General features: G+C 65.3%; 54 protein-coding genes, 1 pseudogene and 1 riboswitch (1 of these 56 cut by a window edge). Of the genes and pseudogenes, 26 read left to right on the forward strand and 29 right to left on the reverse strand.

Translation table 11 applies throughout. The features are described 5' to 3' along the window. The 6 genes from N7640_RS15250 to N7640_RS15275 form a co-directional block, all read left to right on the forward strand. Positions 1–1,172 (forward strand): response regulator (locus N7640_RS15250; RefSeq protein WP_279906207.1); only part of this gene is annotated, 1,172 nt, incomplete at its 5' end. Beyond that, a complete protein-coding gene (locus tag N7640_RS15255) occupies positions 1,172–1,981 on the forward strand; it encodes a protein-glutamate O-methyltransferase CheR (RefSeq protein WP_220812629.1) in 810 nt (269 codons plus the stop codon). The genes N7640_RS15250 and N7640_RS15255, both read left to right, overlap by 1 nt. Then, entirely contained in the window at positions 1,978–2,592 is a 615-nt protein-coding gene (locus N7640_RS15260) for a chemotaxis protein CheB (RefSeq protein WP_279903087.1), read from the forward strand. Before N7640_RS15255 ends, N7640_RS15260 begins: the two co-directional genes overlap by 4 nt. Then, complete coding sequence (locus tag N7640_RS15265) at positions 2,586–3,773, forward strand: hybrid sensor histidine kinase/response regulator (RefSeq protein ID WP_220812631.1); 1,188 nt, start codon at positions 2,586–2,588, stop codon at positions 3,771–3,773. Before N7640_RS15260 ends, N7640_RS15265 begins: the two co-directional genes overlap by 7 nt. Positions 3,774–3,946: 173 nt before the next feature. After that, on the forward strand, positions 3,947–4,249 hold the full coding sequence (locus N7640_RS15270) for a hypothetical protein (protein WP_220812632.1): 303 nt from the start codon (positions 3,947–3,949) through the stop codon (positions 4,247–4,249). A gap of 27 nt (positions 4,250–4,276) precedes the next feature. After that, positions 4,277–4,462 carry a PA3371 family protein gene (locus N7640_RS15275; protein ID WP_220812633.1) on the forward strand — a complete coding sequence of 62 codons (186 nt, stop codon included), beginning with the start codon at positions 4,277–4,279 and terminating at the stop codon, positions 4,460–4,462. A 303-nt stretch (positions 4,463–4,765) separates the two neighbouring features. Here N7640_RS15275 and N7640_RS15280 read toward each other — a convergent pair whose 3' ends face one another. Together N7640_RS15280 and algB are read right to left on the reverse strand one after the other, a co-directional pair. After that, positions 4,766–6,562: an ATP-binding protein gene (locus tag N7640_RS15280; protein WP_279906049.1), complete on the reverse strand. Its 1,797-nt coding sequence runs from the start codon at positions 6,560–6,562 to the stop codon at positions 4,766–4,768. Positions 6,563–6,575: 13 nt separating this feature from the next. Continuing rightward, entirely contained in the window at positions 6,576–7,928 is a 1,353-nt protein-coding gene (gene algB, locus N7640_RS15285; protein ID WP_220812635.1) for a sigma-54-dependent response regulator transcription factor AlgB, read from the reverse strand. Positions 7,929–8,161: 233 nt separating this feature from the next. Here algB and N7640_RS15290 point away from each other — a divergent pair, with 233 nt between their 5' ends. From N7640_RS15290 to N7640_RS15305, 4 genes are all read left to right on the forward strand, one after another. Then, positions 8,162–8,605 carry a PA2169 family four-helix-bundle protein gene (locus N7640_RS15290; protein WP_220812636.1) on the forward strand — a complete coding sequence of 148 codons (444 nt, stop codon included), beginning with the start codon at positions 8,162–8,164 and terminating at the stop codon, positions 8,603–8,605. 33 nt (positions 8,606–8,638) lie between these two features. Further along, a complete protein-coding gene (locus N7640_RS15295) occupies positions 8,639–8,791 on the forward strand; it encodes a hypothetical protein (RefSeq protein WP_220812637.1) in 153 nt (50 codons plus the stop codon). A gap of 17 nt (positions 8,792–8,808) precedes the next feature. After that, entirely contained in the window at positions 8,809–8,970 is a 162-nt protein-coding gene (locus N7640_RS15300) for a DUF1328 domain-containing protein (protein WP_192313808.1), read from the forward strand. Between the two features lie 367 nt (positions 8,971–9,337). Continuing rightward, complete coding sequence (locus N7640_RS15305) at positions 9,338–10,564, forward strand: nucleoside recognition domain-containing protein (protein ID WP_279906050.1); 1,227 nt, start codon at positions 9,338–9,340, stop codon at positions 10,562–10,564. 104 nt (positions 10,565–10,668) lie between these two features. Here N7640_RS15305 and aroE read toward each other — a convergent pair whose 3' ends face one another. The 5 genes from aroE to N7640_RS15330 form a co-directional block, all read right to left on the reverse strand. Further along, entirely contained in the window at positions 10,669–11,487 is an 819-nt protein-coding gene (gene aroE, locus N7640_RS15310) for a shikimate dehydrogenase (RefSeq protein ID WP_279906052.1), read from the reverse strand. Positions 11,488–11,551: 64 nt separating this feature from the next. Beyond that, positions 11,552–12,466, reverse strand: a complete 915-nt coding sequence (gene hemF / locus N7640_RS15315) for an oxygen-dependent coproporphyrinogen oxidase (RefSeq protein ID WP_220812640.1) — start codon at positions 12,464–12,466, stop codon at positions 11,552–11,554. A gap of 124 nt (positions 12,467–12,590) precedes the next feature. Further along, positions 12,591–13,328 (reverse strand): SDR family oxidoreductase, encoded by a 738-nt coding sequence (locus tag N7640_RS15320; protein WP_279904154.1) that lies wholly within the window; start codon positions 13,326–13,328, stop codon positions 12,591–12,593. Positions 13,329–13,333: 5 nt separating this feature from the next. Further along, positions 13,334–14,635: an FAD-binding oxidoreductase gene (locus tag N7640_RS15325; protein ID WP_279904153.1), complete on the reverse strand. Its 1,302-nt coding sequence runs from the start codon at positions 14,633–14,635 to the stop codon at positions 13,334–13,336. Beyond that, positions 14,629–15,036: a GtrA family protein gene (locus tag N7640_RS15330; RefSeq protein WP_279904152.1), complete on the reverse strand. Its 408-nt coding sequence runs from the start codon at positions 15,034–15,036 to the stop codon at positions 14,629–14,631. The genes N7640_RS15325 and N7640_RS15330 overlap by 7 nt, the downstream gene beginning before the upstream one ends. Positions 15,037–15,066: 30 nt before the next feature. Between N7640_RS15330 and N7640_RS15335 the strand changes: the two are divergent. Then, a pseudogene (locus N7640_RS15335) lies at positions 15,067–15,939 on the forward strand (decaprenyl-phosphate phosphoribosyltransferase); the annotation flags it as partial. A 13-nt stretch (positions 15,940–15,952) separates the two neighbouring features. Then, positions 15,953–16,366: a divergent PAP2 family protein gene (locus tag N7640_RS15340; RefSeq protein WP_220812645.1), complete on the forward strand. Its 414-nt coding sequence runs from the start codon at positions 15,953–15,955 to the stop codon at positions 16,364–16,366. A gap of 49 nt (positions 16,367–16,415) precedes the next feature. Here N7640_RS15340 and cysC read toward each other — a convergent pair whose 3' ends face one another. Genes cysC through N7640_RS15365 form a run of 5 tightly spaced genes read right to left on the reverse strand, consistent with a single transcriptional unit; the run spans position 16,416 to position 23,268 of the window. Continuing rightward, positions 16,416–17,060 carry an adenylyl-sulfate kinase gene (cysC, locus tag N7640_RS15345; protein WP_279904151.1) on the reverse strand — a complete coding sequence of 215 codons (645 nt, stop codon included), beginning with the start codon at positions 17,058–17,060 and terminating at the stop codon, positions 16,416–16,418. Positions 17,061–17,080: 20 nt separating this feature from the next. Further along, entirely contained in the window at positions 17,081–18,124 is a 1,044-nt protein-coding gene (locus tag N7640_RS15350) for a glycosyltransferase family 2 protein (protein ID WP_279904150.1), read from the reverse strand. Positions 18,125–18,135: 11 nt separating this feature from the next. Beyond that, complete coding sequence (locus N7640_RS15355) at positions 18,136–21,705, reverse strand: glycoside hydrolase family 99-like domain-containing protein (RefSeq protein WP_279904149.1); 3,570 nt, start codon at positions 21,703–21,705, stop codon at positions 18,136–18,138. 43 nt (positions 21,706–21,748) lie between these two features. Beyond that, positions 21,749–22,504 (reverse strand): ABC transporter ATP-binding protein, encoded by a 756-nt coding sequence (locus N7640_RS15360; protein ID WP_220812648.1) that lies wholly within the window; start codon positions 22,502–22,504, stop codon positions 21,749–21,751. An 8-nt stretch (positions 22,505–22,512) separates the two neighbouring features. Then, a complete protein-coding gene (locus N7640_RS15365) occupies positions 22,513–23,268 on the reverse strand; it encodes an ABC transporter permease (RefSeq protein WP_279904148.1) in 756 nt (251 codons plus the stop codon). Between the two features lie 92 nt (positions 23,269–23,360). On the opposite strand from N7640_RS15365, the gene N7640_RS15370 reads away from it, so the two are divergent. The 6 genes from N7640_RS15370 to N7640_RS15395 all read left to right on the forward strand — a co-directional run bounded on the left by N7640_RS15370 (position 23,361) and on the right by N7640_RS15395 (position 29,201). Continuing rightward, complete coding sequence (locus N7640_RS15370; protein ID WP_279904147.1) at positions 23,361–24,131, forward strand: sulfotransferase; 771 nt, start codon at positions 23,361–23,363, stop codon at positions 24,129–24,131. Between the two features lie 12 nt (positions 24,132–24,143). Beyond that, a complete protein-coding gene (locus N7640_RS15375) occupies positions 24,144–25,067 on the forward strand; it encodes a glycosyltransferase family A protein (protein WP_279904146.1) in 924 nt (307 codons plus the stop codon). Next, the gene (locus tag N7640_RS15380; RefSeq protein ID WP_279904145.1) at positions 25,064–26,095 is read left to right on the forward strand and encodes a glycosyltransferase family A protein; all 1,032 of its coding nucleotides are present in this window, start codon (positions 25,064–25,066) and stop codon (positions 26,093–26,095) included. The genes N7640_RS15375 and N7640_RS15380 overlap by 4 nt, the downstream gene beginning before the upstream one ends. A 53-nt stretch (positions 26,096–26,148) precedes the next feature. Beyond that, positions 26,149–26,934: a class I SAM-dependent methyltransferase gene (locus N7640_RS15385; protein ID WP_279904144.1), complete on the forward strand. Its 786-nt coding sequence runs from the start codon at positions 26,149–26,151 to the stop codon at positions 26,932–26,934. A 21-nt stretch (positions 26,935–26,955) separates the two neighbouring features. Further along, positions 26,956–27,945, forward strand: coding sequence for a phytanoyl-CoA dioxygenase family protein (locus N7640_RS15390; RefSeq protein ID WP_279904143.1), 990 nt, complete (start codon positions 26,956–26,958; stop codon positions 27,943–27,945). Between the two features lie 98 nt (positions 27,946–28,043). Beyond that, entirely contained in the window at positions 28,044–29,201 is a 1,158-nt protein-coding gene (locus N7640_RS15395) for an acyltransferase (protein ID WP_279904142.1), read from the forward strand. Between the two features lie 3 nt (positions 29,202–29,204). Here the strand turns inward: N7640_RS15395 and N7640_RS15400 are convergent, their stop codons facing one another. Further along, a complete protein-coding gene (locus tag N7640_RS15400) occupies positions 29,205–30,359 on the reverse strand; it encodes an acyltransferase (protein WP_279904141.1) in 1,155 nt (384 codons plus the stop codon). Positions 30,360–30,386: 27 nt separating this feature from the next. Continuing rightward, positions 30,387–31,190: a 2OG-Fe(II) oxygenase gene (locus tag N7640_RS15405; protein ID WP_279904140.1), complete on the reverse strand. Its 804-nt coding sequence runs from the start codon at positions 31,188–31,190 to the stop codon at positions 30,387–30,389. Between the two features lie 17 nt (positions 31,191–31,207). On the opposite strand from N7640_RS15405, the gene N7640_RS15410 reads away from it, so the two are divergent. Continuing rightward, complete coding sequence (locus N7640_RS15410; protein WP_279904139.1) at positions 31,208–33,094, forward strand: sulfatase-like hydrolase/transferase; 1,887 nt, start codon at positions 31,208–31,210, stop codon at positions 33,092–33,094. Between the two features lie 221 nt (positions 33,095–33,315). Further along, positions 33,316–35,370: a tetratricopeptide repeat protein gene (locus N7640_RS15415; RefSeq protein ID WP_279904138.1), complete on the forward strand. Its 2,055-nt coding sequence runs from the start codon at positions 33,316–33,318 to the stop codon at positions 35,368–35,370. A 217-nt stretch (positions 35,371–35,587) separates the two neighbouring features. Here the strand turns inward: N7640_RS15415 and N7640_RS15420 are convergent, their stop codons facing one another. Then, positions 35,588–35,788 carry a transcriptional regulator gene (locus N7640_RS15420; RefSeq protein WP_220812657.1) on the reverse strand — a complete coding sequence of 67 codons (201 nt, stop codon included), beginning with the start codon at positions 35,786–35,788 and terminating at the stop codon, positions 35,588–35,590. A 169-nt stretch (positions 35,789–35,957) separates the two neighbouring features. On the opposite strand from N7640_RS15420, the gene N7640_RS15425 reads away from it, so the two are divergent. The 3 genes from N7640_RS15425 to N7640_RS15435 all read left to right on the forward strand — a co-directional run bounded on the left by N7640_RS15425 (position 35,958) and on the right by N7640_RS15435 (position 39,955). Beyond that, positions 35,958–36,479, forward strand: coding sequence for a sigma-70 family RNA polymerase sigma factor (locus N7640_RS15425; protein ID WP_279904137.1), 522 nt, complete (start codon positions 35,958–35,960; stop codon positions 36,477–36,479). Continuing rightward, positions 36,476–37,426, forward strand: coding sequence for a FecR domain-containing protein (locus N7640_RS15430; RefSeq protein ID WP_279904136.1), 951 nt, complete (start codon positions 36,476–36,478; stop codon positions 37,424–37,426). Before N7640_RS15425 ends, N7640_RS15430 begins: the two co-directional genes overlap by 4 nt. 93 nt (positions 37,427–37,519) lie before the next feature. Further along, on the forward strand, positions 37,520–39,955 hold the full coding sequence (locus N7640_RS15435; protein ID WP_279904135.1) for a TonB-dependent siderophore receptor: 2,436 nt from the start codon (positions 37,520–37,522) through the stop codon (positions 39,953–39,955). Positions 39,956–40,013: 58 nt separating this feature from the next. Here the strand turns inward: N7640_RS15435 and hexR are convergent, their stop codons facing one another. Beyond that, positions 40,014–40,880 carry a transcriptional regulator HexR gene (gene hexR / locus N7640_RS15440; RefSeq protein ID WP_220812660.1) on the reverse strand — a complete coding sequence of 289 codons (867 nt, stop codon included), beginning with the start codon at positions 40,878–40,880 and terminating at the stop codon, positions 40,014–40,016. 176 nt (positions 40,881–41,056) lie between these two features. Between hexR and zwf the strand changes: the two genes are divergently transcribed. Together zwf and pbpG are read left to right on the forward strand one after the other, a co-directional pair. Further along, positions 41,057–42,484, forward strand: a complete 1,428-nt coding sequence (zwf, locus tag N7640_RS15445; RefSeq protein WP_220812721.1) for a glucose-6-phosphate dehydrogenase — start codon at positions 41,057–41,059, stop codon at positions 42,482–42,484. 105 nt (positions 42,485–42,589) lie between these two features. Then, positions 42,590–43,498, forward strand: a complete 909-nt coding sequence (gene pbpG / locus N7640_RS15450) for a D-alanyl-D-alanine endopeptidase (RefSeq protein ID WP_279904134.1) — start codon at positions 42,590–42,592, stop codon at positions 43,496–43,498. 24 nt (positions 43,499–43,522) lie between these two features. On the opposite strand, the gene N7640_RS15455 is transcribed toward pbpG, so the two are convergent. The 9 genes from N7640_RS15455 to N7640_RS15495 all read right to left on the reverse strand — a co-directional run bounded on the left by N7640_RS15455 (position 43,523) and on the right by N7640_RS15495 (position 51,949). Continuing rightward, positions 43,523–44,782 carry a phospholipid carrier-dependent glycosyltransferase gene (locus N7640_RS15455; RefSeq protein WP_279904133.1) on the reverse strand — a complete coding sequence of 420 codons (1,260 nt, stop codon included), beginning with the start codon at positions 44,780–44,782 and terminating at the stop codon, positions 43,523–43,525. Positions 44,783–45,034: 252 nt separating this feature from the next. Then, positions 45,035–45,394 (reverse strand): hypothetical protein, encoded by a 360-nt coding sequence (locus tag N7640_RS15460; protein WP_279904132.1) that lies wholly within the window; start codon positions 45,392–45,394, stop codon positions 45,035–45,037. Between the two features lie 73 nt (positions 45,395–45,467). After that, positions 45,468–45,869, reverse strand: coding sequence for a hypothetical protein (locus tag N7640_RS15465; RefSeq protein WP_220812664.1), 402 nt, complete (start codon positions 45,867–45,869; stop codon positions 45,468–45,470). 6 nt (positions 45,870–45,875) lie between these two features. Then, entirely contained in the window at positions 45,876–46,415 is a 540-nt protein-coding gene (locus tag N7640_RS15470) for an ATP/GTP-binding protein (protein ID WP_279904131.1), read from the reverse strand. After that, complete coding sequence (locus tag N7640_RS15475; RefSeq protein ID WP_220812666.1) at positions 46,412–47,044, reverse strand: hypothetical protein; 633 nt, start codon at positions 47,042–47,044, stop codon at positions 46,412–46,414. The genes N7640_RS15470 and N7640_RS15475 overlap by 4 nt, the downstream gene beginning before the upstream one ends. A gap of 129 nt (positions 47,045–47,173) precedes the next feature. Beyond that, positions 47,174–47,261: riboswitch (cyclic di-GMP riboswitch) on the reverse strand. A 114-nt stretch (positions 47,262–47,375) separates the two neighbouring features. Next, complete coding sequence (locus tag N7640_RS15480; protein ID WP_279904130.1) at positions 47,376–48,722, reverse strand: glutamine synthetase family protein; 1,347 nt, start codon at positions 48,720–48,722, stop codon at positions 47,376–47,378. 109 nt (positions 48,723–48,831) lie between these two features. Beyond that, positions 48,832–49,389, reverse strand: coding sequence for an XRE family transcriptional regulator (locus N7640_RS15485; RefSeq protein WP_279904129.1), 558 nt, complete (start codon positions 49,387–49,389; stop codon positions 48,832–48,834). Between the two features lie 23 nt (positions 49,390–49,412). Continuing rightward, positions 49,413–50,699 (reverse strand): FAD-binding oxidoreductase, encoded by a 1,287-nt coding sequence (locus tag N7640_RS15490; RefSeq protein WP_279904128.1) that lies wholly within the window; start codon positions 50,697–50,699, stop codon positions 49,413–49,415. Between the two features lie 344 nt (positions 50,700–51,043). Further along, positions 51,044–51,949, reverse strand: a complete 906-nt coding sequence (locus N7640_RS15495) for a LysR family transcriptional regulator (protein ID WP_279904127.1) — start codon at positions 51,947–51,949, stop codon at positions 51,044–51,046. Between the two features lie 149 nt (positions 51,950–52,098). Here N7640_RS15495 and N7640_RS15500 point away from each other — a divergent pair, with 149 nt between their 5' ends. Then, complete coding sequence (locus tag N7640_RS15500; RefSeq protein WP_279904126.1) at positions 52,099–52,404, forward strand: antibiotic biosynthesis monooxygenase; 306 nt, start codon at positions 52,099–52,101, stop codon at positions 52,402–52,404. A 72-nt stretch (positions 52,405–52,476) separates the two neighbouring features. On the opposite strand, the gene N7640_RS15505 is transcribed toward N7640_RS15500, so the two are convergent. The 4 genes from N7640_RS15505 to trpB all read right to left on the reverse strand — a co-directional run. Continuing rightward, on the reverse strand, positions 52,477–53,175 hold the full coding sequence (locus N7640_RS15505; protein ID WP_279904125.1) for a hypothetical protein: 699 nt from the start codon (positions 53,173–53,175) through the stop codon (positions 52,477–52,479). Positions 53,176–53,255: 80 nt separating this feature from the next. Continuing rightward, on the reverse strand, positions 53,256–54,647 hold the full coding sequence (locus N7640_RS15510; RefSeq protein ID WP_279906208.1) for a diguanylate cyclase: 1,392 nt from the start codon (positions 54,645–54,647) through the stop codon (positions 53,256–53,258). 183 nt (positions 54,648–54,830) lie between these two features. Beyond that, entirely contained in the window at positions 54,831–55,640 is an 810-nt protein-coding gene (gene trpA, locus N7640_RS15515; RefSeq protein WP_279904123.1) for a tryptophan synthase subunit alpha, read from the reverse strand. Continuing rightward, positions 55,640–55,915 carry the 3' portion of a tryptophan synthase subunit beta gene (trpB, locus tag N7640_RS15520; protein ID WP_220812675.1) on the reverse strand. The gene runs 939 nt beyond the window's last position, so 276 of the gene's 1,215 nt are visible here — the last part of the coding sequence; its start codon lies beyond the right edge, outside the window; the stop codon is at positions 55,640–55,642. The genes trpA and trpB overlap by 1 nt, the downstream gene beginning before the upstream one ends.

The following is a 55,915-nucleotide window of genomic DNA, read 5'->3' on the forward strand; positions in this document are numbered from 1 at the left end:
TGGTGGTGGAGGACGAGGAGCGCTTCGCCCGCATCCTCTTCGACCTGGCCCACGAGCTGGGCTACGCCTGCCTGGTGGCCACCTGCGCCGACGAGGGCCTGGAGCTGGCCCGCCAGTTCCGCCCGGACGCCATCCTGCTCGACATGCACCTGCCCGACGGCTCCGGCCTCGGCGTGCTGCAACGCCTGAAGGACGACGCCCAGACCCGCCACATCCCGGTCCACGGGGTGTCGGTGGAGGACCACAGCGAGGCGGCCCTGCACCTGGGCGCGGTGGGTTATGCGCTCAAGCCCACCAGCCGCGAGCAGCTCAAGGAGGTGTTCGGCAAGCTCGAGGCCAAGCTCAACCAGCAGGTCAAGCGCGTGCTGCTGGTGGAGGACGACCCGCTGCAGCGCGACAGCATCGCCCGCCTGATCGGCGACGAGGACATCGAGATCACCGCCGTGGCATTCGCCGGCGAGGCGCTGGAGAAGCTGCGCGAGACGGTGTTCGACTGCATGATCATCGACCTCAAGCTGCCCGACATGCAGGGCAACGAGCTGCTGCGGCGCATGGCCGAGGAGGACATCTGCTCGTTCCCGCCGGTGATCGTCTACACCGGGCGCAACCTGACCCGCGATGAGGAAGCCGAGCTGCTCAAGTACTCGCGCTCGATCATCATCAAGGGCGCGCGCTCGCCGGAGCGGCTGCTGGACGAAGTCACCCTGTTCCTGCACAAGGTCGAGGCCGAGCTGTCCAGCGAGCGCCAGCGCATGCTCAAGACCGCGCGCAGCCGCGACAAGGTGTTCGAGGGCCGCCGCCTGCTGCTGGTGGACGACGACGTGCGCAACATCTTCGCCCTGTCCAGCGCGCTGGAGCAGAAGGGCGCGGCGGTGGAGGTGGCGCGCAACGGCATCGAGGCGCTGGCCAAGCTGCGCGAGCACGACGACATCGACCTGGTGCTGATGGACGTGATGATGCCGGAGATGGACGGCTACGAGGCCACCCGGCAGATTCGCCAGGAGGCGCGCTGGAGGAACCTGCCGATCATCGCGGTGACGGCCAAGGCGATGAAGGACGACCAGGAGCGCTGCCGCGAGGCCGGCGCCAACGACTACCTGGCCAAGCCCATCGACCTCGACCGCCTGTTCTCCCTGATCCGCGTATGGATGCCCAAGCTGGAACGCCTCTGATGCCCGACGAGATCGAACTGCGCCTGCTGATCGAGGCGATCTACCTGCGCTACAGCTACGACTTCCGCGACTACGCGGGGGCCTCGCTGAAGCGCCGGGTGCGCCAGGCGCAGGCCCAGCTGGATTGCCCGACCATCTCGGCGCTGCAGGAGCGCATCCTGCACGACCCCAAGGCGTTCATGCAGCTGCTGCAGTACCTCACCATCCCGGTCAGCGAGATGTTCCGCGACCCGAGCTACTTCCTGGCCCTGCGCGAGCAGGTGGTGCCGCTGCTGCACACCTACCCGTCGCTGAAAGTCTGGGTGGCCGGCTGCAGCACCGGCGAGGAGGTGTATTCGCTGGCCATCCTGCTGCGCGAGGAAGGCCTGCTGGAGCGCACCATGATCTACGCCACCGACATCAACCCGCACTCGCTGGAGAAGGCCGAGCAGGGCATCTTCGCCCTCGACAACCTGCGCACCTACACCCAGAACTACCAGCTCTCCGGCGGCAAGCGGGCGTTCTCCGACTACTACTCGGCGGCCTACGACCGGGTGCTGTTCGACAAGTCGCTGCGCGCCAACGTGACCTTCGCCGACCACAGCCTGGCTACCGACAGCGTGTTCGCCGAGACCCACCTGGTGTCCTGCCGCAACGTGCTGATCTACTTCAACCGCGACCTGCAGGACCGTGCGCTCGGCCTGTTCCACGACTCGCTCTGCCACCGTGGCTTCCTCGGCCTGGGCAGCAAGGAAAGCATCGACTTCTCCGCCTACGCCAAGCAGTTCGAGGCGCTTGCGCGCCCCGAGCGGATCTTCCGCAAGCGATGAACGGCCAGCGGCGGATCATCCTGCGCGGCCAGACCCGGGCCCCGCTGGAGGCGCTGGTGATCGGCGCCTCAGCCGGCGGCGTGGAAGCGCTGTTGCAGCTGCTCGCCGAGCTGCCTGCGGACTACCGGCTGCCGGTGGTCTGCCTGCTGCACCTGCCGGACCGCAGCGACAGCCTGCTCGCCGAGCTGCTCGCCCAGCGCCTGGCACTGCCGGCCAAGGAGGCCGAAGACAAGGAAGGCCTGCGCGGCGGCGTGGTCTACGTGGCGCCGGCCGGCTACCACCTGTCCATCGAGACCGATCGCAGCTTCTCGCTCAGCCGCGAGGAGCCGCGGCATTTCTCGCGCCCGTCGATCGACATACTCTTCGAGTCCGCCGCCGACGCCTATGGCGAGCGGCTGGCCGGCGCCCTGCTCACCGGCGCCAACGAGGATGGCGCGGCCGGAATGCTGGCTATCCAGCGAGCCGGTGGCTTGACTCTGGTGCAGGAGCCGTCCGACGCTCAGGTACCCACCATGCCGGAGGCGGCGCTGGCGCTGCTGCAACCGGACTTTCTCCTGCCCATCGCCACCATGCGCCCGCTGCTGGCCGAACTGGATGCCCTGCCATGCTGAGGAAGATTGAAGCCAAGCTGTTGATCGTCGACGACCTGCCGGAGAACCTGCTGGCCCTGCAGTCGCTGATACAGGGCGAGGACCGCACGGTGTTCCAGGCCAGCAGCGCCGACGAGGCGCTGTCGCTGCTGCTCGAACACGAGTTCGCCCTAGCCATCCTCGACGTGAAGATGCCGGGCATGAACGGCTTCGAGCTGGCCGAGCTGATGCGCGGCACGGAGAAGACCAAGCACATCCCGATCATCTTCGTCAGCGCCGTCGGGCGCGAGATGGACTATGCCTTCAAGGGCTACGAGAGCGGCGCGGTGGACTTCCTGCACAAGCCGCTGTCGCCCTACGAGGTGCGCAGCAAGGTGGCGATGTTCGTCGAGCTGTACCGCCACCGCAAGGCCCTGAGCCTGCAGCTGGAGGACCTGGAGGCCGGGCGCCGCGAGCAGGAAGCGCTGCTCGCCGAGCTGCGCGAAACCCAGGCCGAGCTGCAGAAGGCGGTGCAGATGCGCGACGTGTTCATGTCCATCGCCTCCCACGAGCTGCGCACGCCGCTCAACGGCCTGATCCTCGACGTGCAGCTGCGCAAGCTGCGCCTGCAGCAGGGCCGCGACGACGCCTTCACCCTGGAGAAGCTGCGCGAGATGGTCGCCCGCGACGAGCGGCAGATCCGCAGCCTGACCCGGCTGATCGACGACATGCTCGATGTCTCGCGCATCCGCACCGGCAAGCTGTCCGTACGCCCGCAGCCGGCCGACCTCGGCGTGCTGGCCGGCAACGTGGTGGAAAGCCTGGCCGCGCAGTTCGCCAGCGCCGGCAGCCATATCGAACTGGAAGTGGAAGGGCCCGCGCCGGTGCTGATGGACGAGTTCCGCATCGAGCAGGTGCTGGCCAACCTGTTGACCAACGCGCTGCGCTACGGTGACGGCAAGCCGGTGTCGGTGCGGGTCAAGGTGGAGGACGATTTCGTCCGCGCCGAGGTGCGCGACCAGGGCATGGGCATCTCCGAGGCGGACCAGCGGCGGGTGTTCGAGCAGTTCGAGCGGGTGGCCGGCACCAGCGTTGCCCAGGGGCTGGGGCTGGGCCTGTTCATCAGCGAACAGATCGTCCAGGCCCACGGCGGGCGCATCGAGCTGAGCAGCCGTCTCGGCGAGGGCTCGTGCTTCACCGTCGTGCTGCCGCACCGAGCCTGATCGTGCAAATTGCATGCGCCATGCATCGTGCATCTTGCAAAGCGCATGGCACACGCTGGTGCAAATAAATATAACTAATTGATTTTAAAGGAGATTAAGACCAGCAAAAGACTGGCACGAGCGCTGCAACATCAGTCACGTAAGCCCCGACTGATCGCTAATGGAGAAGCGCCATGCACACTGTCCGACTGAGCCTGTTCTGCGCCGCTGCATTGCTGGTCAACGGAGCTTACGCCACCGATCTCACCGGTTCGGCCGGCGCCGCCGCCAAGACCGCCGAACTCACCGTCTCCACCTCCATGGTCAGTGACACTCGCACCAGCGCGCTGCTGGAAGGCTTCGGCGAGCTGCGCCGGCAGGCCTCCCGCGCCGCTCGCGAGGATGGCCAGTGGCTGCGCATTTCCGACCAGGGCGAGACCGACACCGCCACGCGCCAGCCGAGTCCCGCAGACAGCACCCCGCGCTGGGTGTTCTGACGACTCTGACCGACCAGGAATCCCGCCATGTCCAGAAGCGCCATCTTCCTGCTGATCATGACTCTGTTGAGCCTGTTCACCCTGTGGCTGAACCCCGGCCTGGAAGAGATCCCCGCCCTGGCGCTCAAATGTGCCGCAGGCTTTTTCGGCCTGGCCTTCCTGGTGGCGCTGATGGCGGGCCGCCGCTTCAAGTTCGACCCGATCCTGCGCTGAAACCAATCCCGTCTGATTCGCAGGGTGTCGCGGGGCCGCCCAGGTCGCGCGCACCAGACGCCAAAGCGGAAGGCTATGTCCACGTTACGTGTTGGTGGCGCAATCCTGCTTTTGTGGGAGCGGTTGGGCGGCATTCCGATTGGCCGCGAAATTCGCGGATAAATCCGCTCCCACAAGGTGTACAACAACTAACGGGGACATAGCCAAGCGGAACCTCATGAGGTACGCACGGCCTGGGCGGCCCCGCGACACCCTACACCGCAATCCCGACCCATCGCGCCGCAGGCAGCCTTTCGCCGGCCGTCAGACCGGCAGGCTGAAGTAGAAGTTGGCGCCCTCGCCGGGGCGCGAGTAGACGCCTAGCCGGCCGCCGTGCAACTGCACGATCTCCCGCGCCAGCGCCAGCCCCAGCCCGACCCCTCCCTTGCGCCGCCCCACCTGCACGAAAGGCTCGAAGATGCGCGCCTGCTGGCCGAAGGGAATGCCCTCGCCCTCGTCCTGCACGCTGACGATCACCTGTTCGCCATGGCGGCGCGCCTGCAACCGCACCTTGCCGCCCGGGTTGCTGTGGCGCAGGGCGTTGCTAACCAGGTTGTTGAGCACCCGCTCCAGTTGCCCGGCGTCGAGGTTGAGGCGCGGCAGCGGCTCGTGGGCCTCGCAGACGAGGGTCACGCCGCGCTCCGCCGCCTCTTCGGCGAAGCGTTCGTGGGTCTGGTCGACCATCGCGGTCAGGTCGTACGGGTTGCGCTGCAGGGTCTGCAGGCCGTTCTGGTAGCGCGAGAACTCCAGCAGGTCGTCGATCAGTTGCACCAGCCGGCGCATTTCCTCGTCGACGGTGCGCATCAGCTCCTGCTCGCGCCCGCCCGGCTCCAGCGACAGCCGCTCGCGCAGCAGACTGAAGGCCATGTGCATGCCGGTGATCGGCGTGCGCAGCTCGTGGGAGGCGCGCAGGACGAACTCGTTGCGTACCCGCTCGAAGGTGCGCTGCTCGGTGACGTCGCGCAGCACCATCACCGCCCCCACGCTGCCGCCCTCGCGCAGCTGCACCGGGGTCAGCGCCCAGGCCAGCAGGCGCACCTCGCCGTCGCGACCGATCTGCAGATCGGCCGGTGGCTCGCGCATCAGCTCGCCGGCGAGCACCTGGCGCAATGCCTCGTCCACCGCGTGGCCGGGCAGCAGCGGGCCGATGGGCTGCTCCTGGATGTCCACGCTCCACGACAGCTGGCGCAGCGCCACCGGGTTGGCGTGTTCGACGCGGCCCTGGGCGTCGAGGATGACCAGGCCGTCGTCGATGCTGTCGAGCACCGCCTTCAGGCGGCCCTCGCTGTTGAGCAGCTGGTTGAGGTTGCTCGAATAGTACTGGCGCAGGGCCTCGGTCATCAGGCCGAAGCGCCGGCTCAGCACCGCCAGCTCGACCACCGGCGACACCGGCAGCACCACGTCGTACTGGCCGCGGCCGACCTGGTCGGCGGCCCGCGCCAGCAGGTCGATGGGCGCGCCGAAGCGGCGGGCGATGCCGTTGGCGGTGAGCACGCCGATCGCCAGCACCGACAGGCCCATGAGGGCGAGCAGCACGGCGATCAGCTGGGAACGTTCGCCGGCCTTCTTCTCGGCCTCGATGACCCGCTCCACCACCTGGTCCTGCTCGTCGAGCAGGTGGTTGCGCAACCGCTTGAAGGCCTCGGTGAAGGGCTTGTGGCTGGCCAGGTTGTGCGGCGTCTCGCCGGCGGGCGTGCCGCTGGCGGCCGCCTGCTCCATCTGGTCGTAGAACGTCGCGGCCTCTTCGAGTCCACGCTTGTAGCGCTCTCCCAGGTCGGCGCCGAGCCCCTCGGCGAGGGTCGAGCGGAAGGCCTGGCGAATGCTCGCGAGGCCGTCCGGGTCCGGGTTCTGGTCGATCAGCACGATCAGTTCGTCGCCCAGGTGCTGGCGCAGCTTCTGGCCGACCTGCACGGCGGTGAAGCCGCGCTGGATCAGCTCGCTCTGGCCACGCGCCATCTGGGTGACGCTGTACAGCCCGAGCAGCAGGCCCATCAGCGCCACGGTGATCAGCGCGGAAATGCTCAGGAACAGACGGGTGCGAAGCTTCATCGGCAGCTTCATGGTGACCCCATGGTCAAAGGTTGTACTGCTTGCGTTTGCGGTAGAGGGTCGAAGCGTCTATGCCCAGGGTCTTGGCCGCCATGTCCAGGGTGTTGCTGCTGGCCAGGACGGCGGCGATGTGGGCCTTCTCCAGCTCTTCGAGACTCATGGACGCCCCCACCCGCACGGCGCCGCTCGGCGCCTCGCCACCGCCACCGAGTCCGAGGTGGACGATTTCCACCGTCTCCTGCTGGCAGATGATGCTGGCGCGCTCGATGACGTTGCGCAGCTCGCGGATGTTGCCCGGCCAGTGGTAGGCCTGCAGGGCGGCCACGGCCTCTGGGCTGAAGCCGCAGGCCGGGCGGCCGTAGTCGCTGACGAAGCGGGCGAGGAAGCGTTCGGCCAGGGACAGCACGTCCTCGTGGCGCTCGCGCAGCGGCGGCAGCTTGAGGGTGATGACGTTGAGGCGGTAGAGCAGGTCCTCGCGGAAGCGGCCCTCGCGGACCATGTCGTCCAGGTCCAGGTTGGTGGCGGCGACGATGCGCACGTCGGCGCGCCGGGTGACCGGGTCGCCGACCCGCTCGTATTCCTTGTCCTGGATGAAGCGCAGCAGCTTGGGCTGCAGGGTGAGCGGGAAGTCGCCGATCTCGTCGAGGAACAGGGTGCCGCCGTCGGCCTGGCTGACCCGGCCCTGGGTGCTCTCGCTGGCGCCGGTGAAGGAGCCGCGGGCGTGGCCGAACAGCTCGCTTTCCATCAGCTCGGCGGTCAGCGACGGGCAGTTGATGGTCACGCAGGTGCGCTTGGCGCGGCGGCTCCAGCCATGGATGGCGCGGGCCAGTTCGCCCTTGCCGGTGCCGGACTCGCCGAGGATGAGGATGTTGGCGTCGGTGGTCGCGACCTGGCGGGCGGTTTCCAGGATCGCCATCATCGCCGGGCTGTGCGAGTCGAGGCCGTCCTTGGACTTGCGCACCTCGCCCTCCAGCGCCTCCAGCCGCGCCGCCAGCGCGCGCACTTCCAGCTGCTTGGCGGCGGCCAGGCGCAGCTGGTCCGGCGAGCAAGGCTTGACCAGGTAATCGGCGGCGCCGGCCTGGATCGCATCGACGGCAGTGTCCACGGCGGAGTGGGCGGTGACGATCACCACCCGCATCCAGGGCGCCTGGATGCGCATCTGCGCCAGCAGGTCCAGGCCGTTGTCCTCGCCCAGGCGCAGGTCGAGGAAGCACAGGTCGAACACCTGGCGCAGCAACAGGTTGTCGGCCTGGGCGGCGCTGCCGGCCGTGGCGACCACGTAGCCGTCATCCTCCAGGCAGTAGCGGAATGTACGCAGGATCGCGGACTCGTCATCCACCAGCAGGATGCGTCCCTTGGCGGCAGCTTCTTCTTGCATCGTTTCTTCTCTTGGTGCGTCGGCCTGGAGGGTTAGTGTCGTAAGTTTCGTGCAAGTTGCACGGAAATTTTTGCGCAATCCTGCATGCTGCACGCCCCACCTGGTTTGCATGATATTTATCTTATTGAAATATAAGGAAAATTAAGTCGAATACGGCTGGCACGCAATTTGAGAAAGAAAGATCACAGACCGGGAAATTCCCGCGATGCGAAAGACGGATAGCGGAGGCCGCGATGAACAGCCAGTCCAACGTGCTCAACGAGCTGATAGAGATCACCCGAGACGGTGAGCGCTTCTATCAGCACGCCGCAGCCGAGGTGCAGGACCCGCGGCTGAAGGCGGTGTTCCACGACATGGCCGAGGCCAAGACCCGGATTCTCCAGGCGCTGGCGCTGAAAGTGGCGGAGGAGCGCGAGCATCCCGCCGAAGGCGGCACCCTCAGCGGTGCGTTGCGCCAGCTGTACGCGGACACCAAGGCGCGTCTTTCCCGCGATGGCGACGCCGCCTATGTCGCCGAACTGGAATCGACGGAAGACCGCCTGCTGAAAGCCTTCGAAGAGGCTCTGCCGGAAGCCGCTCCCGAGGAGCGCGCCTTGCTGGAATCCGAGATGCCGACGGTACGGGCCTGCCACGACCGTATGCGTGAACTGAAAAGAAGCTTGAACCAAGGCGCGTGAAAACGCCCCCAATCATTCAGAGGAGAAATGGAAATGCTCACCCTGATCTTTGCGTTGCTGATCGCCGTGCTAGGTGTCCTGGGCAGTGCGCTGAGTCTGGGCCGGGCCATGTTCTTCAGTCTGGATACCGAATCCGAGGACGAGCCAGCGGTTGACCGCCTGGCCGGCCTCCGGAACGTTGAATAGAAGAAGGAGACGTCATCATGCTGAGTTGGGCCATTACATTCCTGATCATCGCCATCATCGCCGCGGTTCTGGGCTTCGGTGGTATCGCCGGCACCGCCACGGGTATCGCGAAGATTCTCTTCGTGGTCTTCCTGGTGATGTTCATCGTATCCATGGTCTTCGGTCGTCGGGCGCCCTGACGCTCGACCAGGGCCTGTCGACGCCTTGTCACGCACGTGACGGGTTGTGCGCGAACGGTGACGTTGGTGCGGCAATCCGGGGAGCGACAACGCGTCAACAGGTCTTGTTTTGAAAAACCGCGCGGGGACAGGCGCGTGACCAGGGGGTCGGGATGCTCTGCCGACGGAGCGACCTAGGGGTACAGGGAGTGCCTCCGCAAGGACCGGGTCAGGCAGCAACGATGGCGGAAGCGCCGTCACCTCACGAGGGTGACGACGCTTCCGCCACGTTCATTTCCACGTCTCGTTTCATGAGCTGAAGCCCGCGCATCGCTCGCCCCGCTCCGGCATGGCCGCTATCATCGGCCTCCGACCGGGGGGACTGACGATGCTCAATGGCTTGTGGCTGGGATTCTTCGTGGTGGCCGCGCTGGCCGCCGCGCTGCGCTGGATCGGCGGCGACCCCACGGTGTGGGCGTCCATGGTGGAGAGCCTGTTCACCATGGCCAGGACGTCGGTCGACGTGATGATCCTGCTGTTCGGCACCCTCACCCTCTGGCTGGGCTTCCTGCGCATCGCCGAAAAGGCCGGCCTGGTCGAGATGCTGGCCCGCCTGCTGTCCCCGCTGTTCGCCCGGCTGATGCCGGAAGTGCCGCGCGGCCACCACTCCCTCGGCCTGGTCACCCTCAGCTTCACCGCCAACGGCCTCGGCCTGGACAACGCCGCCACGCCGATCGGCCTGCGCGCGATGAAGGCCCTGCAGGAACTCAACCCGAGCAGCACCTCGGCGAGCAACGCCCAGGTGCTGTTCATGGTGATGAACGCCTCGTCCTTCGTCCTGCTGCCGGTGTCGATCTTCATGTACCGCGCCCAGCAGGGCGCCGAGGACCCGGCGCTGGTGTTCCTGCCGATCCTCCTGGCCAACGCCGTGTCCAGCGCCAGCGCCCTGCTGTCGGTGGCGGTGATGCAGCGCCTGCGCCTGTGGGACCCGGTGCTGCTGGCCTGGCTCGGTGGCGCCGCGCTGGCCATCGGCACCTTCATGGCGGTGCTGGCGGGCCTCTCGGCCACGGCGCTGACCGCCCTGTCCTCGCTGCTCGGCAACCTGACCCTGTTCGGCCTGATCCTCAGCTTCCTGCTGCTCGGCGCGCTGAAGAAGGTGCCGGTGTACGAGAGCTTCGTCGAGGGCGCCAAGGAGGGCTTCGAGGTCGCCAAGAATCTTTTGCCCTACTTGGTCGCCATGCTCTGCGCGGTGGGCGTGCTGCGGGCCTCCGGCGCGCTCGACGTGCTGCTCGACGGCATCCGCTGGTGCGTCCAGGGCCTGGGCTGGGACACCCGCTTCGTCGAGGCCCTGCCGACGGGCCTGGTCAAGCCCTTCTCCGGCAGCGCGGCGCGGGCGATGCTGATCGAGACCATGCAGAGCCAGGGCGTGGACAGCTTCCCCGCGCTGGTGGCGGCGACCATGCAGGGCAGCACCGAGACCACCTTCTACGTGCTGGCCGTGTACTTCGGCGCGGTGGGCATCCAACGCGCCCGCCACGCGGTGGGCTGCGCCCTGTTCGCCGACATGGTCGGCGTCGTTGCCTCGATCCTGGTGTGCTACTGGTTCTTCGGCTGAGCGCCCGCCTGCGCTTCTTCCGCTGCCCGAAACCTTGTGGGAGCGGACCTTGTCCGCGAATCAGGCCCACAACACGCTTCGCGGGCAGAGCCCGCGCCTACGACTCAGCCCAGCTGGCGCCGCAGCTCCGCCAGCACAGGCGCGCTGTCCGGGCGCACGCCGCGCCACAGCAGGAAGGCCTCGGCGGCCTGCTCCACCAGCATGCCCAGGCCGTCGATGCAGCGCGCGGCGCCCTGCTCGGCCGCCCAGCGGTTGAAGGCCGTCGGTTCCCGGCCGTACATCATGTCGTAGCAGAGGGTGTGGCCAGGCCGTATCAGGTTCGGCTCCAAGGGCGGCAGCTCGCCGGCCAGGCTGGCCGAGGTGCCGTTGACGATCAGGTCGACCGGCTCGCTCAGCCAGTCGAAACCGCTGGCCGCGACCGGTCCCAGGTCGGCGAACTCGCGCGCCAGTTGCTCGGCCTTCTCCACCGTGCGGTTGGCGATCACCAGCGCCTGCGGCCGGTGCGCCAGCATCGGCGCCAGCACGCCGCGCACGGCGCCACCGGCGCCAAGCAGGAGGATCCGCTTGTCGGCCAGGTCGATGCCGGCGTTCACCGTCAGGTCGCGGACCAGGCCGGCGCCGTCGGTGTTGTCGCCGAGCAGGCGGCCATCGTCGAGCTTCTTCAGGGTGTTCACCGCACCGGCGCGGCGGGCCCGCTCGGTCAGTTCGTCGGCCAGGCGAAAGGCCTCCTCCTTGAACGGCACGGTGACGTTGCCGCCCAGCCCAGTGGCGAAGAACGCGCGGGCGTAGCCGGCGAAGTCGTCCAGCGGCGCCAGCAGCGCCTCGTAGCTCAGGTCCTGGCCGGTCTGTTCGGCGAACAGACGATGAATCAGCGGCGACTTGCTGTGGCCGATGGGGTTGCCGAACACGCCGTAACGGTCCATTACATGTCCTTCTGTCAGTAGGGCGGGTGCAACCCGCGCCACGGATACGCGGGTTGCACCCGCCCTACGCGCCGGCCAGCCAGTCGCGGTCCTGGAGGAAGTAGTCGGTCAGGCGCGCTTCCGCGGTGCCCGGCTCGGGCTTCCAGTCGTAACCCCAGCGCACGTGCGGCGGCAGGGACATGAGGATGGACTCGGTGCGCCCGCCGGACTGCAGGCCGAACAGAGTGCCGCGGTCGAACACCAGGTTGAACTCGACGTAGCGCCCGCGGCGGAAGGCCTGGAACTCGCGCTGCGCCTCGGTGAAGGGCGTGGCCTTGCGGCGCTGGATGATCGGCAGGTAGGCCTTGATGTAGGCGTCGCCCACGGCCCGCAGGAAGGCGAAGCTGGTGTCGAAGTCCCACTCGTTGAGGTCGTCGAAGAACAGCCCGCCGATGCCGCGCGGCTCGCCGCGGTGCTTGAGGTGGAAGTAGCGGTCGCACCATTCCTTGAACCGGGGATAGACATCCGCGCCGAAGGGGGCGCAGGCCTCACGGGCGACCTGGTGCCAATACACGCAATCTTCCTCGACGGCGTAGTAGGGCGTCAGGTCGAAACCGCCGCCGAACCACCAGACCGGCTCCTCCCCGGCCTTCTCCGCGCTGAACAGGCGGACGTTGGCGTGGGAGGTGGGCACGTGCGGGTTTTCCGGGTGGATCACCAGCGACACGCCCATGGCCTCGAAGCCACGGCCGGCCAGCTCGGGGCGGTGGGCGCTGGCCGACGGCGGCAGGCTGTCGCCGAAGACATGGGAGAAGTTGACGCCGCCCTTCTCGATCAGGGCGCCGTTCTCGATCACCCGGGTACGCCCGCCGCCACCGGCGGGGCGCTCCCAGGCATCCTCGAAGAAGCGGGCGGAACCGTCCTCGGCTTCGAGGGCGGCGCAGATACGGTCCTGCAGGTCGAGCAGGTAGGCCTTCACGGCCTGGGTGCGTTCGGTCACGGCATGGTTCCGGGCGGGTCAGAAGAGCGGGCAGCATACCACTGACGCCGCGCTTTCAGACCGTGAAAGCCACCGACAGGCGGCCCGCGGAACAGGAGTTGTCAGCGGGGCCGGACAGGCGGAATCAAAGCGACAACCGCTTGAAGATCGTTTCCGGAACGCTCTTGATGATCAACATGATCAGGCGCCAGAAGCCCGGCGTGTAGAGCACGTCGCGGCGCTTGTCGATGGCCTTTTCGATATCCGCGGCGACCTTGTCCGGGGTCGCCCACAGCGGCCCCTTGGGAAAGGCCGCAGTCATCGGCGTGTCGACGAAGCCGGGCTTGATCGTCAGCACCTGCACGCCACGCTTGCTCAGGCGGTTGCGCAGTCCCTGCAGGAACAGCGCCAGCGCGCCCTTGGCCGTGCCGTAGACGTAGTTGGACTGGCGGCCGCGGTCGCCGGCTACCGAACCGATCACGGCGATGGTGCCGTGGCCCTGGTTCTCGAAATGGTTCGCCAGCGAGGTGAGCAGGCCGATCACGCTCAGGGCGTTGGTCTTCAGCTCCTGCAGCGTCAGCTCGACGCTCTGTTCGCAGGCCTTCTGGTCGCCCAAGGTGCCGTGGGCAATCAGCACCATGTCCAGCCCGCCCAGTTCGGCGATGGCGGCTTCCAGCACGGCGGGATGGCTGTCCAGATCGTTGGCGTCGAAGAAGGCGTGGCTCGCGGCGCCGGCGCCACGCACCTTCAGGTCTTCCGCCAGGCTGCTCAGGCGTTCGCCGTTGCGCCCCAGCAGGTGGAGGTGACAGCCGCGCCGGGCGAAGCGGCGAGCAGTGGCCTCGGCGATGGCGGAGGTGGCGCCGATAATCAGCAGTTTCTGCATGGTGGTCATTCCAGTCCCAGTCGTTGTGCTTGCAGCGATACGAATCTGCCCAGGGCGCCGTAGCGCTCGCGCAGCGCCTGGAATTCTTCCCAGCGCGGGTAGCTCTGGCGGAAGGTCTCCGCGCTCATCCGCGCATCCTTGGTGAGGTAGAGGCGGCCACCGTGGGCCAGGACCATGCGGTCCAGCTCGTCGAGCAGCGCCGTCAGGCCACGTTCGTTCTTGAAATCCAGCGCCAGGGTGTAGCCCTCGATCGGGAACGACAGCGGGTTGTCGTTGGCCGCGCCGAAGGCCTTAAGCACCGCCAGGAACGAGCCACGCCCCGAGGCCGCGATGCGCTGGAGAATCGCCCTCATGCCCTCGCGTCCCGCTTCGCGGGGGATCACGAACTGGTACTGGAGGAAGCCGTCGCGGCCATACAGGCGGTTCCATTGGGCGATGCCATCTAGCGGGTAGAAGAACGGCCGGTAGTCGATGCGCTGCTCCGTGCGGGGCTGGCGGATGCGGTGGAAATACAGGCTGTTGAACGCCCTGATCGAATGGCGGTTGAGCAGTATGCCGGGCATGTCCACCGGCACCCCCAGGGTTCGCGACGGCGCCAGGTCGAGGGCGCCGGTACGGGCGTGCTCACCCAGCATGAGCAGCGAGCGACCCAGCGACTCGCCACTCGCCAGGCAGTCGATCCAGGCCACCGAATAGGTGCTGGCGCCATGGGCCTCGAAAAGGTCGAGCGCTTCGTCCAGGTTGGCGGCCTTGAGCGTCACCTGATCGATGAAGGCGCTGTGCACCCGGCGCAGGCGCAGGCGGGCCCGGAGGATCACGCCGGTCAGCCCCATGCCGCCACAGGTGGCGCGGAACAGCTCGGCGTGGCTGTCGGCGGAGCAGGTCAGCACCTCGCCGCTGGCAGTCAGGAGGTCGAAGGAATCGACGAAGGCGCTGAAACAGCCGTCGAGGTGGTGGTTCTTGCCATGCACGTCGCTGGCGATGGCGCCGCCGACGCTGACGAAGCGCGTGCCGGGCGTCACCGGCAGGAACCAGCCACGCGGCAGGAAGACATCGATCAACTCGGCCAGGGTCACCCCGGCATCGCAGTCGACCGTGCCCTCGTCAGGGTCGAACGCATGCAGGCGGTCGAGCGAGCGAGTCGAGAGAATATGGGGGGCCAGGGCGCTATCGCCATAGCTGCGCCCCATGCCGCGAGCGATCACCGGACCATCGGCCGCCAGATGCTCGGCGGCGCGGGTCGGGGTGGTCAGTTCCTGCAGCTGCGCGTCGATGGTCGGGTATCGCCCCCAGCCGCTGATCAGCATGGCGTCGAGTCCTGGGGAAATACGAACCGACGGTCCAGCAGGTACTTGGCGTAATAGCCGATGGCCAGGCCGATGACACCACCGAGATAACGCATTTCCTTGCTCTCGAACAGGTGATGGAAGCCGAACTCGAAGCTCCAGAAGATCGCGGTGGTGACGAGCCCCATCAGCGCATAGAGGAAAAAAACACGCCCATCGTGGGCGATATCCTGTGCGGTAAAGCTAAAGATGTAGCGTTTATCCAGCACGTATTTGACAATGAGCCCCACCCCAGTCCCCACCAGCACTGATAGCAGGATGGCATAAGGGCCGTGATAGGCCCTGACGACCATATCCTGGGAAAAGATATTGGTCGCGGTAGCGATCGCGGCCAATAACGAGTAGATCAGCGCAATTCTCATCAAGAACCCACCAGAAGCCATGCGGAGTTAAATGGCATGCATGCTACCTTACGCACCCCCTCCCCTCTAGCCCGGCTGAAAGGACTCCTGGCGCTGATGCGCCCCCGGCAGTGGGTGAAGAATGCGTTCGTCCTCGCCCCCTTGCTGTTCTCCGGCGAATTCCACGACCCCGACTCCATCGTTGCGGCGCTGATCGCGGCCGGCCTGTTCTGCATCGCGTCTTCGGCGACCTATATCGTCAATGACCTTCGCGACATCGAGCACGACCGCCGACACCCGCGCAAGTCCCTGACCCGCCCACTGGCCTCGGGCCTGGTCACGCCCCAGGCCGCCCTGGTCCTGCTGGCCGTGCTGTATGGAGCCCTGGTGGCCGCCTGGTTCCGCTTCCCCGAAGTGGTCCATGTGATCCTCGGCTACCTGCTGCTCAACCTCGCCTATACCTTCGTGCTCAAGCACCAGCCGGTACTGGATATCTTCACCATCGCCCTGGGCTTCGTCCTGCGCGTGTATGGCGGCGCCATGGCGCTGTCGGTACCGGTGTCGGGATGGATGTTCGTCACCACCCTGTGCCTGGCCCTCTACCTGGCATCGATCAAGCGCCGCCAGGAGCTGAGCAGCAACGGCAGCGAGAGCCGGGAAGTCCTGCGCCACTATTCCATCACGCTGGTGGACCGCTATGCCGAGATGTCGGCCATTGGCGCCCTGCTGTTCTACAGCCTGTTCGTCATCACCGGCCGCCCCGAGCTGATCATCAGCATTCCCCTGGTGCTCTATGGCCTGTTCCGCTACTGGTTCGTGGTGGAACAGGGCGGTGGCGAGTCGCCCACCGACGCGCTCCTCACCGACTGGCAACTGATGCTGGTCGCCCTGTTGTGGGCCGGCGCCTGCGCCTGGTCGCTGTAAGCGGAGGCCGTCCATGGATCTTGCCTACCTGATCACTCCCTTTGCCGCCTGGCTGACGGCCGGCTCGCTGAAGTTCGCCATCAACAGCCTGAAGGCCGGGCGACCGGCCTTCGGCCTGATCGGCTACGGCGGGTTGCCGAGCAACCACAGCGCGATCGTGAGCAGCATGGCCGCCCTGATCGCCCTGCGCGAAGGCATTGGCCATCCTGCCTTCGGCGTCGCCCTGACCCTGGCCTTCATCGTCCTGCTGGACGCCAACAGCCTGCGACGCCAGGTCGGCCTGCACGCCGAGGCGATCAACCGGCTGGGCAAGAGTGAACCGGAGGGGAAAGTGCTGCGCGAGCGCATGGGCCACAGCAAGGTCGAGATCATTGCCGGCCTGGTGGTCGGCGCGGCGGTGGCCTTCCTGGTACAGGGGCTGTTCTGATCGAACGATGAACGGGTAGTCCGGCAGGCGGACGCGCCTGGCCGATCGTTCAGCCCCTCATGTTTTCAAGTGGCTCGGACAAGGGCGCTTTCTGCAGAAAGGGCCGCATGACCTCCAGCAGACGGTCCGTGCAGACCTCGAGTGACGAAACCGACGTATCCAGGCTCAGGCACGCCGCCAGAGGAGGTTCGTAGGGAGCGGAGATGCCGGTGAACTCCGGGATCAACCCGGCGCGTGCCTTCTGATAAAGACCTTTGGGATCGCGCTGCTCGCAATGTTGCAGGGTGGTGCTGATGTGGATTTCACGAAAACATTCATGGCCGATTATTTCCTCCGCCATTTGCCGGTCCGAGCGGTAGGGGGAAATGAACGAGGTTATGACGATCAGGCCAGCGGTGTTCATCAGCTTGGCCACTTCCGCGATGCGCCGGATGTTCTCGGTGCGAGCCTCGGGGGAAAAGCCCAGGTCGCGGTTCAGGCCATGGCGAACATTGTCACCATCGAGAACGAAGCATGCGTGGCCCAGTTCGGCAAGGCGTTTCTCCAGAGCAAAGGCGAGAGTGGATTTTCCCGCACCGCTCAGTCCGGTCATCCACAAGGTCACGGGCAGCTGGCGAAGCAGGGCGTGACGCTCGGTAGACGCTACCTGGGTGTGCTGCCAGACCAGGTTCTTGACGGTGTCTTCTCGACTCATGATGTGGCCCTGAAATGAGGCTAGAGCTTGCCAAGTAGAGCGGCCAGTACCAGGGCCATGTTGCCTGGCAGGGTCTGGCGATATACGCCACAGCGCTGCATGCCGTGCAGACGAGACAACAATCCGGCCCGGCGCGCGGCGGCAAAGGTATGGAAGGTGTGGCAGCTTTCGTCGCTCAACAGGTCCCGGCACTGGCTCAGGGCGTCGACGTTGATGGTGTTCCAGGTGTGAAAATGTCCGGCGAGCATGCGCCGGATACGATGCAGGCGATCCTTCAGGTCGGAATTGGAGCCGACCAGGTTATTGCTGTGCTGGCGGTAGTCTACCGATGGCTGCTCGCAGTATCGAATGCGCCCTGTCGTGCCGCTTACCAGCATGTAGAGCCACCAGTCATGGGAAACGATGGGCAGCTCCGCCGTATGACTGAGCAATTGCCGGGCGCTGCGGTTGAATACCATGGTGTTGCCGCCAGCCAGGCTCTGCACCAATGCGTTCTTGAAGTGCGGGGCCTTGGGGAAAAGCGGAGACATGCCGAATGGCCGGCCGTCCTCGTGAACCAGCCGGGTTCGCCCGCAGTGTAGGGCCGGGATCGCGGGATCAACGGTTTGCAGCCAGGCCAGCGCACGCTCGAGATGATCCCTGTGCCAGATATCGTCCTGGTCGCTGAAAGCGAAGTAATCGGCCTCAATCTCTGGATCGCTGGCCATGGCCATGAAATTGCTGACGAATCCCCGCCGCGGCCCTTCGACCACGCGCAGGCGCTGCTCGCCTATCTGCCTCTGATAGCGTTGCAGCAGCGCCCGGGTGCTGTCCGTGGAGCCATCGTCCGACACCACGATCAGCCAGTTTTCATGGCTTTGGTGGATGATCGATTGCAACTGGTCGTCGAGAAACCGATCACCGTTGTAGGCGGCTAGCAGGATCGCCACTTTCGTGGCGTCCAGGGTGCGCTGAGTAGATTCGAGGCCTTGCCGATAACCGCCTGTCTCCAGCATGGCTTCTTTATACATCGCGCCTTCCCCGTTTATTGTGATGGGCCGCATTGGCGAGGTATCGGGCAGCATGGCTTCAGTCGTCAGAGCGTGGCATCGGCGAAGGCGTAGGCCTGGTTCGCGGGACGACTTTCTCCGCTGCTCACGTCCAGCCCTACCGCCCGGGCACTGATGCTGAAGGTACGCTCCAGGGCATGGGCCAGAGTGCCATCGACCTGGCCGGCTTCTTCCTCGAAGTCATCCTCGCTCAGTGCCAGATTGAGCAGGGGCAGGAATGTGCGAGTCTGGGCGAAGAACATGGTACCGGCAACGAAGTTCATTTCGCTCAGGTCGGCGGGGCTGATACCCAAGCGGCAGGCGAGTCCCTCGACACGGCGGGCATTCGACCCCCAATAGAAACTCATGGGTACCAGATGTCCGGCAGGGCCGAGAATGCCGGTGCTGGGCGAGAGGGCAAAGGTTTCCAGCGCCTGGCGCATGGCCTGCCCCGTCAGCAGTTTGTCGTAGAGGTCACGACGCCAGACATCACCATCCTCTCGGTGGGTGGACTTCTTGGTATGCACCTTGAGCAACAGGGTATGCCCATCGGCGACGATACGGGGCAGCAGCTTCATGAACGGCAGCACGTCACGACCGCGATTGGGTGTTTCTTCCAGGGTCCACGGGTGTCGGCAGTCGGCCAATATCTTTCTGACCTGCTGCGCCTTGTCGGGTGGGCAGGACAGGTAGAACTGTAGCGCAAGCCCCTCGATCTGCTGCAGATAGCCGAGAATTTCCTGCAAGACCTCGGGGTAATAGGCGTGAATCACCACGGCCAGAGTCTCCCGGGCCGGCGCTGCCGGAGCCGGCAGGCTGGCCCGCAGGCTGGCCATGCGGGTGGCTTCGAGGAAGCCGTAGCCGTGGCGTTGATCCGGCTCCAGATGAGCACCTTCGGCCCATTCGTTCCACGCGTTGATGAAAACGATGCGCTCATCCGGGTTCTGCTCACGCCCCAGCGTCTCGCGCATGGCTTCCAGCAGCCACTGCTGGTAACCACGTGGCGAACTGTTGACGAAGGAGATGCTGCAATTGCGCCGCCGGGCGGTATTGTCCCAAGAGGGGCAGACACTGCGGAACAGCTTGTAGCCAGGCTTGCCGTACTGGAGGCAGCGCTTGAGATAGATGCTCCAGTCGTATACCTGCCCCTGGAAGTCCTCCTGCAGCGGCTTGATCAGCCCGGTGACGGAAGGCGGATTGGTGGCATTGGGCGGGAACTCGATCGCCGCATCGAAGCCGAAGCGGGAAGGAGGCGGGTTGTCGAAGGACTGGGTATAGGCCAGGTAGATCTCGCCGATACCGTTTTCTCGACACCAAGTGCGCCAACGCAATGCGGTGGCCTTGGCATCCGGGAGCAGGCTGGGGCGGTAGACCAACAGCAATGGCTTGCCATCGATACGGATATAGCGGCTATCACGCATGTACTGGGCAATGTGGGCGATAAACGCCAGGTCATCCTCGGGACTGTGGTCCTGGCCGATGAGGATCTCGTGATCCAGTCCGTCCCAACGACGGCTCCAGTTCTCGTTGGCCCAGCACAGGCAGAACGGCAGGTCGAGGCTTGCGTCTGCGAGATAGCGCTCCACCGGGGTCTCCAGCAGGCGTTTGCCGCCGAACCAGTAGAAATAGAAGCAGAAACCGCCGAGGCCATATTGTTTGGCCAGCTCGACCTGACGCCGCTGGGTCTGTCCGTCAAGCAGGTCGTAATAGCCGAGGTCGCCAGGTACATGGGGCTGGTAGTGCCCTTCATAGAGCGGCTGGGCCGGGCGGACATTGGTCCACTCGGTAAAGCCTTCGCCCCACCAGGCGTCGTTCTCGGGAATGGGGTGGAACTGGGGCAGGTAGAAGGCGATCAGCCGAACCGGGCTTTCGACAGGCTGTGCATGGGGCTGTAGCTGCGGGATGGCCTCGACGGGTTCGTCAATCCACTGGAGTTGCGTGTCGTCGAGGGAGCGTTCGGGCTGCCGGCCCTGTTCCTGGCTCCACTGCCAGTTCTGATAGGCCCTGGTCTTGCGCAACAGCGGGCCGGCATGGGTGAACAGCCGGTGCTTGAAGGCCTGCTTGCTCCCCGTGGACAGAGGCAGGAGCCGCCACAGCCAGCGGACGCTTTCGGAGCCCAGGGCACGTACCAGCAGGCCCGGGTTCTGATAATGCCGTCGCAGCCCCCGGATCGGGCGGGTCAGGCGCCATGAATGGCCGGCATACACCTGCGCCAGTTCGGCACGCAGCTGATCCTGGCGCAACAGGCAGTCATTCAGTTCGCCGGCCAGTTCATGGCGGTGCTGCAGGGCTTGGGCGTGCATGTGCCAGGCGTTTTCGCACTCGGCATTGCTGGCGGCGAGTTGGTCGTTCAGCTGGTGGCGTTCGTTGTCCAGAACCCGGATGGTTTCGTTCAGAGCCTGGGTGGTCTCATTCAGAGCGTGGGTGGTCTCGCTCAGATCCCGGATGGTCTCGTTCAGATCCCGATGGCTGGCATGCATCTGCGCCAGCTCGGCACGCAGCTCATCCTGTTGAAATAGACTGTCGTTCAGCTTGCCGGCCAGCTCATGGCGATCCTGAAGAACCTGGCCGTGCATGTGCCAGGCATTTTCGCGTTCGACGTTGCAGGCGACGAGCTGGTCGCGCAACTGCTGGCAGTCACTGTCCAGAGCCTGGATGGTGCCGTTCAGGCCCAGAATGGTCTCGTTCTCGCTGCCGATGATTTGAAGGCGCTCATGATCGACTGCGTCGAGCGCCTGGGCGAGCGGCTTGAGCTCTTGCAGGGCAGCGGCCAGCTCCGTGCAGCTCTGGTTGAAGCCGACATCCTGAAGGTCCAGCTGGTCGGTGGCGACGCGACGCAGCAACTGGTACAGGGCTGCAACGGGCTGCGGCACTTGTGTGCGGTCACCCAGCTGTTCGGCTGAGTGACGAGTGTGACGGAGCCCCTGACTGAGAAAGTCCTGTTCGAACTCACGCATTTCGTCGGTGTCGGCCTCCGGCAGCGGCATATCGAAGGCAGTGGCAATACGCGATAACTGTTGCAGCGGTTGATCGAGCATGGCGTCGTAGTCGACCACTATGCGTCGTGCGCCTTCGCTGTAGCGCAGCGCCGCCAGCTGATAGTGCGCCCATAGCAGTTGTGCGCGCGCGGGGGTTATGTCGTCGCGCTTGTGCAGCGAAGCTGCGACGCTCAACGGATTGCGCAGGCAAATCAGGTAGCAAGGCTCAAGCGACAACTCGGCCAGCACACGCTGCCAGAAGGGCAACAGCAGGCAGGTCTGTGGGTCCTTGAAGGCGAACAGGCCGTGTTCTGGCAGCTTGGCACGCAGAATCGCCAAGGCCTCGTCCCGCCAAGGCGCCAGCTCCGAATCCAGACAGTGTGCCAGATCGATTTCGCCGAGCCTGTCCCAACTCGTTCCCAGCGCGTGGAGCAAGCGGGTGTTGAGCTCGTGAATATCCAGATCTTCGAAGAATCCCTTCTCGTTGTTGTTCTCGGCGGCGGGCATCAGGTTGTCGCCAAGTTCAACGCCCAGCGCCTTCAAGGCTCGGGTGATGACGCTGGTTCCACTGCGGTGCATGCCGAGTACAACGAAAACCCTTGTCAGGCCAACGCTCATATAAACCTCAACCAAGGCCATGTCCCGGCCTTCTTGTTATTGTCGAATTTGGTCGTGGAGACAATCAGATGGCTGGTTGTCGTTTGGCCGCACGTTCCCTGGCTTGTTCTTGCTTTACTGCCATGCGGATGGCCTCAAGGTAATTGCCAATGACTTCGCCCGTAGGGCCACAGTACAGGCTGCGCCCTTCATGTATCCACAGCACCCGGTCGCAGAGCGATTGGATCGCCTCCATGCTGTGAGAGACCAGTACCACGGTCTTCTTGGCGCGGATCTTGTCACGCATGGCCTGGTGGGACTTCATCTTGAAGCTTTCATCACCCACACCGAGCACTTCGTCGATCAGCATGATGTCGGGGTCGGCATGGATGGCCACGGCGAAACCCAGACGCGCGCGCATGCCGGTGGAATATGTGCCCACCGGACGCTCGAAGAACGTGCCCAGCTCGCTGAAGGCGTGAATCTCATCCATCAGCGCCCGGACGCGCTTGAGGCTCAGGCCGAGCAACAGCCCGCCAATCACCACGTTCTCTCGGCCAGATAGCTCGGGCTTGAAGCCAACGCTCAGTGCCAGCAGGCTGGCGCTGAGGCCGGGCTGGCGCCAGAGCGTGCCACGATCCGGTTCGGTAATGCCCGCGATCAGGCGCAGCAGGGTGCTCTTGCCCGCGCCGTTGGCGCCGATCACACCCAGGGTTTCGCCGGTGTTGAGGGTGAAGCTGACATCGTCCAGCGCCCAGAAATGGTTGTAGCGCAGAACGCCGGTGCGCTGGCGGTACGACAGGCCGACGTTGCGGGCCTCGAGAATTACCTGCTCGGTCATGCGCGCTCTCAGTACAGGAGTTTCGGATAACGACGCTCGTTGCGCGCCAGGATCAGCAGGGCCACGGCCAGGATAGGCACCGACAGCGCCAGGCAATAGCCGAGCGCCGACCATTGAGGCCAGTGGTTGTGCAGCAGCACGTCGCGGTAGGTACTGATCAGCAGCACCATCGGGTTGTATTCGAAGGCAGTGCGCATGTTTTCCGGCACCTGCTCGGCGCTGAAGAAAATCCCGGACATGAACATCATCAGCATCAGCAGGTTGTCGACGACCATTTTCAGGTCATGGGCGAAGGGGATGATCGCAGCCAGCAGCAGGCCGACGGCAACAATCAGCAGCAACTGCGTCAGGATCACCGGCAACAGGCCCAGCCACTCCAGGCTGGGGGACTTGCCGGTCATCAGCAGGAAGCCGAGCAGCAGCAGGAGCACGATGGCGAACTTGAAGGTGTTGCTGAAAATCTGGATCAGCGCAAACAGACTCTTGGGCACATAGATCTGCTGAACCAGCCCGGCGTTCATCATGATCGACTGGCTGGCCTGGCGTACCGAGCCATCGAACCATTTCCAGGCGATCATGCCGCAGAGGAGGAAGGGCACGTAGTCCGGGCCGCCTTGGCGTAGAGCCATGCCGAAAACCACGTAGAACACGGCCATGTACATGATCGGCTCGATGATCCACCAAAGAAAACCGAGGAAGCGCCGGGCGATCTCCGTGCGCAGGTCGCTGTACACGCCATACAGTACGATTTCGCGGTAGTTCATCGTCTTACGGGTCTGATTGAAAAGAGGCGCACATTTAAACACAATGCCTCACGTTTTCAGCAAGATAGCCGCCGTTACTATTCGACGAGCGCGTGCATACCAATAATAAAGAGGCATCGATGCGGTTCATTCGGAATCTATTTTCTTTCGCTTCTCGCGAGCCCGTGGCCAGGCCACGCCAGGATGAGCCGGTCATGGTGGTGGGCATGCACCGCAGCGGTACCAGCTTTCTGACCGGCTCGCTGCAGCAGGCGGGCCTGGAACTTGGCAAGTTCAGCGCCTGGAATCCGCATAATCTCAAGGGCAACCGGGAAAACCTCGATATCGTCGCATTCAACGATGCCGTGCTGGGTGCTCGTGGCTATGCCTGGGACAAGCCACCCGTGGCCAGGGTGGAATGGACGGAGCAGGAGCGCGAGCAGGCCCGCGCCCTGATCGCCGACTTCACCGGCGACCGGCGCTGGGGCTTCAAGGACCCGCGCTCGCTGCTGCTGGTCGAGGGCTGGCAGGAACTGATTCCCGATCTGCGCTTCGTCGGCATCTTCCGCCACCCCACCGCAGTCGCGCAGTCCCTGCATGCACGCGGCGGCATGCCCGAAGAACAGGCCCTGGCGCTGTGGGCCGCCTACAACGCGCGGCTGCTGGCGCTGTACCGGCAGCAGCCGTTCCCCTTGCTCTGCTTCGACGAAGACGAGGCCGTCCTGCACGACAAGCTCAATGCTGTGCTGCTGGAACTTGGGCTGGAGCCGTTGACCGATGAACGCTTTTTCAGCGCCGAGCTGAAGCACCACGAGCAGCTGGAGCGGCCGTTGCCTGCGGATTTGCAGGATATGTATCGGCAACTCCGTGCTTATGCACGCTGAAGGGGTGTGAGCATGGCTTTCTTCCAGCGCAGGCCACGGCTTTCCATCGTGGTGATCGTGTACAAGATGCCGGATCAGGCGGAGAAAACCCTGTATTCCCTCAGCCCTCTGTACCAGCAGGGAGTAAGCGAGCGGGATTACGAGGTGATCGTGGTCGAGAACCACTCCGATCGTCTCCTGGGCGGTGAGCGGGCGACGCGCCATGCGGGCAATGTCCGTTATTTCCACCGCCAGGAAACCCAGCGCACGCCGGTGCATGCCATCAACTTCGGGGCCGCGCAGGCCAGGGGCAGCCATGTCGCGATCATGATCGACGGCGCGCGCATGCTGACTCCGGGAGCGGTCAGGCTCGCCCTGGATGCCTTCCGCATCGCTCCCAACGCCGCCGTTTCGGCACCGGGATACCACATCGGTCACAAGTTGCAGCAGGTGGCGGTCAACGAAGGCTATGACGAGGCGGCCGAAGCAGAGCTGCTTGGCAGCATCGAGTGGCCTCGGGACGGCTACCGCCTGTTCGACATCGCGGTGCTCAGCGGTTCTTGCCAGGGCGGTTTCTTCCAGAGCAACTACGAGAGCAACTTCATCGCCATGTCCCTGAAGAAGTGGAAGGCGCTGGGAGGCATGGACTCGCGCTACAACGACTTCGGCGGCGGCAATGCCAACCTGGATCTGTACAAGCGCCTCCTGGAGTTCCCCAATACGCCGTTCTACATGCTGTTCGGCGAAGGGTCGTTCCACCAGTTCCATGGCGGGGTCACCACGGGTACGCGCAAGGCCGAACGGGATGTGATCTACAAGCAACTGGACGATCAGGATCGCGCCTTGCGCGGCGATGACCGCGCGCCGCCGAGCGTGCGACCGATCCTGTTCGGCACGCCGCATCCGAGCGTCTACCGCTTCATTCGCCACTCACTGGACAAGGTGCAGCCGCAATGAGCCGCCGGCCGCTGCTGTCTATCATCGTGATCGCCTACGACATGCCGCGCCAGGCGCTCAATACCCTGGTCAGCCTGAGCCCGGGCTACCAGCAGGAAGTGGGCCCCGAGGACTATGAAGTCATCGTGGTAGAGAACCGTTCGCGGCGAAACATGGACGCCGAAGCGATTGCGGCGCTACCGGGCAACTTTCGTTATTTCCTGCGTGACGAACCGGGTGTTTCACCAGCCGCCGCGATCAACTTCGCCTTCGCCCAGGTCAGGGGGCAATTCGTCGGCCTGATGATCGACGGGGCGCGAATGGTCACGCCGGGCGTGGTGCAGAACGTGCTGATGGCGTTCCGGATGACAGCGGATGCCATGGTGGTAGTGCCCGGTTATCACTTGGGGGAGAACGAACAGCAGTTCCACCTGAGCCACGGTTACACTGAGGAAAAGGAACAGGCACTGCTCGACGAGATCGACTGGCAGCGCAATGGCTACCGCCTGTTCGATATTTCCTGCCTGAGCGGAGCCAACCCCAATGGCATCTTCCATCCGTTCATGGAGTGCAATTGCCTGTTCATGGCGGCGGACATCTTCCGCGATATAGGCCAGGCCGACGAGCGCTTCGATCTGCCCGGCGGCGGTGCACTCAACCTGTTCATCTATCGCAAGGTGGCCATGCACCCGCGCACGCGGGCCTTCATGCTGGCGGGCGAAGGCTCGTTCCATCAGTTGCACGGCGGGGTGACGACCTCGGAGGTGGACACCCGCGAGTCCATCCTGCGCCGACAGAGCGAGCAACTGTGCGAGCTGCTTGGGCAGCCGTTCCGCTCACCGACGGTCGAGCCGATTCTGCTTGGAAAAGTACCGGGACCGGCCTTGCGTTACTTGAAGCACTCGGTCGAGCGAGGCATGCACCGTGTACAGCGTTGCGCCGAGCGCAATGAGGATATGTATGCTGACGAGCGCGCCAAGGCGCACGACAGACAACCCGCTGCAAGTGTGACAGACGGCCCTGTCGCAGTGGAAAGCATGAGGCAATGATCGGACGTTTGTCCGGTCGAAAACCATCCAGAGACTGAACAGGGAATTCAAGAATGACTCATGTCTACATGCCACCGTCGATCCGACACTTCGAACCCCTGCACATGGTGTTCAGCACCTGGGTCGATCATCTGCCGTTCGGTTATGACCTGGTAGCGGCCATCAGGCCGAAGATGCTGGTCGAGCTGGGAACGCACAAGGGACTTTCCTACTTCACCTTCTGCCAGTCGATGAAGGAAAACGAGATCGACGGCCTGTGCTATGCAGTCGATACCTTCGAGGGGGACGAGCACACCGACAAGTACGACGAATCGGTGTTCAACGCGGTCAACGGCCACAATCGCCAGAATTACCACGGCTTTTCCTACCTGATGCGCATGTTCTTCAACAATGCCCTGCGCCATTTCAACGAAGACAGCATCGACCTACTGCACATCGACGGCTTCCATACCTACGAGGCGGTCAGCGAGGACTTCGCCAGCTGGTATCCCAAGGTCAGGCCAGGCGGCATCATCCTGTTCCACGATGTGCAGGCACGCTTGCAGGATTTCGGTGCATGGAAGTTCTGGGAAGAGATTCGCGGCCAGCACGAGACCTTCACGTTCAACCATGGCTTCGGCCTGGGTGTGCTGCGCAAGCCGGGTGGTGAACGTGGCAACGACCACGAGCTGCTCAAGCTGTTGTTCGAATCCGGCTCGGACGAGGGGGCGGCCCGCCTGCGTGCGTTCTATGTGCATGCCAGCAAGCACCTGGAAAACACCCGCAAGCTGAAGCGGCAGATGAAAGCCCAGGACCCCAATCAAAGCGCCGCGGCTCTTAACCAAGCGGCAAAGACCTAGGATTGCAGGGACTGCGCTCTTATGAATGCATTGAGCATTGCCGAGAAGTTGTTCGCCGAAGGCAAGATTGCTGCCGCGATCACTGCTCTCGAGGCAGATATCGCATGTGAGGAAACGCCGGAAAAACTGACCAGGCTGATGCAATTTCGCCACAGTGGTTTTTTTCGGCGCGAACCAGCTGCCGCCCGAAGCTCATGGCCACCCGCGCCGGTGGATCTGGGCTGGCCGCTTGGGGAAATTCCCCAGATACCAGCTCGGCAGCTCGATGCCCGGATGTTGGAGCAGGGCGTGATGCGACACGGCTCGCTGATCGTGCGCAATCTGCTGGGCCACGAAGATACACAGGCGCTGATCGAGGCGGTGGATCAGGCGATGGCGGCCTATGACCATGGCGAATCTTGCCAGTGGTACACACCATTGAGGCCATGCGCGGAAAATGGTGAGGTACGGGTCGCTAGAAAGTGGGTGCGTGAGGGTGGCGGCGTGCTGGCGGCGGACTCGCCCAAGGCCATGGAGCTACTGATCTCGACGCTCAAGCGAGAGCGGATTCTGCCGGTGATCGAGGCATATCTGGGCGAGCCGCCGGCGCTGTCGCTCAAGAAGACCACGCTACGACGCGTTTCGCCTGCAAGCAAGAGTGGCTGGCATCAGGATGGCGCGTTTCTCGGGAACGGTATTCGAACCCTTAATTTATGGATTGCCTTGAGCGATTGCGGGATCGATGCCCCCTCGATGGACATGATTCCGGCACGGCTCGATCGGATCGTCCCCACAGGGGAAAACGACGCCGATTTCAACTGGTCCGTGGGCCACGAGTTTATTGCTGCTGGAAGTGCCGGGGTGGCTCCGGTCAGGCTTAAATTTTCGGCAGGGGATGCGATCTTCTTCGATGAGATGAATCTGCATCGCACGGCGGTGGACGATGGCATGACCCGTGACCGTTATGCCATTGAGGCCTGGTTCTTCGCTCCGTCATCCTACCCGCTTGGACAAATTCCCGTGCTGTGCTGAGGATGCGGATAAGCACGCAGAAAGCGGGCGGCCATGGAGCGTACCGTAGCCTCCGTTTGCGTAGATGGTTTAGAGCCTTGTAGATAACAGGTTCAAAAATGCCAAAAGTATTGTCCGGCCTGCGCCAGCCTGCTGCCTATCTTCCTCAACTCGAGTCCTTGCGTGGCTGGGCCATCCTGCTGGTAGTGCTGTTCCACTATGTCGGCATCCTCAACATGGACGGAGGGCTGGGGCCGTCGGAGCACCAGCCCGCCTGGTTACAGGTTCTGGGCGCCGGCAATACCGGGGTCACGCTGTTTTTCGTGCTGAGCGGTTTTCTGCTGGTTCAGCCATTCATCCTGGCGCTGCGCAATGGCGAGCAGGTGAATATCACCCGCTTCTACATGGCGCGCTTGCTGAGGGTCGTACCACTCTATTACCTGGTGATACTGGTGGCCTGGCTGGCCACGGCCAACGCTTCAGCATTCAAGGCGCTGCTGTTCATACCCATAGGTTTCGATGCCTTCCCCTTCAGCGTACCGTGGTGGTCGCTGTGCACCGAGGTGCAATTCTACATGCTTCTGCCTTGGGTCATGCTGGGACTGGGCCACCGCCTGGGACGCTGGCTGGTGCTGGTCGGCGGTCTTTGCTGGCTGGGATTGCATGCGTATCTTTTTCTTCAACCCCAGTGGCTGGGCGACCATCGCAATGCCTCGTTGCAGGCTTCGCTATTCGGGCGTGGGCCGGCCTTTCTGATTGGCGGTCTATGTAGCTGGCTCTATCTGAGCAGAGGCTTCACCTGGCTGACCGACTCCCCTCGACGCGTAGCATCGCTGGCTGTGCTGTTGCTGGTCACGCTGCTCTGGCTATTGCGCTGGTATGGCATGTCGGGACAGACGCCAGCGCTCATGGCCATGCCGTTCTACCATAGCGTGGAAGCGTTGTTGTGGGGCGGGTTGCTGCTTTGCAGCCTGGGTACCGCCGGCAGAATGAAAGCACTGTTTATCAACCCGCTGTTCAGCCACCTCGGCACCATTTCCTATTCCCTGTACCTGGTGCATCTACCGGTGCAGTTCTACCTGCTCTATCCACTGCTCAAGCAGATCAATGGCTCGCCTTGGACGCCACCCCTGCTCGCGACCATTGCCGCCAGCTTCCTGGCTGCCTGGGGGCTTTCGCTCCTGTGCTACCGACTGGTCGAGCGACCATTCCTCAGGCTCAAGGCACACCTGCCGACAATGCAGGGCCGAAGCGGCTACCAGCCTGTATGCAGATAACCGTCATGCCCGTGCTCCGAATGGGCTGGCATCCACGCGCCGTGTGATCTTCTCCCGCACATCCGCAACGGGTTTTTCGAAGAAGTGGAACACCAGCACCGATACCAGCCACACCAAGGCCAGCCAGAGCAGGACTGCCAGCGCCATGACAGGCCAAGGACTATTCGCTTGCAAGCCCAACACGGCTCTGATGCCAAGCAGCAATGGAAAATGGCTTAGGTAAAGCGTGTAGGAATACAGGCTGATCCGGGCAACGGCGGTATGCGCCCAACCCTTCTGCGTTTTCAGCCGGACGATGGCGGGCAGCAGCAGCAGTGTTCCCAGCCCCAGCAACGAGAGGGTACCGGCGTTGATGAGCGAGTAGGTTGCGGAGCTGCCCCAGCCGCTATGTACAAGCTTCCAGATAGCGGCAAGCCCCAGCACCGTTATGACCAGACCAAGCGCGGCCTTGCCAGCGACCTGACGCTGCCACCACCCTGGTGCCCAACGGCTCAGCGTGGCAGCCAGCACTCCCCAGCCAGTCGCATCCAGATGATAGATCGTGAGTCTTCTGATTTCGGCATCCCACTGGAAGAACCCTCTTGGCACCTCATGCATCAGCCGCATCCAGAAGGGCAGGGTGATCAGCAGAAGCGAGGAGAGCAGGAAGGCATTCCGGACCGAGAGCTTCATCAGCCGAGCGCTCACGAGCACCAGGATCGGCATGATCAGGTAGAACCATTCGTCCACCGCCAATGACCAGGACTCCCCGAAGAAATGCGGCAGCTTCTCCGGGTAGGCCAGGTTCTGCAGGAAGAAGACATAGCTCCAGTCGAAGCTGCCGGCATCGGCCAGCACCATGCTCAGTCCCACATTGACCAGAAGGAACAGGTAGTAACAGGGCAATGTCCGGAACCAGCGACGCAGCCAGAAGTCCCGGCAGGCCAAAAGATGATTCTGCTCCTTTTCGAAGATCCGGATCATCATCGTGCCGATGAGGTAGCCACTCAGCACGAACAGCCATTCGATGGAAATGACGGCGCTGGCACTCAGATAGGCCGGGCCGCCCTGCCAGACGATCTTGCCCGTCGAGACGAAAAACCAAAGAAAACAATGATTCGCCAGAACAATGACGACTGCGAGCGAGCGCAGATAATCCAGGCCCGAATTGCGGGACATGCTTGTGTCACTCATCCGTGAGGGCGCTCAACGATAGGCGTCAGGGACATCCTGCCAAAGCGTGGCGAAGCCCGGTTCGGCTTCCCCGGCAGGGCGGCCGTTGGTGTAGTAGTAGAGTGCCAGCGATTTGCGGTAGACCCCCTCGGGACAGGTCAGGGGTTTGGGATGACCGTGGAAAGAGGTCGCCGTCGTGCTGAAGACCACGCAGCGATTGAGGATCGGCAGCACGCGCTTGGGTGGCCCTTGCATGGCCGGATCCCAGAGCTCCAGCTCCCCGCCGTACTCCTGGAGCCAGTCCTGGTTCAGGTAGAGCAGGAAGTTGAGCCGGCGATCCAGGCCGAAATCGCGGTGGCTGGCGAAATCGGCATGTACCTTGAGAAAGCCGCCGCGACCGATCTGGTGGATGCCGGCGCCACGCAGCTTGGGGTCGGGAATCAGGTCAGCGATGCCCGTCATGCCGGCGAGGAAATCGAGAAAGTAGTGCGAGTTCAGTTCCCAGATCAGTTGCCGGTAAGTGGGAGGCATGCTCATCAGATCGCGGATGTTGCGCTTGTCCTTCTGCACGTACTCGCCGGTCTGCTTGTCCTTGTGCGTGGCCTCGTTCCAGATCGGCAGGCTCTGGTCCTGGGGGTATTCGGCCAGCAGGCGGGCCAGTGTCGCCTCCGGCAGGAAGTCGTCGATGACGATATGGGCGAAAGGCTGATTGTGCTGGTAGAGCGAGGCAAGATTGGCTTCGGCGGCTTGCAGTGCGGTGTAGTCGAGTAGCGTGCCAGCCGGGCCATGCGGCTGGTTTTGCGTGTGGGTGAGCTTGGGGAATAATGCGCTACTCATTGGATAGGATTCGACTCATGTGGAATGTTGGCGGCTTGACCTTGCGCGGCTTCGCTTGCACTGCGTTGCTAGGGGTGCTGCTACTGGCGGGATGCTCGAATAATAATGATGCCGAACGGCCCAATATTCTATTTATCCTTACGGACGATCTGGGTAATAACGATATATCAAGCTGGGGCGATGATAGCGCTCCTACTCCAAGTCTCGACGAATTTAGCCGACAGTCCGTGCGATTTCGCAGACACTATACCGATAGCACCTGCTCGCCCAGCCGAGCGGCTCTGCTGACGGGCCGGCATCCCGTCAGCATCGGCTTCCAGGCCGATGGTCTCGGACTCTCCAGCGACCTTGAAACGCTGCCCGAAAGCCTGCGAACGCTGGGCTATCGAACAGCCCATGTCGGCAAGTGGCATGTAGGGGAAGCGCTTGAGTACCCGGAAATTCAGCCAGGCCATCATGGCTTCGATTACTGGTTCGGCATGCTCAATCACTTCATCCTCCGTGGCCCTGGGGAGAACGGGGAAATTCTTCAACGGCAACCGACCCATGTCGATCCATGGCTGCAGGAAAATGGCGCTCCGCCACGGCAGTATCAGGGCTATCTCGATGACCTGCTGATCGATAAAGCCATTGAGCTTATGGATGCCGGCGAAGGACAGCCCTGGTTCATCAACCTCTGGCTCTATTCGCCCCATACGCCCTATCAACCGTCTCCAACGTTCGCCCAACAGTTTCCCGATACGCCCGAGGGGCGCTTTCAGGCGGTGTTGAAGCAGCTCGATCACAATGTCCAGCGCTTGCTAAAAGCGCTCGAAGAGCGTGGGCTGGCAGAAAACACGATCGTGGTTTTCGCCAGCGACAATGGCGGCCCCAATATTGCGCGAGACAATAACTTCCCTCTGCTCGGCAAGAAGGCCACCTACACGGAGGGCGGCGTTCGCAGTCCGTTGTGGTTGATCTGGCCTCATCACTATGAAAATGCCGATATCGTTGCGCCAACCCATATCACCGATCTCTACCCGACGCTCCTGACCCTGACAGGTGGCGCCGCTCCGGAAGGAATCATGGGAAGAAGCCTGCGACCTCTACTGGAGGGCTCTTCCTTGCCCGAGCCGAGAGGCTACTACTGGATGTCGGACAGTGGGCGCCTGGGCATGGCGTATGGGGGGCATCTCTTTGATCGGGCATCGATCTTCTACAGGGACGTTCTCGGTGGTTTTAAGGATGGCCGGATGACTGCCGCCATTGGCGCCCCGCAGCCAAGCGGGAACGTACCCGACTCGCTCGACCAGCCCCAGGCCAATGCCTTGATGAAGAAGGAGGAGCGCAAATTGCGTGAGCCGTCTTTCAACTGGCAGCCAGCCGGCAACGGGCAGCCTGCGATGTTGACGGGCAGGGACTTCCAGCGCGCCCCGGTCTTCGGTGGTTTCAGCATGGGCTTTGCACTCGGTAAGCCGGCAAAGACACCCCAGGTGCAGACGTTACTGGAGCAAGAGGGGATCTGGCGCCTGGACTTGCTTGCCGACGGCCGGCTCCTGGTAGCACATGGCCATGTCGAGCAAATCAGCGAGCCCCTGCAAGCTGCCCACAGTGCCTGCAACAGCCTGGTGGTCAGCGTGCACGTGAAGCCTGCCAGCACCTTTCCCTTCCCCGGTCCAGCCAGCTCCCGACTCGCCTTGTACTGGAATGGCCACGTACTGCTCGACAGCGAGCGTGTCTTGCAGCGGCCCGGATCAGGCCAGGGGCTTGCCAACCCTACCTATATCGGAAGTGGAGTCGATGGCGCGCGTCCATATCTCGGCGAGGTGCTGGGCAAGCCGATAGTCATCAATAAACTCCTGCTGCCGGAGCAAGAGGGGTATGGCCTGCCCGACCTGATTGCGGAACTCTGCCCAGGAGTGTGATGGGTGCACCTTGAGTGGAACGCCTGATGAAAGGGTGGCGGTGGCTGGCGTACGGCTTCGTCCTGTTGCTGCTGGCGGTGAGCCTAGGGTTATGGTTCGGAGCCGACTCATCCCGGCCGGAACCCTCAGTGCCGGCTGCTGAGTGGGTTGCGGAAAGCAGTTGTCAGAGCTGTCACCAACCACAACACCAAGCCTGGCTGGGGTCCCATCATCAGTTGGCCATGCAACCGGCCAGCGAGCAGGCGGTGCTTGGCGACTTCGCCGATCGGCAGGTCTCCGGGGTGGATGGCGGCAGCCGGTTTTTCCGCAGGGATAATGGTTTCTGGATAAACACCACGGGAGCGGACGGCCTGAAGGCGGACTTCCGCGTCGCCTATGCAATAGGGGTGGAACCCCTGCAACAGTATTTGCTGGAACTGCCAGGCGGGCACCTCCAGGCATTCACCATGGCGTGGGATACGCGGGAGCAACGCTGGTTCGATCTCTACCCCGATCAACAGGCCAGACCTGGCGAAATGCTGCATTGGGCCGGCTTGAACCAGAACGCGAACTTCATGTGCATCGACTGCCACAGCACAGGCTTCCGGCGTAACTATGACGCGGCCACACAGAGCTATTCCAGCCATTGGCAGGCGCTTGGAGTTGGTTGCCAGAGTTGCCACGGGCCGGCGTCCGGCCACCTGGAGTGGACACGCAAGGCGGATGCCGATGGCCGTTATGGATTTGCCAGGTCTCTGAAGAGCGGGGACACGCTGCAGGAGGTGGAAACCTGCGGTCGCTGCCATAGCCGGCGTGCGGCACTGGGGGATGGCTATCGACATGCAGGACGTCTGATGGACGATTTCCTGCCCAATGTCCTCACCCCGGTTCTCAATGAGATCGATGGCAAGATCAAGGACGAAGTCTTCGAGTACGGCTCTTTCGTCCAGAGCCGCATGTACGCCGCCGGAGTGCGTTGCTCGGACTGCCACGACCCGCATGCCGGAACATTGCGGGCCACCGGTAATGCGCTTTGCACCCAGTGCCACAACCCCTCAGGGCAGGCTGTCCGCGGAGGTATTACCGCCGACGGCCTGAGCGCCAGGGATTACGACTCGCCGGCTCACCACAAGCATGCGCAGGGAACGACCGCAGCCCAGTGCGTCAGTTGCCATATGCCCGGCCGCTACTACATGGTCAATGATCTGCGCCATGATCATAGCTTCAGCGTGCCGAATCCCGTGCAGGCGATAGCGCTGGGGCACAAGGATGCCTGCCTGAATTGTCACCAGGACATGCCTGGGGAAAGGCTGGCCGAACAGTTCGGGCGGCTCTTCGACAACCCCGCACCTCGCGATGGTGGCTATGCGGCAGCCCTGTTCAGTGTCAGGCATGGGCAGGCAGGGGCGGCCAAGGTGCTGCTGGAGCAGCTGGCGCGCAGCGACCTGCCGGCCATTCGCAGGGCTACCCTACTGGTTGAATTGCCCCGCTACCCATCCGCGCGCGCGACGCTGGCCGCTCGCGAGGCGCTGCGCAATGAAGCGCCGCAGGTGCGTGAGCAGGCCGTGGAGGCGCTGAGCAGGCTGTTGCCGGATAGGCAACTGAGCAAGACCCTGGCCCCGCTGGTGACCGATCCGGTCAAGGCAGTACGTATCGCCTCGGCATGGGCGTTGGCACAGTTGCCGCTGCCAGCCGGCCGTGAACCTGAAGGTTTCGCCCAGGCGCTGGAAGAATACGAGCAGGTGCAGCAGGTGTTGCGCGAGCGGCCAGACGCCCTTCTGAATCTGGCCATGCTCTATCAGGCGCGCGGCGAGTTGCATCAGGTGGAGCCGGCGTTGCGCGAGGCCTTGCTGCGCGATGCGGACTTTCATCCCGCTCGCACTGCATTGGCCCAGCTACTGGAGGGCCAGGGACGCGTTCAGGCCGCCCAGGCGTTGCTGCAAGAGGGCCTGCAACAAGGTGACAACGCGGCGTTGCAATATGCCATCGGCATGACCTGGGTGCGGCAACGACAACCAGCCAAAGCGCTGGCAGCCTTGCGCCGTGCCCATGAACAGGAACGCGAGCAGGCCGAGTATCGCTATGCCTACGCGCTTGGGTTGTATGAAAGCGGGCAGCCTGAACAGGCCATCGAGCTGCTTGAGCAGGGGCTGGCAGAAGATCCTTCCAATAGGACGATACGCCAGGCCCTGCTGGCCTACGCGCAACGCGCCGGTGATCGGGACAAGGTGCAGGCGCTTGTTCATGGCCTGCAGTCCATCAATCCCGAGGACCCGCTCCTGCGACATACATGGTGAATCGTGATTCCACCATTGAAAATCTTGGGGATTCCATCCGCTCGCTATCACTGACAGTCTCATGCAGCCCCGTCTCACCTCAACGAGCAATAGTGAGTTCTGGAGGGGTCAATCGGGTCACGGGCTGCAGTCTGCCCGTTACTGTGAGCCGTCGGGCCGCCGAGGCTTGATGCCTTGAACGCGCGGCTTGCCGAATTCGGCACACCGCGCGAATGGCTCAAGCCGCGTGACGCTGCGGGCCGCGCGCGATGGGCAGGAAATCGGCGGGGATCAGATCGGGATAGCCACCAAGCTCCTGCTGCAGCCGGCGCTGTTCGGCGTAGTCCTCGATGGCACGGCGGAAAGCCATGCGGCGCTGGTCTTCCAGCTTGCGGCGGGTCTTGCTGTCGTGGACGGGTCCTTCGAGATGCAGGTTCATCGCGGCGCTCCTGGTCCGTTTACCGGGAGCTCAGCTTGCGCGGGCCGCATGACGCTACGGTGAAGCCGGCATGAATACTTCGCGACAGCGCCCACCGTTGCCCTCGTCCACGGCGCCCGCATAGAATGAGACAAGTTCTCATTTGATCGACCGGCGCAGGCCGCCAGGGATGTCCGTCATGTGCCCCGCCGATACGTCGCCCGACCATCGCTTCCGCCAACTCTACAGCGACCATCACGGCTGGCTGCGCAACTGGTTGCGCCAGCGCCTGGGCAACACCGCCGATGCGGCCGACCTGGCGCAGGACACGTTCATCCGCCTGCTCACCTCACGGCCGGTCGACATCGCCGCGCCACGCGCCTACCTGGCCACCGTGGCCAACCGCCTGCTGATCAACCTGTATCGCCGCCGCTCGCTGGAACAGGCCTACCTCGACGCACTGGCCAGCCTGGCGGAAGACGAGGGTCCCTGCCTGGAAAGCCAGGCGCTGATACTGGAAGCCCTGCACGAGGTGGACCGGGTGCTCGCGCGCCTGCCGGCCAACGTGCGCAAGGCCTTCCTGATGTCGCAGCTGGAAGGCCATACCCAGGAAGAGATCGCCGCACACCTGGGCATCCACGTGCGTTCGGTGCAGCGCCACCTGGCACGGGCCTACGAGGAATGCATCATGCTCGCCGCGGAGCTGTCGTGAGCGCCCAGCCCATCGACCGCCGCATCGCCCGCGAGGCCGCGCGCTGGTTCGTGCACCTGCAGGGCGCGGCCAGCGAGCAGGACCACGCCGACTGCGAGCGCTGGCGCGCCAGCCACGCCGACCACGAACGCGCCTGGCAGCTGGCCGCGCGCTTCCATGCCCGCCTGGGCGAGATCCCCACCAAGCTCGGCGTGCAGGCGCTCGATCGCCCGCAGGCGGACCGTCGCGAAACCCTCAAGCTGCTGACGCTGCTGATCGTCGCCGCGCCGCTCGGCGTGGCCGGCTATCGCGGCCTGCCCTGGCACGCCTGGACCGCCGACGAACGAACCGCCGTCGGCGAATCGCGCGAACTGACCCTGCCCGACGGCACGCGCGTCCGGCTCAACACCGACAGCGCTCTGGACGTGGCCTACGACGAGACCCGGCGCCTGCTGCGCCTGCGGGCCGGCGAAATCCGCGTGGACAGCGCGGCGGACGCCGCCGGGCGCCCGCTGCTGGTGGCGACCGCCGAAGGTACACTGCGCCCGGTGGGCACGACGTTCACCGTGCGCCAGCTCGACGGCGAAACGCAGGTCGCGGTGCTCGAAGGTGCCGTCGAGCTGCGCCCGCTGCACGCCTCCCGACCGACCCTGCTGCCGGCCGGCAGCCAGGCCCACTTCGACGACAGCCGGGTCGAGCCACCGGAGGCGCTGCAAAGCCAGGCCAGCGACTGGAGCCACGGCATACTGCGCGCCGAGAAGATGCGCCTGGCGGATTTCGCCGCCGAGCTCGACCGCTACCGCCCCGGCCTGCTGCGCTGCGACCCGGAGGTGGCCGAGCTGCGCATCTCCGGCGCCTTCCAGCTAGCCGATACCGACCTGGCGCTGGCCGCACTGGCCCGCACCCTGCCGGTGGACATCCGCTACCGCACCCGCTACTGGGTGACCATCGCGCCGCGCGAAGGCTGATCGGGCCGGCAAACGCGAATCGTTGTCGCCTTTTCCGCCACTGGCGTGTCCTCCCCGTAAACACAGCCAACACCGATCGACGGGGAACACACGATGCGCCACGACCAGCACCACCCTCTCCAACCCGCCCGGCCACTGGCCCGCGCCATCCGCGGCGCCGCCCTCGGCCTGCTGGTCGTTGGCACGGGCCTGACCGCTCAGCCCCTGCTGGCGGAGCCGGCCGACCAGCAACAAGTCCGCCACTATCACATCCCGGCAGGCTCGCTGAGCGCCGCGCTGGCCGCATTCGCCGGCCAGGCCGGCATCACCCTGCCGATCGACCCGGCGCTGGTGGAAGGCAAGCGCAGCCCAGGCCTGGACGCCGCCACCGGCATTGCGGAAGGCATGCAGCGCTTGCTGCAGGGCACCGGCCTGCGCGCCAGCCCAGCGGGCGATGGCTCCTGGGCGCTGTATCCGGCGGGCGACGGAACGGCGGTGGAGCTGGGTGCGACCAACGTCAACGCGGGAGGGCTGGGCGCCACCACCGAAGGCAGCGGCGCCTACACCATCGGCGCAATGCAGACGGCGACCAGGCTGCCGCTGTCGATCAGGGAAACCCCGCAATCCGTCACGGTCGTGACGCGCCGGCAAATGGACGACCAGAACCTCAACAGCATTGCCAGCGTGCTCGAAAGAAGCCCCGGCATCTCGCTGAACCACTACGAGAGCGACCGTCTCAATGCCACCGCGCGAGGCTTCCCGATCACCAAGATCCAGTACGACGGGCTGTCGTCCCTGGACGACGGGTTCGGCTACGAGACCGACTGGCAGTCCGACACGGCCATCTATGACCGGGTGGAAATAGTCCGCGGGGCGACCGGCCTGATGACGGGCACCGGCGAACCTTCCGCAGCCATCAACCTCGTCCGCAAGCGCCCCACCGCCGACTTCCAGGGCCATGTCCAGGCCAGCGCGGGCAGCTGGGACGCCTATCGAGGCGAACTGGACCTGTCGGGCCCCCTGGTAGCCGGGGGCAATGTCCGTGGCCGGATGGTCGCCACCCATGGCGACCGCCATTCCTACCTGGATCACTACAGCAAGGACCAGACCGGGCTGTACGGCATCCTCGAGGCGGACCTGGCGGCGGATATGCTGTTCACCGTCGGGCTGGACTACAGCACCAGCCACACCAATGGCGCCACGCATGGCGCGCCCGTGCCCATGTACTACTCCGACGGCAGCCGTACCCACCTCTCGCGCTCGACCACCACCGCCGCGGACTGGGCCTATCTCGATGCAGAACGCATCGCCAGCTTCGCCAGCCTGGAAAAGACCTTCGCCAACGACTGGAAAGCCCGCTTGCAATACACCTACCGGGAAAACGAGGCGACGCCGAAGCTGCGCTACATCGATGGTTTCTTCGACCGGACCAGCGGGGCGGGCAATCTCTGGGTGGGCGGCACCTACTACGACATCGACGAAAGGCAGAACGCCGTCGACTTTTCCGCCACCGGTCCGTTCGCGCTGCTCGGGCGCGAGCACGAGCTGGTCCTCGGCTACTCGTACCAGGATCATGTGGAACACCGCAGATTCCACCCGCGCATCAATACGCCGCCGCTGAACAGCTTCTACGACCTGCCAGACTATGAAGGCCCCGAATTCGGCGAGTGGTACAGAACGGACAACCCGATCGACATCGAGGAACGGCAGGACGCCTTCTACCTCGCCAGCCGGTGGAACCTGGCCGACGCACTCAAGCTGATCACCGGGCTGCGGGTCAGCAACGTCGACTACGAGCTGACCGACTGGGGCATCACCAGCAAGGCCCGATACAGCAGCGAACTGACCCCTTACGCCGGCCTGGTCTACGACATTTCCGAGCACTACTCGGCCTATGTCAGCTACACCGACATCTTCCAGACCCAGACCGCCCGGGACCGCAACGGAGCCCTGCTGGAGCCGGTGCTCGGCAGCAACTACGAAGCGGGCCTGAAAGGCGAGTTCTACGAGGGCAGGCTCAACCTCTCGGCCGCCGCATTCCTGATCAAGCAGGACAACCTCGCCGAATTCGACATCATCGTGAACGACGAATACCGCTACAAGGCGGTCGATGGCGCCAGGATTCGCGGCTACGAGCTGGAGGTCTCCGGCGAGATCCTGCCCGGCTGGAACATGGCCGGCGGCTTTACCCGGCACATCGCCAGGGGCGGGGACGGCCAGGCCATCCAGACCACCGAGCCGCAGAACATGCTGCGCCTGACCAGCTCGTATCGCCTGTCGGGCGCCCTGGACAGGTTCACCGTGGGTGGGCACCTGAGCTGGCAAAGCCGGATCTACGAGAAAGGCCGGGGACCAGGCGGGATCGACTCGGAGCAGGACAGCTACGAGCTCGTCCATCTCTTCGGCAAGTATCAGGTCACGGACGACATCAGCCTCCAGGCCAATATCAACAACCTGTTCGACAAGACCTACTACACCGGCATTTCCTACGGCTACGGCAGGTTCGGCGACCCGCGCAACTTCAACCTGACGGTTCGATACGACCTGTAGCACTCGCGCTGGCAGGCAGGTGGGCAAGGCTGCACTTGTCCACCGTGGCCGATGCCGATCAATCCTCCGCGCTGCGCACCGACTTCGGCGACAGCCGCAGGCTGCGCAAGCTGCGCTTGACGCTCTTGAGGTGGTTGACCAGGTCCGGGCCGCGGGCCATGGCCACGCCCATGGCCAGCACGTCGATCACCACCAGGTGGGCGATGCGCGACGTGAGCGGGGTGTAGATCTCGGTGTCTTCCTGCACGTCGATGGCCAGGTTGACCGTGGCCAGGTCGGCCAGCGGGGTCTGGCTCGGGCACAGGGTGATCAGCGTGGCGCCGGACTCGCGCACCAGGTTGGCGGTGATCAGCAGGTCCTTGGAGCGGCCGGACTGGGAGATGCAGATGGCCACGTCGCTGGGCTTCAGCGTCACTGCGCTCATCGCCTGCATGTGCGGGTCCGAGTAGGCGGCGGCGGTCAGCAGCAGACGGAAGAACTTGTGCTGGGCGTCGGCAGCCACCGCGCCGGAGGCGCCGAAGCCGTAGAACTCGATGCGCTGGGCGTTGGCGATGGCGTTGACGGCACGCTCCAGCTCGCGCGGGTCGAGGCGCTCGCGCACCTCCATCAGGGTATGCAGCGTGGTGTCGAAGATCTTCAGGCTGAAGTCCGCCACCGAGTCGTTCTCGTTGATGGCGAACTGGCCGAAGCTGGCCCCCGCCGCCAGGCTCTGCGCCAGCTTCAGCTTGAGGTCCTGGAAGCCGCTGCAGCCGATGGCGCGGCAGAAGCGGACGATGGTCGGCTCGCTGATACCCACCTCGTGGGCCAGGTCGGCCATGGAGCTGTGCATCACCGCGGAAGGGTCCTGCAGGACGTGATCGGCGACCTTCAGTTCGGACTTGCGGAGCAGGTGACGGGACTGGGCGATATGCTGCAGAAGATTCACGGGCAGGGCTCTGTTGGCAGCCCGGTGGAAACCGCCGTGCGACGGCCAGCCGGCTCGCTGCGGTTTCACCCGGCCTGTTATGATCGGGTTGTAGTGACCTTGTAGTTATACTACAAGAACGCCCATCCCGCACAGGCAAACCGGCTGGAGGCCCTCCGTTGAACAGCTCTTGCGACATGCTGGTGTTTGGCGGCACCGGCGACCTGGCCCTGCACAAGCTGCTGCCGGCGCTCTACCACCTGCACCGCGATGGCCGCCTGAACCCGGAGATGCGCATCCTGGCGGTGGCGCGCAACGTGCTGAACCGCGCCGAATACCAGTCCCTGGCCGAACGCCGGGTGCGTGCCCAGGTGGCGCGCAGCGACTTCGACAACGACACCTGGGCGAGCTTCGCCGCGCGCCTCGACTACTTCGCCATGGACCTGTCGCACACCGCCGAATTCGGCCGGCTCGGCAAGTTCCTCGGCACCAGCGCCTGCCAGCGCGGGCGCATCTACTACCTGGCCACCGCCCCCGACCTGTTCGAATCCATCGCCGAGAACCTGGCCATCGCCGGGCTGGCCGGCAGCGACACGCGCATCGTGCTGGAGAAGCCGATCGGCCGCTCGCTGGAGTCCGCCCGCGAGATCAACGCCGCCATCGGCGCGGTGTTCAGCGAGGCCCAGGTGTTCCGCATCGACCACTACCTGGGCAAGGAGACGGTGCAGAACCTGATGGCACTGCGCTTCGCCAACGCCCTGTTCGAGCCGATCTGGCGCGCCGGCCACATTGACCACGTGCAGATCAGCGTCAACGAGACCCTCGGCGTCGAGAACCGCGGCGCCTACTACGACCACGCCGGCGCCATGCGCGACATGGTGCAGAACCACCTGCTGCAGCTGCTCTGCCTGGTGGCGATGGAGGCGCCGGTGCGCTTCGATGCCGAGTCGGTGCGCAACGAGAAGGTGAAGATCCTCGAGGCGCTCAAGCCCATCGCCGGTCTCGACGTGCACGACAAGACCGTGCGCGGCCAGTACGTGGCCGGCAAGATCGGCGGCCAGGAAGTGCCGGCCTATTACTTCGAGAAGCACGTCGACAACGACAGCGACACCGAGACCTTCGTCGCCCTGCAGGCGGAGATCGACAACTGGCGCTGGGCCGGCGTGCCCTTCTACCTGCGCACCGGCAAGCGCATGGCGAAAAAGCGCTCGGAGATCGTCATCCAGTTCAAGCCGGTGCCGCACCGCCTGTTCGACGGCAGCCAGGCCAACCGCCTGGTCATCAGCCTGCAGCCGGAGGAGCGCATCACCCTGCAGCTGATGGGCAAGAGCCCCGGCAAGGGCATGCGCCTGACCCCCATGGAGCTGGACCTGAACCTGGCCCGGGTATTCCCGCAGAAGCGCCGCTGGGACGCCTACGAGCGCCTGCTGCTGGACGTGATCGAGGGCGACTCCACCCTGTTCATGCGCCGCGACGAGGTCGAAGCCGCCTGGGCCTGGGTCGATCCGATCATCAAGGGCTGGCAGGACAACTACCAGGACCCGCGCCCCTATCCGGCCGGCAGCAACGGCCCGGAACAGGCCAGTACCCTGCTGGAACTGGCTGGCCGGGAGTGGGAAGACTGAGCCGTCTGGCCCGCGCGCTCGCCTGAGAACCGCCGCACACATATACTCCGCCCATTCGCCGGCAGGGAGCGCCCAGGCATCATTCAATCGGTGCGGACTCTACTCGTGAAAAAGACCTCTTCTCTCGCCGGCCTCCTGCTGGCCTGTCTGACCCTCATCGCCCCCGCCAGCCAGGCGGCTACGCCACAGACCCAGGAACTCGCCTCCGGCAGCGCCCTGCTGGTCGACCTCAAGACCAACCAGACTCTCTACTCCAGCAACCCCGACCTGCAGGTGCCCATCGCCTCGGTGACCAAGCTGATGACCGCTATGGTCGTGCTGGACGCCAAGTCGTCCCTGGACGAGCAGCTACCCATCGTCATCCAGGACGTGGCGGAGATGCGTGGCGTCTATTCCCGCGTGCGCGTCGGCAGCCAGTTGAGCCGCCGTGACATGCTCCTGCTGACCCTGATGAGTTCGGAGAACCGCGCCGCCGCCAGCCTGGCCCACCACTACCCGGGCGGCGTGCCGGCGTTCGTCGCGGCGATGAACACCAAGGCCCGTGCCCTGGGCATGACCCACACCCGCTACCGCGAGCCGACCGGCCTGTCGGAGAAGAACGTCTCCACCGCCAACGATCTGGTCAAGCTGGTCAAGGCCGCCGGCCAGTACCCGCTGATCGGCCAGTTCAGCAGCACCCGCGAGCACGTCCAGCAGTTCGCCAAGCCGCGCTACAGCCTGGGCTTCCGCAACACCAACAGCCTGGTGCACAAGGACAACTGGAGTATCCAGCTGACCAAGACCGGCTTCACCAACGCCGCCGGCCACTGCCTGGTGATGCGCACCCAGATGGCCGGCAAGCCGGTTGCCTTCGTGGTGCTGGACGCCTTCGGCAAGTACACCCACATGGCCGACGCCAACCGCCTCAAGCGCTGGCTGGAAACCGGCCAGGTCACCAAGGTTGCCCCGGCCGCGCTGGCCTACAAGCAGCACAAGCAGGCAGAGCGCGCCAGGAGCATGCAGGCGGCGCAGTGATGCACTCCGGTGCCCTGGGGCCGATTACCAGGGCGCCAACCCGTAGCTGAGTGGTGCCTGCCAGAGGAAACCCGCCGCCATCGGCAGCAGCAGCCACAGGGCATGACGCTCCAGGCGCGGCCAGCAGAGGAACAGGCCGCACAGCGCCAGCACGCTGAAAATCAGTGCCGACAGGTAATGGTGGATGAACATCACCCGGCCGATCAGCATGAAGGGCAGCCAGTTGATCAGATAGCCGAGCAACAACGGCGGCCAGCGCCGATCGCGCCACAGCGTCGGCCGCAGCAGAAACGCCAGCGCCAGCCCGGCCATGGCCAGCGAGGCGCTCCACCACAACAGGTCGTTGCCGGCCAGGACGATGTCGAGATTGCCCTGGCGCCAGTATCCCAGGGGCTTCTCGTTGAGCGGCCACTGATACCAGCGGCTGGCATAGGGGTGATCGCTCATACGCTGGTTGGCCTCGAACATCACCCTGTTCAGCTCCAGGAAGCGCCCCATCCAGGACAACGGCTGGATATCTTCGCGCCCGGCGTAGGGCGAACCCTCCAGGGTCTTCTGAAACTCGGCGGATACGTAACCGGCGCTGTTGCCGGCACCCGGCAATAGCTGCAGATGCACGGCGAAGGTCAGCAGGTAGACCAGCGAAGCTCCCGCCAGCATGAACAGGGCGGTCTTCGCCACGTCCCGCAGGCGACGCTCGCCCAGCATGAAGGCGAGGTAGTCGAGCAGGATCGGCAGCACCACGAAGGTCAGTGCCACCCATTTGACCGATACCGCCGCGCCGGCTAGAAGACCGCTCGCCAGCAACCAGCCCGGGCGACGCGACTCGCGGTAGTACAGGTAGCACAGCAGCGATGCGAAACCGGCGGCGAGCAGGAACACGTCGAAGAACAGGAAGCGCGACTGCACCAGCAACGCGTTGTCGAGGACCAGCAGGCCGGCGCAGAGCAGCGCCAGGCGTCGCCGGCTGAACAGCTTCCAGGCCAGTCCATAGCCCAGCAGCGGCAACAGGCTGCCGACCAGGCCGGGGAGGAAGCGCAACAGCAGGTAGTCATGGCCCTGGTACTGGATGTTCCAGGGCGTCGACAAGGCCACCGGCTGGAAATCGAACAGGCCGACGAACCCCGCCACCAGCAGGCGCCCCAGCGGCGGATGGGTATCGAAATAGAACTCCCCGGTGAAATAGGCCGACAGGTACTGGGCGAAATAGACCTCGTCGATCACCGCCGAATCGGGATAGCCGAAGAACGCGAAGCGTGTAGCCAGCGAAACCGCGAACAACAAGGCCAGCAGGGCTCCATGCGGCCAACGGCGCAGAAGAGTGGATAGCATCCAGCATTACTCTCGAGAAGGATTGGCGGCACAGCATGATTGCGGCCGAGCGCGAAGTCTAAGCGTTCCATTGCCGCAGTTGTCTCGCGCCCAGCCAAGAGTGCAACCCCGCATACAAGCCCGTGCCGGTGAGCGGCGCAATGACTGCCTCGCATAGAGAGCCCGGCCTGGATGCCGGGCTGTTTTCCGTGCGGGCGCGCGGGCTCAGATCGCCAGCTTGCTCTCCACGTCCTGCAGCTTGCGCCGGGCCAGGGCGAGGTTGGCCTTGACCTTGTCCAGCACGTAGTAGAGGAAGACGCCCTCGTGTTTCACGATCGGGCGGATGATGTGGTACTGCTTGCCCAGCGTGATCAGCATGTCCTCGATCACGTCGTTCAGGTCCAGGGACTTCATGGTCTTGATCTTGGCGCGTACGACCTCGGTATTGCCCGCCGCGGCCAGCTCCAGATCCACGCCCGCCCCCGCCTGTCCCATCAGCATGCCGCTGTTGGCGTCCACCAGGGCCGACGCCATGGCACCATCCAGGGTCAGCAGTTCTTCCAGCGATTGTTGAATTGCGGCCATCTCTATTACTCCCTCAGTGCGCGCGGTGTATGACGCCCGTGGCTGCGCAGACCACCGGGACGCGAAGATCCATTCAACTGCAGGCGGCCAGCCGGGTTGCCATGCGCTTGGCCTGATAGATCAGCTGGCCGAGCGTTTCCTCGCGCTCGGCCACCAGGTTGAGGATCATCGGGAAGCGTGGGTGCGGCACATCGATGATCACGACGTAGCCCTCGCTGGCCTCGATGATCAGGCTCTGCTGAAGGCCCACCGAGCTTTCCTCGCCGGCCATGGCGCCGAGCGCCGAGAGCGAGCAGGCCATGGCGGCCAGCTTGGTCACTTCCAGGCCGAAGCGCGCTCGGGCGGCGACCTCGAAGCCGTCGCTGGTGGCGATCACCGCCGCGTTCAGGCCGCCCAGGGCGTTCATCAGTTCGTCCAGCGCCCGCTCGCCATCGTGGCGCAGGCTTTCCGGCATGGCCGGCAGCATCTTGTCCATCGGCACTCACTCTCCCAGGTATTCTCGGCATTCGAGTTGCAGCAGGAGCAGGTCCAGCAGCATGCGGACCTGCTCCGCCTCGCGCACGTCCACGGCCACCACCGGGCAGCGCAGCGCCCGCTGTTCGAGAAAGCCGGCGTAGTCGTCGAGCGCGGGTTGCGGGCAGCTGTCCAGGCGGCCGACGCCGATCACGCAGGCGCTCGCGGCGATCAGCTCGGCGAAGTTCTCCAGGTAGGTGCTCAGGTCCGCCAGCGGCGCGGGGCGGGTGTTGTCGATCAGGATCACCAGGCCGAGGGCACCCTTGGCGAGGATCTTCCACATGAAGGCGAAGCGCTCCTGCCCCGGGGTGCCGTACAGGCGCAGGCGCTCGTCGTCGCCCAGGCGCAGCTCGCCGTAGTCGAGGCCGACGGTGGTGCGCGCCTTGTCCAGCTCGGGGTCGTTGTTCTGCACATCGGTGCTGACCGGCGCGATGTCGCTGATCGCGGCGATGGCCGTAGTCTTGCCGGCGCCCATGGTGCCGGTGAAGAGGATCTTGTGCTCCTTCATGCGCGCTTCTGCTCCGTCTCGTGCAGCCCCAGGTGGCGACGGATGCGGGCGAACAGGCCCGGCAGAGGCGTTGCCGCGGCCACGGGCGCGGCGGCAGCCTGCTCCTCGCGCAGCAGGTCGGCGCCGGCCAGGGCGGCGACGAAGGCCTCGCAGGTGCCCGGCTCCACGCCCGAACGGGCGACGAGTTCCTGCAGGCTCATGCTGCGCCCCAGGAGCAGCGTGGCCAGGCGGATGAAGCGCGCATCGCCGCGCAGGTGCTCGGTCGTCGGCCAGCGCGTCAGGCGCAGGGGCATGTCCGCGGGGGCGCGGCGCTGGCCGATGCGCGCTGCCGCCTGCTGCAGGCACTCGAACACTTCGCTGGCACGCAGGGGCCAGTGCACCTGCAGGCACTCGCTGGTGGGGTGGCCGCCGACATGCAGGAGCAGTTGCGAGGGGGCGATGCGGGTCGAGGCGGCGCCGTGGTCTTCCTCGCCTTCCACCAGCAGGTCCGCCGGGCCCTGTTCCACATGCTGCCAGCGGGCCCGGGTGCGCCCGCCGAGCAAGCCGACGATGGACTTGAACACGACCTGATCGCGCAGGCTCATGTGCGCGAAGCCGTAGGTGTACAGACTTTCGACTGGCTGACTCATCACCGATACCTCTCCACGCAGCAGGCCCTACGGGCGGTCCATGCATCAGGCTTGATCAGGGGCCGGACGTGGCGTGCGGAAGAGACAATCAGGCGGGGAATGGCAGAACGGGCGTCGAACGACGCCTCGCTTGGCAACCCCGCGGTCATGGTCTTTGCAGACGTTAGATCGGTGGCTTTGCGTCCCTGGCTTTCGCACAGGTTTGCCCTGGTCAATTACCACGCAGTCTAGTGGGTGATTTTGCGCTGCCAGGTCGAAAAACGTGATGAAGGTCAAATAACGAGCAATAGGCGCTCCGGCGAGCCGACCAGCGTACGGCCGGGGCGCCGGGTCACAGGAACCAGCGGTACTCCCGCGCGCTGACCTCGTTCATGAAGTCCAGGTGGTCGTGGCGCTTGTTCTCGCAGTAGACGAACACGAACTCGGCGCCCAGCTTGTCCTTCACCACCGCGTGGGACTCCATGGCCGCCACCGCGGTGAGCATGTCCTTGGGGAAGGCCACGCCGCTGGCGCGGTCCTCGTTCAGCGAGGGGATCGGCTCCAGCGCCTGGTCCAGGCCGTGCTCCATGCCGCTGAGGATGGCCGCCAGCACCAGGTAGGGGTTGGCGTCGGCGCCGGCCAGGCGGTGTTCGATGCGCAGGTTGCGGCCGTCCGACTCGGGGATGCGGATGCACGCGTCGCGGTCCTCGAAGCCCCAGCTGGCCTGGCTCGCCGCGTTCACCCGGGAGCCGTAGCGGCGGTAGGCGTTGTGGTTGGCGGCGAAGATCGGCATGCAGTGCGGCAGCAGCTCCAGGCAGCCGGCCACGGTGTTGCGCAGCGGGCGCTGACCGTCGCCGTCGAGCAGGTTGCGGCCCGCCTCGTCGTACAGGCTGACGTGCACGTGCATGCCGCTGCCCGGGGCGTCCAGGTAGGGCTTGCTCATGAAGCTGGCGCGGTAGCCGTGCTGCATCGCCACGCCACGGGTGCTACGGCAGAACAGGGCGGCCTGGTCGGCGGCGCGCAGGCCGTCGTCGCAGTGGGCGAAATTGATCTCGAACTGGCCGGGGCCGATCTCGGCGGTGATCACGTTGGCGTCCACGCCCTGTTCCTGGGCCGCCTCGACCATGCCGTGGAGCACGTCGGAGAAGCGCGACAGGCGCTCGATGTGCATGTTCGGCTGGTCGTCCTCGTCGTCGGTCAGCGGGTCGCGGGGGAAGCGCGGCAGGCCGTTTTCCAGCTTGCGGTCGAACAGGTAGAACTCCAGCTCGAACGCCACCACCGGACGGATGCCCCGCGCCTGCAGGCGCCGCAGCACGCGGGCCAGCACCTCGCGCGGCTCGAACTCGATGGGCGCCTCGGTGCCGTCGGAGCTGATCAGCATCTGGCCCAGCGGCTGGTTCTCCCAGCGCACCGGCTTGAGGGTGCCGGGGATCAGCCGGCGCGGGGCGTCCGGGTCGCCGTCGTTGAAGCAGTAGTCGCCGATCGGGTGCAGGCCGCCCTGGGCGCCGAGCAGCACGCAGTTCTGCGGCAGCTTGAGCGGGCCGCCGGCGGCGACCTTCTCCAGCATGTCGAGGGGGTAGCGCTTGCCGTAGAAGTGCCCGGGCAGGTCCAGGCAGATCAGGTCGACGTAGCGCACCTCGGGATGGGCGGCACGGAAGGCGCGGACTTCGCTGAGCAGGTCGGGAAATGGCGAGATCATGTTCTTGTCCTTGTTTTCATCAGTACCCGTCAAATGCGGATCAAACCGTCGCGAGCGAAGGCCAGCTTTCAACGCAGCATGGCCGAGCGCAGCAGGTGCTGGCCGCATTTCAGGTGAAGACCCAGAGCACTCGTGTGGGGAAATCGGTGAGGTTGGCGTAGCGGAACTTGGCGTGGGGCGGCAGCTGGAAGCTGTCGCGCGGGCCGAGGGTGACCGGCTCGGCGTCGTCGCCGTACCACACGGTCAGTTCGCCTTCGAGGACGAAGCCGCCCTGTTCGGAGCTGTCGTCGAGGTGGCCGTCGCCGCTGGTAGCACCGGGCTCGAGAAAACTTTCCAGCATGGCGAAGCCGCCGGACATGCCCGGCGAGGCCAGCACGTCGGTGATGCCGCCAGCGTAGTACAGGGTGCGGCGCTCGTCGGGGCGGGTCACCCAGCGCACCGCGCGCGGGTGGCCCGGGTTGTAGAAGTAGGTGGTGGGCACGCCCAGCGCCTCGCTGATGGCGGTGAGGTCGGCCACCGTCGGGCGCGACAGGCCGCGCTCGACCTGGGACAGGAAGCCCACCGAGCGGCCGATGCGCTCGGCCAGTTCGTTGAGGGTGAGGTTCTTGTGCTTGCGCAGGTCGCGCACCAGGATCGCGAGGCCTTCGATTTCTTCCTGCTTGTCCATGCCGATTCCGTATCCGGTTGAGTTCAGATCACATCGCGCAGACGGTACCAGGCCTTGCCCACGGCCTCGATCGGCGCGGCCAGCAGGTCGCCGCCGGGGAAGCGCGGGTTGCTCAGCCCCTGGTACAGGCCGAGCAGCTGTTCGTCGCCGAGAATCGCGTCGCTCACCGCGCGGGCGGCGGCCAGGGTCGGCAGGATGCCGTGGCCGGAGAAGCCCTGCAGCCAGAACTTGTGGCCCTGGCGGCCGACGTCCGGCGTGCGGTGCATGGTGCAGTCGATGTGGCCGCCCCAGCCGTAGTCGATCTGCACCCCGCGCAGCTGCGGGAAGACCCGTTCGAGGTAGGGCCGGGTGGCCGCCGGCACGTCCGCCGGGATGCCGCCCAGGTAGGTGCAGCCGCCGCCGAACAGCAGGCGGTTGTCCGGGGTGACGCGGAAGTAGTCCGGCACGAACTGGTTGTCGATGGCGCAGGTGCCGCGCGGGAACAGCGAGCGCGCCAGTTCCGGCTCCAGCGGCGCGGTGGCGACCTGGTAGGAGCCGACCGGCAGCAGGCGCCGGGACAGCTCCGGGTCGAGGCGGTCGAGGTAGGCGTTGCAGGCCAGCACCAGCACGTCGCTGCGGACCTCGCCCTGCTCGGTGCGGGCGACGAAGCCGGCATCGGTCTCGCGGTAGTCGAGCGCCCGGGTCTGCTCGAAGATCCGGCCGCCGGCCGCCTCGATGGCGCCGGCCAGGCCCTGGGCCAGCTTCAGCGGGTTGAGGTGGGCGGCGCCGGAGTCATGCAGCGCGGCCAGGTAGCGCGGGCTGGCGATCCACTCCGGCAGTTCCTCCCTGGGGATGAAGCTCAGCCGCTGGTAGCCGTACTTGCGCTCGGCCTCGTCCAGGCTTTCCTGCAGTTGCCGCACCCGGCGCGGCAGCACGGCGGTGTAGAGGGCACCGGTGCGGTAGTCGATGTCGAAGCGGTGGCGCTCGGGCAGTTCGCGCATTTCCTCGGCGGCCCAGATCATGCTGTCCCACAGCCGGCGGGCGCGTTCGAGGCCCAGGGCCTTTTCCAGCGGCGGCATGTCGCAGGACCAGCCCGGCAGGGCCTGGCCGCCATTGCGCCCGGAAGCGGCCCAGGCGATGCGGCTGGCTTCGAGGATCACCACCTTTTTGCCGGCGAGCGCCAGGCGCAGCCCGGTGTGCAAGCCGCTGAAGCCGCCGCCGACGATCAACACGTCGCAGTCGGTCCGCTCCTGCAGGCGCGGGCGCAGGGGAATCTGGCCATAGATGCCGGCGTAGTAGGTTCCGATGTGCTGGGCGGATTGCTTGAACATGGCGGCCTCGTGAAATTCTTGATTTGTATTTTCATGAAAAAATACACAATTAATTTCATTTGGCCAAGGCCAGGCGGTCGGCGCCCAGAAAATCTGTACACCCCCACGTCGCCCCCGCGCAGGCGGGGGCCCAGGGACGCGGCGTGTTGCACATGGATTCCCGCCTGCGCGGGAATGACGGGATTCCTATCTACTTGCCCTAAATCAGGGCTATACCCCCGTTAAATGTTGCACACCTTGTGGGAGCGGATTTATCCGCGAATTTCGCGGCCAATCGGAATGCACCCAGCCGCTCCCACAAGAGCAGAATTACGCCACCAACACGTAACGGGTCATAACCTAAATCAGCCCCGCACCCAACCCTGCCCGGCCAGGCGTTCGCTCAGGTAGTCGAGAAAGCAGGCGATCCGCGCCGACAGCGCGGTGTTGCGGTAGTACACGGCGTTGATCGGCTGGCGGGTATCGACGTTGTGCTCGGCCAGCACTTCCACCAGCGCACCGTCCGCGCGGTCCCGTTCGGTCATGAAGTCCGACAGGCAGACCAGCCCGGCGCCGGCCAGCGCGAGCTGGCGCAGGGTCTCGCCGCTGGAGGCCTTGAGCGTCGGCGCGACGACCAGTCCATCGCCATGCAGGTGGCGCAGCGGCCAGGTGTTGAGGCTCTCCGGCTGGGTGAAGCCGAGCAGTTCGTGACAGCCCAGGTCCGCCGGGCTCGCCGGCGTGCCGCGCGCGGCCAGGTAGGCCGGGCTGGCCAGCACGCGGATGCGGCTGGCGCCGAGCGGTCGCGCATGCAGGCTGGAGTCGCGCAGCGGGCCGATGCGGATGGCCAGGTCGGTGCGCTGCTCCAGCAGGTCGATGATCTGGTCGTTGCTGTTCAGCTCCAGCTCGATCTGCGGAAAACGCGCGCGGAAGTCCGCCACCAGCGGCACCAGCACATGCAGCATGAAGGGCGAGGCGGCGTTGACCCGCAGGCGCCCGGCCGGCACCTGGCGGCGCAGGGCCATCTGCTCCTCGGCGTCCTCCACCGCGGCGAGGATGCGCCGGGCCTGGGCGAGGAAGGCCGCGCCTTCCTCGGTCAGTTCCAGGCGCCGGGTGGTGCGGCGCAACAGGGTGACTTCGAGCTTGTCTTCCAGGCGGCCCAGCGCGCGGCTGATGCCCGAGGCGGTCTGCCCGAGCTGCTCGGCGGCGGCGGTGATGGAGCCGCCGTCCACCACCCGGGTGAAGGCCTGCAGCTCGTCCAGGGTCGTCTTCATTCGTGACTCCACGGCAACTATCGCCGATGAAGTCTGGCGCGATCCGCCGAAAATGCCCACCCGCACCGCCGAACGAGGACCGGACGAACGCCGCGGCGAGCTGTCCGAACAGGTATCGCCCACGCGCTGCGGGCGCAGGAGGAAGCAGGATGATCGATGTCGTGGTGGAAATCGCCTGCCAGCCGGGCCGGCGCCAGCAGGTACTCGAGGCCGTGCTGGCCAACCAGGCGCGGGTGCAGGCGGAGGTGGGCTGCGTGGCCTACCGCCCGCTGGTGGACGTGGCCGCCGGCCTGCCCGAGCAGCAGCAGGACGGCGACGGCCTGGTGGTGCTGGAGCAGTGGCAGAGCCTGAAGCACCGGCAGGCGCACCTGGCCTCGCCGCACATGCTGGACTTCCAGCGCGACACCAGCGAGTGGATACAGCAGGTACGCCTGCGGGTGCTCGCCTCGCCGTAGCAGCGGAAGGCCGTACCGCTCGATGAGCCAGGCGTTGCAGGGGGTGATGTCAGCTTCCGGTGGACGGCACTTTCAGCCTTCGCTCAGCCAACGTTCGACCGCCTCCCGGTAGCGATCCTCGTGCTGCAGGCTGGCGCGCAGCAGGAGCGCCTCGTCCTGCTCGCTCAGCAGGCCGGCGCCGCACAGCTGTCGCAGCGGCGGCTCGATGTTGCGCGGCAGCATGCGCAGGTAGTCGTGCAAGGCGTCGACGGCCTGCTCCGGGCGGCCCAGGTGCAGCAGGTAACGCGCACGCTGGGCGTGCAGGCCACGGCGTACCAGCCAGTCCAGCACGCCTTCCGCCGTTTCCAGACGCTCCAGCCAAGGCAGTGCCTCCTGCTTCAGCCAGGCCTGCCAGGCATCGGCCAGCGCGGTGGCGTCGGCAGGGCTGCGCAGGGCCATGGAGAAGCGCCGGGCCTGGTCGTCGAAGACCAGTTGGAAGTGGTGCAGCGGCTGCGCGTAGTCGGGCTTGAGCCAGTCCTGGGCGACGCCGCCGAGGGCCTGCTGGTAGTCGTCCACCAGGCAGTAGGCGTCGGCATGCAGGGTGCCGCCCTCGGCACTCCACCATTTGTCGCGGTAGACCGCGATCTCCATCTGCCGCTGCCCGTCCCGGGCGAAGTAGCGGCGCAGCATGGGGCCGCCGCCCGGTGCGACCCGGGCGAACGCGCTGGCGCCGGCCGCCGCGAGGGCGCCGTCGAGTGCCTGGCCGAAGACCTTGTTGAGCGAGGAAGACATGGCGCGATAGTGGCCATCGGGCACGCACACGGCAAAGGGCCAGGCATCCGGGCGGTAGGTCAGCGGCGATGGCCGGAAACCTAGCCCGCCAGCGCCACCCGGTTGCGGCCCTGGGCCTTGGCCCGGTAGAGCGCCTCGTCGGCGCGGGCCAGGGCGTGTTCGAGGGCCAGTTCGTCGGCGCTGTCGCCCAGCTGGCCGACCCCGATGCTGATGGTCACGCGCAGCGGCTCGTCGTGCTGGGTGGTCAGCGGCAGCTGCTCGACCTGGCCGCGCAGCCGCTCCGCGATGTGCGAGGCCTCGTCCATGGAGATGCCGGGCAGCAGCGCGGTGAATTCCTCGCCGCCCAGGCGGCACAGCAGGTCCTCCTGGCGGAGCTGCTGGCGCAGCAGCTCGGCGACCCGGCGCAGCACCCGGTCGCCGGTGGCGTGGCCGTGGTGGTCGTTGATCGACTTGAAGTGGTCGAGGTCGAGCATCAGCACGGCCACGTGCTGCACTTCCTGCTGCCGGCGGCGCTCCAGCAGGCCCTCGGTGCGCCGCGAGAAGGCGCTGCGGTTCAGCATGCCGGTCAGGAAGTCGCGGTCGCTGCGGTAGAGCAGGCGCAGCAGCAGGCGGCGGCTCACGGTGCTGGCCGACGCCACCATCAGCGGCCCCAGCGCCAGCACGGCGATGCCGAGGCGCGCCGAGTTCAGGGTATCGATCCCCGTGGCGCCGGCCGACACGCCGAAGTAGGCGGGGTAGCTGGCCACCAGCACGATTTCCAGCATGGCGATGAACAGCCCCAGCATGGCGACCGTGAACAGGCGGAAACGCATGGCGCACCACAGCATCGGCAGCACCGGGAAGACGATGCCGCCCGGCCCGCCGATGACCACCATGGCCAGCAACGCCAGCAGCAGGCCGACCAGCGGCGCCACCTGCCGCGGCTCGGGCAGGCGCGGGCGGCTCCAGCCGCGCTTCAGGTGCAGGGGAGCGGTCAGCATCACCGGCAACAGCAGCAGGGTGGTGGAGAACTGCTCGCAGAACCAGGACAGCCAGAGTTCGTGCGGATCGTCCGCCGGCAGGCAGGCGAGGGTGGCGGCGACGGCGGCACCCACGCTGCTGGCGGCGAACAGCGAGAGCAGCCCCTCATGCTGCCGGAGGCGCAGGCGCGCCGGCTTCTCCCGCCGCAGGATCAGCCAGCCGCTGCCGATCAGCCCCATGTTGCAGAAGTTCAGCCAGAGCGCGGCCGGCCACGCGGTGCCCATGGCCAGGTCGGTGAGGACCATGCCCGCGTAGAGCACCGCCCAGCCCGCCGGACGGGTCAGCCGCGGCCGGCGCAGCAGCAGCCCGAGCAGGATGGCGTTGACCGGCCAGAACAGGGAGAGGGTCTCGACGCCCCGCGTCAGCACCCCGAACAGGGTCAGGACGACGGTCAGCAGGAACAGGCCGGCGAGCGAGCGCCCGGTCTCGCGCATACCGGCTCTCTTGCGCATACGTCCATGACCAGGCAACGAAGAAGGCATCCATGCACCTACGGGATCGTGATGACAGGCCTGGATCACCAGGGCCGCAATGGCTTCGAGCCAGTATAGCCCGCGCCTGACTTGCGACCGGCAGCGCTGGAGAAAGTTTGGGAGGAATTCGCGCAGCCGCCGGGGCTGCGCGAAACAGCGGCCTCAGCGGCGGGCGCCGCGCACGCCTTCGGCCAACTGGGCGCAGAGGTTGAGCACACCTTCGACGGCCTGCTTTGGCGTGGACGCCTTGGCGATCTGGTCGACCAGGGCCGAGCCCACCACCACGCCCTCGGCGCGGCGCGCCACGTCGGCGGCGTGCTCCGGGGTGCGGATGCCGAAGCCGATGCACACCGGCAGGTCGGTGTGGCGGCGCAGGCGCGCGTGGGCCTCTTCCACATGGTCCAGGGTGGCGGAACCGGCGCCGGTCACGCCGGCCACCGAGACGTAGTAGACGAAGCCCGAGCTGCCGGCGAGCACGGTCGGCAGGCGCTTGTCGTCGGTGGTCGGGGTGGTCAGGCGGATGAAGTCGATGCCGGCGGCCTGGGCCGGCTCGCACAGGTCCGGGTTATGTTCCGGCGGCAGGTCGACCACGATCAGGCCGTCCACGCCGGCTTCCTTGGCATCGGCGATGAAACGGTCCACGCCGTAGTAGTGGATGGGGTTGAAGTAGCCCATCAGCACCAGCGGGGTGTTCTGCTCGCCGGCGCGGAATTCGCGGACCATCTGCAGCGTCCTGGCCAGGGTCTGCTTGCCGGCCAGGGCGCGGATGTTGGCCAGCTGGATGGCCGGGCCGTCGGCCATCGGGTCGGTGAAGGGCATGCCCAGCTCGATCACGTCGGCGCCGGCGGAAGGCAGGCCCTTGAGGATGGCCAGCGAGGTGTCGTAGTCCGGGTCGCCGCCGGTGACGAAGGTGACCAGGGCGGCGCGGTTCTGTTGCTTCAGCTCGGCAAATCGGCTCCGCAAACGGCTCATCAGTTGTTCTCCGATTTGGACAGGTCGAGGTGGTGCATGACGGTCTGCATGTCCTTGTCGCCGCGGCCGGAAAGGTTGATCACCATGAGGTGGTCCTTGGGCAGCGTGGGCGCGCGCTTGAAGGCTTCGGCCAGGGCGTGGGAGCTTTCCAGCGCCGGGATGATGCCCTCCAGGCGGCAGCACTGGTGGAAGGCGGCCAGGGCCTCGTCGTCGGTGATCGAGCAGTACTCGACGCGACCGATGTCGTGCAGCCAGGCGTGTTCGGGGCCTATGCC

Source organism: Pseudomonas sp. GD04015, assembly GCF_029837675.1.
GTDB classification, from domain to species: Bacteria; Pseudomonadota; Gammaproteobacteria; order Pseudomonadales; family Pseudomonadaceae; genus Aquipseudomonas; species Aquipseudomonas paralcaligenes.

Excerpts from the sequence above, each read along its gene's own strand:
- N7640_RS15510 (WP_279906208.1), bottom strand. The coding sequence starts at position 54,647 with ATGCGCAAGAGAGCCGGTATGCGCGAGACCGGGCGCTCGCTCGCCGGC.
- N7640_RS15390 (WP_279904143.1), top strand. The coding sequence starts at position 26,956 with ATGAATGCATTGAGCATTGCCGAGAAGTTGTTCGCCGAAGGCAAGATT.
- N7640_RS15495 (WP_279904127.1), bottom strand. The coding sequence starts at position 51,949 with ATGAAGACGACCCTGGACGAGCTGCAGGCCTTCACCCGGGTGGTGGAC.
- N7640_RS15270 (WP_220812632.1), top strand. The coding sequence starts at position 3,947 with ATGCACACTGTCCGACTGAGCCTGTTCTGCGCCGCTGCATTGCTGGTC.
- aroE (WP_279906052.1), bottom strand. The coding sequence starts at position 11,487 with ATGGACCGTTACGGCGTGTTCGGCAACCCCATCGGCCACAGCAAGTCG.
- N7640_RS15355 (WP_279904149.1), bottom strand. The coding sequence starts at position 21,705 with ATGGCCTTGGTTGAGGTTTATATGAGCGTTGGCCTGACAAGGGTTTTC.
- N7640_RS15475 (WP_220812666.1), bottom strand. The coding sequence starts at position 47,044 with ATGAGTCAGCCAGTCGAAAGTCTGTACACCTACGGCTTCGCGCACATG.
- N7640_RS15300 (WP_192313808.1), top strand. The coding sequence starts at position 8,809 with ATGCTGAGTTGGGCCATTACATTCCTGATCATCGCCATCATCGCCGCG.
- N7640_RS15320 (WP_279904154.1), bottom strand. The coding sequence starts at position 13,328 with ATGCAGAAACTGCTGATTATCGGCGCCACCTCCGCCATCGCCGAGGCC.
- N7640_RS15395 (WP_279904142.1), top strand. The coding sequence starts at position 28,044 with ATGCCAAAAGTATTGTCCGGCCTGCGCCAGCCTGCTGCCTATCTTCCT.
- N7640_RS15330 (WP_279904152.1), bottom strand. The coding sequence starts at position 15,036 with ATGAGAATTGCGCTGATCTACTCGTTATTGGCCGCGATCGCTACCGCG.
- N7640_RS15295 (WP_220812637.1), top strand. The coding sequence starts at position 8,639 with ATGCTCACCCTGATCTTTGCGTTGCTGATCGCCGTGCTAGGTGTCCTG.
- N7640_RS15435 (WP_279904135.1), top strand. The coding sequence starts at position 37,520 with ATGCGCCACGACCAGCACCACCCTCTCCAACCCGCCCGGCCACTGGCC.
- N7640_RS15405 (WP_279904140.1), bottom strand. The coding sequence starts at position 31,190 with ATGAGTAGCGCATTATTCCCCAAGCTCACCCACACGCAAAACCAGCCG.
- N7640_RS15420 (WP_220812657.1), bottom strand. The coding sequence starts at position 35,788 with ATGAACCTGCATCTCGAAGGACCCGTCCACGACAGCAAGACCCGCCGC.
- N7640_RS15365 (WP_279904148.1), bottom strand. The coding sequence starts at position 23,268 with ATGAACTACCGCGAAATCGTACTGTATGGCGTGTACAGCGACCTGCGC.
- N7640_RS15460 (WP_279904132.1), bottom strand. The coding sequence starts at position 45,394 with ATGGCCGCAATTCAACAATCGCTGGAAGAACTGCTGACCCTGGATGGT.
- N7640_RS15385 (WP_279904144.1), top strand. The coding sequence starts at position 26,149 with ATGACTCATGTCTACATGCCACCGTCGATCCGACACTTCGAACCCCTG.
- N7640_RS15465 (WP_220812664.1), bottom strand. The coding sequence starts at position 45,869 with ATGGACAAGATGCTGCCGGCCATGCCGGAAAGCCTGCGCCACGATGGC.
- N7640_RS15360 (WP_220812648.1), bottom strand. The coding sequence starts at position 22,504 with ATGACCGAGCAGGTAATTCTCGAGGCCCGCAACGTCGGCCTGTCGTAC.
- N7640_RS15505 (WP_279904125.1), bottom strand. The coding sequence starts at position 53,175 with ATGTCTTCCTCGCTCAACAAGGTCTTCGGCCAGGCACTCGACGGCGCC.
- N7640_RS15490 (WP_279904128.1), bottom strand. The coding sequence starts at position 50,699 with ATGTTCAAGCAATCCGCCCAGCACATCGGAACCTACTACGCCGGCATC.
- N7640_RS15470 (WP_279904131.1), bottom strand. The coding sequence starts at position 46,415 with ATGAAGGAGCACAAGATCCTCTTCACCGGCACCATGGGCGCCGGCAAG.
- N7640_RS15260 (WP_279903087.1), top strand. The coding sequence starts at position 1,978 with ATGAACGGCCAGCGGCGGATCATCCTGCGCGGCCAGACCCGGGCCCCG.
- N7640_RS15255 (WP_220812629.1), top strand. The coding sequence starts at position 1,172 with ATGCCCGACGAGATCGAACTGCGCCTGCTGATCGAGGCGATCTACCTG.
- N7640_RS15485 (WP_279904129.1), bottom strand. The coding sequence starts at position 49,389 with ATGGACAAGCAGGAAGAAATCGAAGGCCTCGCGATCCTGGTGCGCGAC.
- N7640_RS15350 (WP_279904150.1), bottom strand. The coding sequence starts at position 18,124 with ATGCTGCCCGATACCTCGCCAATGCGGCCCATCACAATAAACGGGGAA.
- N7640_RS15380 (WP_279904145.1), top strand. The coding sequence starts at position 25,064 with ATGAGCCGCCGGCCGCTGCTGTCTATCATCGTGATCGCCTACGACATG.
- N7640_RS15400 (WP_279904141.1), bottom strand. The coding sequence starts at position 30,359 with ATGTCCCGCAATTCGGGCCTGGATTATCTGCGCTCGCTCGCAGTCGTC.
- N7640_RS15340 (WP_220812645.1), top strand. The coding sequence starts at position 15,953 with ATGGATCTTGCCTACCTGATCACTCCCTTTGCCGCCTGGCTGACGGCC.
- N7640_RS15305 (WP_279906050.1), top strand. The coding sequence starts at position 9,338 with ATGCTCAATGGCTTGTGGCTGGGATTCTTCGTGGTGGCCGCGCTGGCC.
- N7640_RS15290 (WP_220812636.1), top strand. The coding sequence starts at position 8,162 with ATGAACAGCCAGTCCAACGTGCTCAACGAGCTGATAGAGATCACCCGA.
- N7640_RS15425 (WP_279904137.1), top strand. The coding sequence starts at position 35,958 with ATGTCCGTCATGTGCCCCGCCGATACGTCGCCCGACCATCGCTTCCGC.
- cysC (WP_279904151.1), bottom strand. The coding sequence starts at position 17,060 with ATGAGTCGAGAAGACACCGTCAAGAACCTGGTCTGGCAGCACACCCAG.
- N7640_RS15415 (WP_279904138.1), top strand. The coding sequence starts at position 33,316 with ATGCAACCGGCCAGCGAGCAGGCGGTGCTTGGCGACTTCGCCGATCGG.
- N7640_RS15325 (WP_279904153.1), bottom strand. The coding sequence starts at position 14,635 with ATGCTGATCAGCGGCTGGGGGCGATACCCGACCATCGACGCGCAGCTG.
- N7640_RS15410 (WP_279904139.1), top strand. The coding sequence starts at position 31,208 with ATGTGGAATGTTGGCGGCTTGACCTTGCGCGGCTTCGCTTGCACTGCG.
- N7640_RS15375 (WP_279904146.1), top strand. The coding sequence starts at position 24,144 with ATGGCTTTCTTCCAGCGCAGGCCACGGCTTTCCATCGTGGTGATCGTG.
- N7640_RS15265 (WP_220812631.1), top strand. The coding sequence starts at position 2,586 with ATGCTGAGGAAGATTGAAGCCAAGCTGTTGATCGTCGACGACCTGCCG.
- trpA (WP_279904123.1), bottom strand. The coding sequence starts at position 55,640 with ATGAGCCGTTTGCGGAGCCGATTTGCCGAGCTGAAGCAACAGAACCGC.
- N7640_RS15275 (WP_220812633.1), top strand. The coding sequence starts at position 4,277 with ATGTCCAGAAGCGCCATCTTCCTGCTGATCATGACTCTGTTGAGCCTG.
- algB (WP_220812635.1), bottom strand. The coding sequence starts at position 7,928 with ATGCAAGAAGAAGCTGCCGCCAAGGGACGCATCCTGCTGGTGGATGAC.
- zwf (WP_220812721.1), top strand. The coding sequence starts at position 41,057 with ATGCTGGTGTTTGGCGGCACCGGCGACCTGGCCCTGCACAAGCTGCTG.
- N7640_RS15280 (WP_279906049.1), bottom strand. The coding sequence starts at position 6,562 with ATGAAGCTGCCGATGAAGCTTCGCACCCGTCTGTTCCTGAGCATTTCC.
- N7640_RS15480 (WP_279904130.1), bottom strand. The coding sequence starts at position 48,722 with ATGATCTCGCCATTTCCCGACCTGCTCAGCGAAGTCCGCGCCTTCCGT.
- N7640_RS15500 (WP_279904126.1), top strand. The coding sequence starts at position 52,099 with ATGATCGATGTCGTGGTGGAAATCGCCTGCCAGCCGGGCCGGCGCCAG.